At 37.8% G+C, this 57671-nt stretch carries 57 protein-coding genes, 1 tRNA gene and 2 rRNA genes (2 of these 60 only partly in view); 9 read left to right on the forward strand and 51 right to left on the reverse strand.

Annotated elements, in window-relative coordinates; all coding sequences use genetic code 11:
- The 8 genes from LEUM_RS08310 to gmk form a co-directional block, all read right to left on the reverse strand.
- Nucleotides 1-231 (reverse strand): 23S ribosomal RNA (locus LEUM_RS08310); it reaches 2685 nt to the left of the window's first position.
- A gap of 188 nt (nt 232-419) precedes the next feature.
- Nucleotides 420-492, reverse strand: a tRNA-Ala gene (locus LEUM_RS08315).
- 114 nt (nt 493-606) lie between these two features.
- Nucleotides 607-2157: ribosomal RNA gene (locus tag LEUM_RS08320) — 16S ribosomal RNA — on the reverse strand.
- Together the 16S and 23S rRNA genes with 1 tRNA gene alongside form the textbook arrangement of a ribosomal RNA operon.
- A gap of 331 nt (nt 2158-2488) precedes the next feature.
- The gene (locus LEUM_RS08325; RefSeq protein WP_011680320.1) at nt 2489-2860 is read right to left on the reverse strand and encodes a hypothetical protein; all 372 of its coding nucleotides are present in this window, start codon (nt 2858-2860) and stop codon (nt 2489-2491) included.
- A gap of 6 nt (nt 2861-2866) precedes the next feature.
- Entirely contained in the window at nt 2867-3250 is a 384-nt protein-coding gene (locus LEUM_RS08330) for a CvfD/Ygs/GSP13 family RNA-binding post-transcriptional regulator (protein WP_011680321.1), read from the reverse strand.
- A gap of 72 nt (nt 3251-3322) precedes the next feature.
- Nucleotides 3323-3910, reverse strand: coding sequence for a peptidylprolyl isomerase (locus tag LEUM_RS08335; protein WP_011680322.1), 588 nt, complete (start codon nt 3908-3910; stop codon nt 3323-3325).
- A 39-nt stretch (nt 3911-3949) separates the two neighbouring features.
- Nucleotides 3950-4162: a DNA-directed RNA polymerase subunit omega gene (gene rpoZ / locus LEUM_RS08340; RefSeq protein WP_011680323.1), complete on the reverse strand. Its 213-nt coding sequence runs from the start codon at nt 4160-4162 to the stop codon at nt 3950-3952.
- A 10-nt stretch (nt 4163-4172) separates the two neighbouring features.
- Entirely contained in the window at nt 4173-4769 is a 597-nt protein-coding gene (gene gmk / locus LEUM_RS08345) for a guanylate kinase (protein ID WP_011680324.1), read from the reverse strand.
- A 256-nt stretch (nt 4770-5025) separates the two neighbouring features.
- Between gmk and LEUM_RS08350 the strand changes: the two genes are divergently transcribed.
- Nucleotides 5026-5352 (forward strand): hypothetical protein, encoded by a 327-nt coding sequence (locus LEUM_RS08350; protein ID WP_010291209.1) that lies wholly within the window; start codon nt 5026-5028, stop codon nt 5350-5352.
- A gap of 50 nt (nt 5353-5402) precedes the next feature.
- On the opposite strand, the gene LEUM_RS08355 is transcribed toward LEUM_RS08350, so the two are convergent.
- From LEUM_RS08355 to LEUM_RS08380, 6 genes are all read right to left on the reverse strand, one after another.
- Nucleotides 5403-6479: a hypothetical protein gene (locus tag LEUM_RS08355; protein ID WP_011680325.1), complete on the reverse strand. Its 1077-nt coding sequence runs from the start codon at nt 6477-6479 to the stop codon at nt 5403-5405.
- Nucleotides 6480-6542: 63 nt separating this feature from the next.
- Nucleotides 6543-6893, reverse strand: coding sequence for a hypothetical protein (locus tag LEUM_RS08360; protein WP_010279689.1), 351 nt, complete (start codon nt 6891-6893; stop codon nt 6543-6545).
- 155 nt (nt 6894-7048) lie between these two features.
- Nucleotides 7049-9451 (reverse strand): endonuclease MutS2, encoded by a 2403-nt coding sequence (locus LEUM_RS08365; protein WP_011680326.1) that lies wholly within the window; start codon nt 9449-9451, stop codon nt 7049-7051.
- A gap of 58 nt (nt 9452-9509) precedes the next feature.
- Nucleotides 9510-10031: a CvpA family protein gene (locus LEUM_RS08370; protein WP_011680327.1), complete on the reverse strand. Its 522-nt coding sequence runs from the start codon at nt 10029-10031 to the stop codon at nt 9510-9512.
- Nucleotides 10028-10420 carry a cell division protein ZapA gene (locus tag LEUM_RS08375; protein ID WP_011680328.1) on the reverse strand — a complete coding sequence of 131 codons (393 nt, stop codon included), beginning with the start codon at nt 10418-10420 and terminating at the stop codon, nt 10028-10030. The genes LEUM_RS08370 and LEUM_RS08375 overlap by 4 nt, the downstream gene beginning before the upstream one ends.
- Nucleotides 10421-10527: 107 nt before the next feature.
- A complete protein-coding gene (locus LEUM_RS08380; protein ID WP_010291083.1) occupies nt 10528-10905 on the reverse strand; it encodes a hypothetical protein in 378 nt (125 codons plus the stop codon).
- Between the two features lie 178 nt (nt 10906-11083).
- On the opposite strand from LEUM_RS08380, the gene rnhC reads away from it, so the two are divergent.
- Nucleotides 11084-11995 (forward strand): ribonuclease HIII, encoded by a 912-nt coding sequence (gene rnhC / locus LEUM_RS08385; RefSeq protein ID WP_011680329.1) that lies wholly within the window; start codon nt 11084-11086, stop codon nt 11993-11995.
- Nucleotides 11996-12012: 17 nt separating this feature from the next.
- Here the strand turns inward: rnhC and LEUM_RS08390 are convergent, their stop codons facing one another.
- The 24 genes from LEUM_RS08390 to LEUM_RS08505 all read right to left on the reverse strand — a co-directional run bounded on the left by LEUM_RS08390 (nt 12013) and on the right by LEUM_RS08505 (nt 30861).
- Entirely contained in the window at nt 12013-12543 is a 531-nt protein-coding gene (locus tag LEUM_RS08390; RefSeq protein ID WP_011680330.1) for a hypothetical protein, read from the reverse strand.
- Between the two features lie 2 nt (nt 12544-12545).
- Complete coding sequence (locus LEUM_RS08395; protein WP_002815745.1) at nt 12546-12938, reverse strand: DUF948 domain-containing protein; 393 nt, start codon at nt 12936-12938, stop codon at nt 12546-12548.
- A gap of 144 nt (nt 12939-13082) precedes the next feature.
- Nucleotides 13083-14639, reverse strand: a complete 1557-nt coding sequence (gene rny / locus LEUM_RS08400) for a ribonuclease Y (protein ID WP_011680331.1) — start codon at nt 14637-14639, stop codon at nt 13083-13085.
- Between the two features lie 135 nt (nt 14640-14774).
- Nucleotides 14775-15239 carry an SsrA-binding protein SmpB gene (smpB, locus tag LEUM_RS08405; protein WP_011680332.1) on the reverse strand — a complete coding sequence of 155 codons (465 nt, stop codon included), beginning with the start codon at nt 15237-15239 and terminating at the stop codon, nt 14775-14777.
- Nucleotides 15240-15250: 11 nt separating this feature from the next.
- On the reverse strand, nt 15251-17575 hold the full coding sequence (gene rnr, locus LEUM_RS08410) for a ribonuclease R (RefSeq protein ID WP_011680333.1): 2325 nt from the start codon (nt 17573-17575) through the stop codon (nt 15251-15253).
- A 105-nt stretch (nt 17576-17680) separates the two neighbouring features.
- On the reverse strand, nt 17681-17917 hold the full coding sequence (gene secG, locus LEUM_RS08415) for a preprotein translocase subunit SecG (protein ID WP_002815749.1): 237 nt from the start codon (nt 17915-17917) through the stop codon (nt 17681-17683).
- 77 nt (nt 17918-17994) lie between these two features.
- A complete protein-coding gene (locus LEUM_RS08420) occupies nt 17995-18768 on the reverse strand; it encodes a TrmH family RNA methyltransferase (protein WP_011680334.1) in 774 nt (257 codons plus the stop codon).
- Between the two features lie 59 nt (nt 18769-18827).
- Nucleotides 18828-19751: a membrane protein insertase YidC gene (yidC, locus tag LEUM_RS08425; protein WP_010289906.1), complete on the reverse strand. Its 924-nt coding sequence runs from the start codon at nt 19749-19751 to the stop codon at nt 18828-18830.
- Between the two features lie 71 nt (nt 19752-19822).
- A complete protein-coding gene (locus tag LEUM_RS08430; protein WP_010289909.1) occupies nt 19823-20095 on the reverse strand; it encodes an acylphosphatase in 273 nt (90 codons plus the stop codon).
- Nucleotides 20082-21182: a sensor histidine kinase gene (locus tag LEUM_RS08435; protein ID WP_011680335.1), complete on the reverse strand. Its 1101-nt coding sequence runs from the start codon at nt 21180-21182 to the stop codon at nt 20082-20084. The genes LEUM_RS08430 and LEUM_RS08435 overlap by 14 nt, the downstream gene beginning before the upstream one ends.
- 12 nt (nt 21183-21194) lie before the next feature.
- Nucleotides 21195-21884, reverse strand: coding sequence for a response regulator transcription factor (locus LEUM_RS08440; protein WP_011680336.1), 690 nt, complete (start codon nt 21882-21884; stop codon nt 21195-21197).
- Between the two features lie 96 nt (nt 21885-21980).
- Entirely contained in the window at nt 21981-22526 is a 546-nt protein-coding gene (locus LEUM_RS08445) for a YceD family protein (protein ID WP_011680337.1), read from the reverse strand.
- Nucleotide 22527: 1 nt separating this feature from the next.
- Nucleotides 22528-23700: a nucleotidyltransferase gene (locus tag LEUM_RS08450; RefSeq protein WP_011680338.1), complete on the reverse strand. Its 1173-nt coding sequence runs from the start codon at nt 23698-23700 to the stop codon at nt 22528-22530.
- Complete coding sequence (locus LEUM_RS08455) at nt 23700-24452, reverse strand: class I SAM-dependent DNA methyltransferase (protein ID WP_011680339.1); 753 nt, start codon at nt 24450-24452, stop codon at nt 23700-23702. The genes LEUM_RS08450 and LEUM_RS08455 overlap by 1 nt, the downstream gene beginning before the upstream one ends.
- A gap of 87 nt (nt 24453-24539) precedes the next feature.
- On the reverse strand, nt 24540-24914 hold the full coding sequence (gene rsfS, locus LEUM_RS08460) for a ribosome silencing factor (protein WP_011680340.1): 375 nt from the start codon (nt 24912-24914) through the stop codon (nt 24540-24542).
- Nucleotides 24915-24917: 3 nt separating this feature from the next.
- On the reverse strand, nt 24918-25502 hold the full coding sequence (gene yqeK / locus LEUM_RS08465; RefSeq protein WP_011680341.1) for a bis(5'-nucleosyl)-tetraphosphatase (symmetrical) YqeK: 585 nt from the start codon (nt 25500-25502) through the stop codon (nt 24918-24920).
- Nucleotides 25495-26133 carry a nicotinate-nucleotide adenylyltransferase gene (locus tag LEUM_RS08470; protein ID WP_011680342.1) on the reverse strand — a complete coding sequence of 213 codons (639 nt, stop codon included), beginning with the start codon at nt 26131-26133 and terminating at the stop codon, nt 25495-25497. Before LEUM_RS08470 ends, yqeK begins: the two co-directional genes overlap by 8 nt.
- A gap of 10 nt (nt 26134-26143) precedes the next feature.
- Entirely contained in the window at nt 26144-26455 is a 312-nt protein-coding gene (gene yhbY, locus LEUM_RS08475) for a ribosome assembly RNA-binding protein YhbY (protein ID WP_002815764.1), read from the reverse strand.
- Nucleotides 26455-27594, reverse strand: a complete 1140-nt coding sequence (gene yqeH / locus LEUM_RS08480; RefSeq protein ID WP_011680343.1) for a ribosome biogenesis GTPase YqeH — start codon at nt 27592-27594, stop codon at nt 26455-26457. Before yqeH ends, yhbY begins: the two co-directional genes overlap by 1 nt.
- Nucleotides 27584-28120 carry a YqeG family HAD IIIA-type phosphatase gene (locus tag LEUM_RS08485; protein ID WP_011680344.1) on the reverse strand — a complete coding sequence of 179 codons (537 nt, stop codon included), beginning with the start codon at nt 28118-28120 and terminating at the stop codon, nt 27584-27586. Before LEUM_RS08485 ends, yqeH begins: the two co-directional genes overlap by 11 nt.
- Before the next feature lie 75 nt (nt 28121-28195).
- Nucleotides 28196-28864 carry an aggregation-promoting factor C-terminal-like domain-containing protein gene (locus tag LEUM_RS08490; protein ID WP_010293994.1) on the reverse strand — a complete coding sequence of 223 codons (669 nt, stop codon included), beginning with the start codon at nt 28862-28864 and terminating at the stop codon, nt 28196-28198.
- A gap of 106 nt (nt 28865-28970) precedes the next feature.
- Nucleotides 28971-29474 (reverse strand): DUF1440 domain-containing protein, encoded by a 504-nt coding sequence (locus tag LEUM_RS08495; RefSeq protein WP_011680345.1) that lies wholly within the window; start codon nt 29472-29474, stop codon nt 28971-28973.
- A 106-nt stretch (nt 29475-29580) separates the two neighbouring features.
- A complete protein-coding gene (locus LEUM_RS08500) occupies nt 29581-30231 on the reverse strand; it encodes an NAD(P)-dependent oxidoreductase (RefSeq protein WP_010283757.1) in 651 nt (216 codons plus the stop codon).
- Between the two features lie 24 nt (nt 30232-30255).
- Nucleotides 30256-30861, reverse strand: a complete 606-nt coding sequence (locus tag LEUM_RS08505) for a nitroreductase family protein (RefSeq protein WP_011680346.1) — start codon at nt 30859-30861, stop codon at nt 30256-30258.
- A 138-nt stretch (nt 30862-30999) separates the two neighbouring features.
- On the opposite strand from LEUM_RS08505, the gene LEUM_RS08510 reads away from it, so the two are divergent.
- Complete coding sequence (locus LEUM_RS08510; RefSeq protein WP_011680347.1) at nt 31000-31419, forward strand: Rrf2 family transcriptional regulator; 420 nt, start codon at nt 31000-31002, stop codon at nt 31417-31419.
- A 56-nt stretch (nt 31420-31475) separates the two neighbouring features.
- On the opposite strand, the gene LEUM_RS08515 is transcribed toward LEUM_RS08510, so the two are convergent.
- From LEUM_RS08515 to LEUM_RS08525, 3 genes are all read right to left on the reverse strand, one after another.
- Nucleotides 31476-36059 (reverse strand): glycoside hydrolase family 70 protein, encoded by a 4584-nt coding sequence (locus LEUM_RS08515; protein WP_011680348.1) that lies wholly within the window; start codon nt 36057-36059, stop codon nt 31476-31478.
- A gap of 421 nt (nt 36060-36480) precedes the next feature.
- A complete protein-coding gene (locus LEUM_RS08520; RefSeq protein WP_242824521.1) occupies nt 36481-40623 on the reverse strand; it encodes a KxYKxGKxW signal peptide domain-containing protein in 4143 nt (1380 codons plus the stop codon).
- A gap of 84 nt (nt 40624-40707) precedes the next feature.
- On the reverse strand, nt 40708-40920 hold the full coding sequence (locus LEUM_RS08525) for a helix-turn-helix domain-containing protein (protein WP_011680350.1): 213 nt from the start codon (nt 40918-40920) through the stop codon (nt 40708-40710).
- A gap of 152 nt (nt 40921-41072) precedes the next feature.
- Here LEUM_RS08525 and LEUM_RS08530 point away from each other — a divergent pair, with 152 nt between their 5' ends.
- The gene (locus LEUM_RS08530; RefSeq protein ID WP_011680351.1) at nt 41073-41462 is read left to right on the forward strand and encodes a helix-turn-helix domain-containing protein; all 390 of its coding nucleotides are present in this window, start codon (nt 41073-41075) and stop codon (nt 41460-41462) included.
- A gap of 6 nt (nt 41463-41468) precedes the next feature.
- On the forward strand, nt 41469-41876 hold the full coding sequence (locus tag LEUM_RS08535) for an ImmA/IrrE family metallo-endopeptidase (protein WP_011680352.1): 408 nt from the start codon (nt 41469-41471) through the stop codon (nt 41874-41876).
- A 55-nt stretch (nt 41877-41931) separates the two neighbouring features.
- Here the strand turns inward: LEUM_RS08535 and LEUM_RS08540 are convergent, their stop codons facing one another.
- Nucleotides 41932-46476, reverse strand: a complete 4545-nt coding sequence (locus tag LEUM_RS08540) for a glycoside hydrolase family 70 protein (RefSeq protein WP_011680353.1) — start codon at nt 46474-46476, stop codon at nt 41932-41934.
- 300 nt (nt 46477-46776) lie between these two features.
- Here LEUM_RS08540 and LEUM_RS08545 point away from each other — a divergent pair, with 300 nt between their 5' ends.
- Nucleotides 46777-46998 (forward strand): helix-turn-helix domain-containing protein, encoded by a 222-nt coding sequence (locus LEUM_RS08545; RefSeq protein ID WP_011680354.1) that lies wholly within the window; start codon nt 46777-46779, stop codon nt 46996-46998.
- A gap of 53 nt (nt 46999-47051) precedes the next feature.
- Complete coding sequence (locus LEUM_RS08550; RefSeq protein WP_011680355.1) at nt 47052-47660, forward strand: Rgg family transcriptional regulator; 609 nt, start codon at nt 47052-47054, stop codon at nt 47658-47660.
- Nucleotides 47661-47691: 31 nt separating this feature from the next.
- Here LEUM_RS08550 and LEUM_RS08555 read toward each other — a convergent pair whose 3' ends face one another.
- The 5 genes from LEUM_RS08555 to LEUM_RS08575 all read right to left on the reverse strand — a co-directional run bounded on the left by LEUM_RS08555 (nt 47692) and on the right by LEUM_RS08575 (nt 52339).
- Nucleotides 47692-48930 (reverse strand): PTS sugar transporter subunit IIC, encoded by a 1239-nt coding sequence (locus LEUM_RS08555; protein ID WP_011680356.1) that lies wholly within the window; start codon nt 48928-48930, stop codon nt 47692-47694.
- A gap of 160 nt (nt 48931-49090) precedes the next feature.
- Complete coding sequence (locus LEUM_RS08560; protein ID WP_011680357.1) at nt 49091-50086, reverse strand: D-2-hydroxyacid dehydrogenase; 996 nt, start codon at nt 50084-50086, stop codon at nt 49091-49093.
- A 186-nt stretch (nt 50087-50272) separates the two neighbouring features.
- A complete protein-coding gene (locus LEUM_RS08565; RefSeq protein WP_025268464.1) occupies nt 50273-51160 on the reverse strand; it encodes a prenyltransferase in 888 nt (295 codons plus the stop codon).
- 100 nt (nt 51161-51260) lie between these two features.
- Nucleotides 51261-51899 carry a DUF421 domain-containing protein gene (locus tag LEUM_RS08570; protein WP_011680358.1) on the reverse strand — a complete coding sequence of 213 codons (639 nt, stop codon included), beginning with the start codon at nt 51897-51899 and terminating at the stop codon, nt 51261-51263.
- Nucleotides 51896-52339 (reverse strand): DUF3290 domain-containing protein, encoded by a 444-nt coding sequence (locus tag LEUM_RS08575; protein WP_011680359.1) that lies wholly within the window; start codon nt 52337-52339, stop codon nt 51896-51898. Before LEUM_RS08575 ends, LEUM_RS08570 begins: the two co-directional genes overlap by 4 nt.
- Before the next feature lie 133 nt (nt 52340-52472).
- Here LEUM_RS08575 and LEUM_RS08580 point away from each other — a divergent pair, with 133 nt between their 5' ends.
- Together LEUM_RS08580 and LEUM_RS08585 are read left to right on the forward strand one after the other, a co-directional pair.
- Entirely contained in the window at nt 52473-53810 is a 1338-nt protein-coding gene (locus LEUM_RS08580; RefSeq protein WP_011680360.1) for a C1 family peptidase, read from the forward strand.
- A gap of 25 nt (nt 53811-53835) precedes the next feature.
- Complete coding sequence (locus LEUM_RS08585) at nt 53836-54639, forward strand: DUF2785 domain-containing protein (RefSeq protein WP_011680361.1); 804 nt, start codon at nt 53836-53838, stop codon at nt 54637-54639.
- Nucleotides 54640-54715: 76 nt separating this feature from the next.
- Here the strand turns inward: LEUM_RS08585 and groL are convergent, their stop codons facing one another.
- From groL to LEUM_RS08605, 4 genes are all read right to left on the reverse strand, one after another.
- Nucleotides 54716-56335 carry a chaperonin GroEL gene (groL, locus tag LEUM_RS08590; RefSeq protein ID WP_011680362.1) on the reverse strand — a complete coding sequence of 540 codons (1620 nt, stop codon included), beginning with the start codon at nt 56333-56335 and terminating at the stop codon, nt 54716-54718.
- 28 nt (nt 56336-56363) lie between these two features.
- Complete coding sequence (gene groES / locus LEUM_RS08595) at nt 56364-56648, reverse strand: co-chaperone GroES (protein ID WP_002815782.1); 285 nt, start codon at nt 56646-56648, stop codon at nt 56364-56366.
- Nucleotides 56649-56771: 123 nt separating this feature from the next.
- Entirely contained in the window at nt 56772-57605 is an 834-nt protein-coding gene (locus tag LEUM_RS08600; RefSeq protein ID WP_011680363.1) for a YitT family protein, read from the reverse strand.
- Between the two features lie 29 nt (nt 57606-57634).
- Nucleotides 57635-57671 carry the 3' end of a DUF956 family protein gene (locus LEUM_RS08605; RefSeq protein WP_010294620.1) on the reverse strand. The gene runs 323 nt beyond the window's last position, so only the last 37 of its 360 coding nucleotides appear in the window; its start codon lies beyond the right edge, outside the window — the gene reads right to left on this strand; the stop codon is at nt 57635-57637.

A 57671-nucleotide genomic window follows, 5' to 3' on the forward strand; every position in this document is an offset into this window, starting at 1 on the left:
ATCGATTTTTCTTTCTGCTCCTGCTGCTAATGAGATGTTTCAGTTCACAGCGTATTCCGTCAAATATCCTATGTATTCAGATACAGACAACTCTTACGAGTTGGGTTTCCCCATTCGGAAATCTTTGGGTCATAGCGTACTTACCGCTCACCAAAGCTTATCGTAGTTAGTCACGTCCTTCATCGGCTCCTAGTGCCAAGGCATTCACCACGCGCCCTTATTAACTTAACCTATACAACCGAAGTTGTGGTTTAAGTTTATGAGTTGGTCATTTTTCAGACCTGCGATTAAACCGTTCTTTTTAAAGAACTTTTTGTGTTGTTTCTCGGTTCATTTTAGTGCAATCTTACGATTGCTTTTAAAAGAATTTGTTACTATTCAGTTTTCAATGTACAACATGCTAGCCTTTCGACTAGCTATGGAGAATAGCGGGATCGAACCGCTGACCCCCTGCTTGCAAAGCAGGTGCTCTCCCAGCTGAGCTAATTCCCCATAGGATCACTTTGAGACCATGATACCTATTAAAGTATCACACTCAAAACTAAACAAAACTTTGAAACAAACAAATTGACACTTAAGTCCCTGTCGCTTTCCGATTATCCTTAGAAAGGAGGTGATCCAGCCGCAGGTTCTCCTACGGCTACCTTGTTACGACTTCACCCCAGTCATCTGTCCTGCCTTAGACGGCTCCTTCCTAAAAGGTTAGGCCACCGGCTTTGGGCATTACAAACTCCCATGGTGTGACGGGCGGTGTGTACAAGACCCGGGAACGTATTCACCGCGGCGTGCTGATCCGCGATTACTAGCGATTCCGACTTCATGTAGTCGAGTTGCAGACTACAATCCGAACTGAGACGTACTTTAAGAGATTAGCTCACCCTCGCGGGTTGGCAACTCGTTGTATACGCCATTGTAGCACGTGTGTAGCCCAGGTCATAAGGGGCATGATGATCTGACGTCGTCCCCGCCTTCCTCCGGTTTGTCACCGGCAGTCTCGCTAGAGTGCCCATCTGAATGCTGGCAACTAACAATAAGGGTTGCGCTCGTTGCGGGACTTAACCCAACATCTCACGACACGAGCTGACGACGACCATGCACCACCTGTCACTTTGTCTCCGAAGAGAACACTTCTATCTCTAAAAGCTTCAAAGGATGTCAAGACCTGGTAAGGTTCTTCGCGTTGCTTCGAATTAAACCACATGCTCCACCGCTTGTGCGGGTCCCCGTCAATTCCTTTGAGTTTCAACCTTGCGGTCGTACTCCCCAGGCGGAACACTTAATGCGTTAGCTTCGGCACTAAGAGGCGGAAACCTCCTAACACCTAGTGTTCATCGTTTACGGTGTGGACTACCAGGGTATCTAATCCTGTTTGCTACCCACACTTTCGAGCCTCAACGTCAGTTGCAGTCCAGTAAGCCGCCTTCGCCACTGGTGTTCTTCCATATATCTACGCATTCCACCGCTACACATGGAGTTCCACTTACCTCTACTGCACTCAAGTTAACCAGTTTCCAATGCCATTCCGGAGTTGAGCTCCGGGCTTTCACATCAGACTTAATAAACCGTCTGCGCTCGCTTTACGCCCAATAAATCCGGATAACGCTCGGGACATACGTATTACCGCGGCTGCTGGCACGTATTTAGCCGTCCCTTTCTGGTATGGTACCGTCAAACTAAAATCATTTCCTATTCTAGCTGTTCTTCCCATACAACAGTGCTTTACGACCCGAAAGCCTTCATCACACACGCGGCGTTGCTCCATCAGGCTTTCGCCCATTGTGGAAGATTCCCTACTGCAGCCTCCCGTAGGAGTTTGGGCCGTGTCTCAGTCCCAATGTGGCCGATCAGTCTCTCAACTCGGCTATGCATCATTGTCTTGGTAGGCCTTTACCCCACCAACTAACTAATGCACCGCGGATCCATCTCTAGGTGACGCCGAAGCGCCTTTTAACTTTGTGTCATGCGACACTAAGTTTTATTCGGTATTAGCATCTGTTTCCAAATGTTATCCCCAGCCTTGAGGCAGGTTGTCCACGTGTTACTCACCCGTTCGCCACTCACTTGAAAGGTGCAAGCACCTTTCGCTGTGCGTTCGACTTGCATGTATTAGGCACGCCGCCAGCGTTCATCCTGAGCCAGGATCAAACTCTCAATTTGAAAATTTGAAGATTGCTCTTCGATTAAACTGACTATATTTCGCTATATCTCTATAACGTAATCCGTTTATTGTTTGTTACGAATTGACTTCGCAAATTTGTTTTTGTTACTTTACGTAACAGCTACAGATTCGTTTGTTCAAAGTTTTGTTCAGTTTTCAATGTGCTACTCGTTGTCGCTGAGACAACTATATTATCTTACCACGCTCGTTTCGCTTTGTCAACTACTTCTTTTAAGAAGTTTTCGTCGACCTCACTGCCCTTGCGTTGCTGCTTCGTAAGAAACAACTCCTATAACTATACTCGCTTTATTAAAAAAGTCAACCTTTTTTTCAATTTTCTTCAAAACTGACAAATAATGTGGTTTTTAAGGTTTTTAAGAGCTCATGAATCTTATTGGCCGGCATGAATTTAAGTTTAAAATTTAATTCTTGTTCAATCTTCTCAGTATCTTTTACCTCAAAAGAATAAATTGATAACAACTCACCCTCAACTTCCACGCTAGTCAATTCACCAAGACGCCAATCATCAAAATTTACTGCCCCCAACTCTTTTAAACCGCGTAGTGCTGCTCCCAAGGATGTATCATTATTGTGTTTATGCATCTTTGTAGTGAAGAACTGGTAGCCATTTTCTTTTTTTTGTACCAAAAAATAAGGTAGATTATCTTTCACTGCAATTGCTGTAACTGCTATCAACGACATATTTACTCACTTTCCGAGACGCTCAAGTGCCTCTTCAATCCATTCATTCTGTTTATTAGCAATAGATGTAAAGCCGTATTCTAAATGATAGTTTGTCCAAAAACGTTTTTTAAAATTGTGGTTTTTGCCCATCATTTTTTTGTTAGTGTTTATCATTTCATCTTGACGCAATGATAAACTTATTTTGCCATTATACTGTTCAATATCCATAATTACGATATTGACTTCTTTGCCCACTTTTAATTCACCATTCAAATCACGGACAATACCAGATTTACATTCCGAAATATGAATTAATCCTTGTGTGTGATCGTCTAATGATACGAATGCCCCATATGGTTGAATCCCTGTTATGCGTCCTTTTAGTTTTTGACCTACAGAATACTTCATTATTTTGCCTCTATGTTTCATTATATCATGGTCTCTTAGTTGTTCGTTCTTTTGAACAATAAAAAAAGCAGGTTATGCACCTGCTATCTCAATCGTATTGATAACTACGTCTACACGTGGCTTATCCGCCATATCAACTTTTACTTTCGCTATTTCATCGACAATATTTAATCCTTCAATCACTTGACCAAACACAGTATGTTTGCCATCAAGCCATGGTGTACCACCTTTTTGTCGATAAAAATCAGCTACCTCTGCCGGTAAATCACGCAATGCCGAAACCATTTGTGATGGAAAATTAGATGCCTGTACAATAAAGAACTGCGATCCATTCGTATTAGGACCAGCGTTAGCCATCGAAAGAGCCCCATACGTATTAAACAAACGATCGCTAAACTCATCTTCAAAACTGCCGCCCCAAATACTTTCACCGCCCATACCGGTTCCTTCAGGATCGCCACCTTGAATCATAAAGTCACTGATCACACGATGAAAAATGCCATTGTTGTAATATCCATTTTTTGCATGTGTAATGAAATTTTCGACAGTTTTTGGCGCAATATCAGAAAACAATTTAATTCTAATATCACCCTTATTTGTTTTAAAAATTGCAACAGGGCCACTATAATTAGCAGCGTCTAATTGTGGATAATCTACCATGAATTTTCTCCTAAAATTATAAAAAACGCCTAGTGGCGTTTATACTTCGTCTTCAAATTTGGGGTCAATAATGACAGCGCCATTTTCAATTTCTTCTAACGCTTGCCCAACAGACTTATTCGATTCAAATGTTTCTTGAGTTGCTGGTAAACCAGCATCCAATTCACGAGCACGCTTTGCGCCTAAAGCAATTAGCTTATAGCGTGAGTCAACTTTTTCTAATAGCTTATCAACTGATGGATATAGTAACATGTCTCTCTCCTTATTGTATCTTATCAAATACACGCGTTACGCGTAGGCGTTCTGCTGTAATGATTGATTTGATTCGTTCAACTGCGTTTGAAACCACATCGTTTTCAACAGCATAATCGTAATTAATCATCATTTTAAGTTCGTCACGCGCCGCTGCAACTCGTTTTTCAATCACATCAGCAGAATCTGTACCACGACCGACCAAACGGTCGCGTAGATTTGCCAAATCCGGAAGTGTCAAAAATATGTAAATACCTTCTGGCATTTTTGATTTAACTTGCAAGGCACCTTGTACGTCTATTTCCAAAAAAACATCACGCCCGCTCGCCAACGTCTCGTCTATAAAGCTTTTAGGTGTTCCGTAATAGTTGCTGACATATTTTGCATACTCTAACATGTCACCATTATTAATTTTTTCTTCAAACTGTTCACGGGTTACAAAGAAATAATCTTCACCGTCTACTTCTCCAGCACGGGGCTGACGTGTTGTAGCGGAAATCGAATATTGAAAATCAATGCTTTCTTCTTCAAAAATTGCTTTACGTACAGTGCCTTTTCCGACACCTGAGGGTCCTGAAAGTACGATTAATAAACCACGCTGAGTCATAATATTCCTCTTTATAAACTAATAAGAATATTATAGCAATGTACAGCCACAATATCAATGTTAACATAAATACAGCCACTGTAGTGAATATTTGTTCGTATAGACAAATATAGACTTTATAAACAGAATATGCCTATTTATCAACATAATGATCATAATAATATTCAAGAAACGTTTAAGAAACTTTCCATGATTTGCTTATTTGAACATTTGTTCGTATAATAAATTTATACAATAACGAGTGGAGAAGACTGGTATGCAAAATTATATTGTCCAACATCAATTTCAAGCACCATTACATCATTTACTTCAAAAACTTATTAAATACGTTGCTTCAAAAAAAGCAGTGCCTTTAAAGCGCCAATTAAATGCACAGGAAATCATTGTACGATTAGAACTAGCGCTAAATACAACTGATCCTGTAACCGTTCAGCTCAATGATTCTTTGTTCAATGAGCGCATTACGCAGTTGTCTGGATACATTTACCAAAATAATCATGGCCAGCTTTTTGTGCAATCCTATAAGACTCATAAGTTCTCTAATATAACACCAGGAATGATTCGACACATTTCATTTAATTGACTGTCAACCAACCATATGTGTACGTAAAAAAGCACAATCATAGTTGTGCTTTAACTAAGTTTCTCTATATCTTTCATATCTAACTTTTCAAGTAAAGAATTAATCGCAATTACATCAATATAACGATCAATATCAAGAGTCCCTGCTACAAGGTCACCTAATCCTGTGAGGGCTTTTTTACTACTCAAAAAAGTTAAATAAGATTTGACCTCACCACCAATGCCATCTAAATCACGCCACTGTGGTGTCCAATAATCTAACAGATGTTTTTCAGCAAATGCATTTAACAAATTTGCTCGCCATAATTTGTGAGTTGCATTAAACTCGCGTGCCATTCCCTCGTGAAAGGCATGAAGCATATTAATGACATTATCACTGACAACATCTTTAACAGAAGCTTCTTGGAACTTTTGTAGACTTTTATCAGCAAATTCAATTTCTGTTTGCATTTCGTCTGGTGACAACGATGGTTGCAATTTTTGCACATCATCAGTATTCTTCAAAGGCTTCATTTTAGGTGATAGTCCGCGGAATGTTTCATTAATAATTTCAAGATTAAAGTCATCATCATCTTCACTTTCTGACAAAAACTTAAATTGCAGTTCATCAATGGCGTTTGACGTTTTCATCATTTCCGCAACATCTTTACCTTGCCACTTGAAAAAATTAATCGCGATTACCGTGCGCATAATCATACGCCAAAAATTAATATCAAATTTTGGTGCGTGAGCGATAAATCTCTTGTTAACACTACTTTCTTTTACCAAGAATTGTTGCATATCATACAAGACGGGTACCAACAGTACAAAGTAACGCCAATCACGATCATCGCTATTCACTAATGCTGCTTGCATAACCTCGTTCAAATTAACTGTGGCCCGTTCGTTGCTAGTAAATTTTGTAAAATTTTGTTGCACAATCGTAGCAATCACGTCATCCAAGAAAAAAGAAGCTACTTCAAATGTTTCTGTAGAATATTTAGTATTGTATGTCAAATAATATCGTGCACGCAAAAAGCCCGCAAAATCATTGTAGTTAAATTCTGGCAATACACTTTTTGAAGTGAATTTCTGCTTTGATTTTATATGACGCATTTTTTTTATTTGCGCTGATTTCCCTTGTTTCATATCATAAAAGTATCAAATTAAATCACTTATAATTCGTGATCTGCATTCAACACATCCTCCTTTTTAAATACTCAAATCTAGATTGTACTTCCCACTACCAAACTCGCGTAACTTGAACTGAAATACTTGCTCGTTACGCTCTAAATTAGGTGTGACAACGGTTGCCTGTTGCTTGCCCTCTAATTCGGCAATTTCAATTGCACTATTAATAGCTGACATCACTGGGGCAAATTCCTTTGGATCCGCAGACACATAAAACATTTCTGCATTCCCGTATGTTGCTGACCTGCGCATCAAACTAACTGAGACCCTATATCTGTTTGCATCAAAAATAATATGATTAAAGTTAAATCCGTGCGCATAATGAAATAATGATGATAAAAATTCTTGAGAGTTAAATTTTTCTTTTGCCATGTGTTTTCCTTAAAATAGTTTCAATACAAGTATACTATAAAAAATCAATCAAATTGAACAATCAATGTTCGTCGTATTAATCCCAATTTATTACCCGTTCTTACGAAAGAAGAAGGCTTTCGACGAGAAAGCCTTCTTCTTAATCAATAGTTAAATTACTTCAATTCCACAATCGTTGCACCGTCACCACCTGCATTTGCACTAGCAAAATGATACGACTTCACGCGACGATCAGATCTCAAAAACTCGGTAACACCTTGACGCAACGCACCTGTGCCTTTTCCATGTATAATTTCAACAGGACTAATGTTTGCTAATACTGCCGTATCTAAATATCGATCTAGCTCGGTTAAAGCAGCTTCATAACGTACACCACGCAAGTCCAATGAAGATTTTACAGAAGCCCGCGTTGATCCACTGCTTGTTGTTTTTCGAATAATTTTTTGTTGTTTCTTCTTAGCTTTACCTTTTTGAGCCTTCACAGTTGCTTCAGTTTTAACAATATCGTCTTCATCAACAAGCATTTTTAAAATGCCCATCTCCACTTCCCATTGACCATTCTTGTGCTTTTTGACTAAAGTACCCTGCTGGCTGTAAGAACGGACGGTAATTTCATCCCCAGGGGCTAATTCTTTTACCTTTTTTGCTTTTTGCAAAATTTTATTTTTTTCCAAAGAGTCATTCTGCCGTAACTGATCTAGCTTTCCTTTTCTGGCTTGCAGTTCTTGCTCAGTTAACTCACCACGCTGTCCTGCTCTTAAACGCTCTTTACGAATTTCACTAATCAATTGCTCTGCCTGTTTTTTGGTTGCTGCGACAATATGATTAGCTTCATTTTTAGCGTCTAAAATAACATGCGCGCGCTCTTTTTCCAACTTACTTTGTTCTTCGCTTAAGGCTTCTGACTTTTCTTCCGTCGCCTTTAGTTGTGATCTAAGTTCTTCATTATTTTTTTTGACTTCATCTCGCTGTGCAACCAAATCAGCAATCATATTATTCAAGTCTTGATCCGATTCGTCAGTCAAAGCCATCGCTGCACCAATGACATCTTCACCAAATCCTAAACGCTTCGCAATTGCTAAAGCATTAGATTGTCCTGGCACACCCATCAAGAATTGATAAGTTGGTTGTAATGTTTCCACATCAAACACCATGGAAGCGTTTTTAGTTTCTGGTCGATTATAACCGTATAACTTCAACTCAGGATAGTGTGTCGTAGCTATCGTATACGCCCCTAGGCTAGCAACTTTGTCTAATATAGCAATTGCTAGTGCCGCCCCTTCTGCCGGGTCAGTTCCAGCGCCCAGTTCATCGAAAATAACTAATGTTTTATCATCAATGTGGTCAAGCATTGACACAATGTTGGCCATGTGAGAGCTGAAGGTAGACAAGTTTTGCTCAATTGATTGTTCATCACCAATATCTGCAAAAACCTCATCAAAAATACCTATCGTAGAGGGTTGCCTTGTCGTTATAAATAATCCAGATTGAGCCATTAATTGTAATAGCCCAAGCGTTTTAATCGTGATCGTTTTACCACCAGTGTTAGGACCAGTAATAATGATAGTTTTGTAGCTATCCCCAAGGCTTATATCGTTAGCTACTGCAATTTTTTTATCCAGCAGTGGATGCCAAGCTTGTCGCAAGCTAATGTGGTTCTCTACGCTGACAGTTGGTTGCATAGCATCTAAGCGGGCTGCTAACCGCGCTTTGGCATTAACAAAGTCAAAGTGCCCTAAAATTTGAACATTTTGTTGAATCTCATTTGTATGTGGCTCTAATTCTGCTGATAGTTCTTGCAACACTCGCTGCTCTTCTGCACTTTCTTTCACGCGAAGCTCGCTTAGTTTGTTACTCAATTCAACAACAGCTTGTGGTTCAATATAAAGTGTCAATCCTGTTTGACTTTGATCATGAACAACACCACCAAATTGACTTCTATACTCTGCTTTTACTGGTAAAACATACCGATCACTTCGAATAGTAACAATCGGATCACTCAAATATTGTGCAGTTTTGCCTTTAGTAAATTCCTGCATCTTATTTTTAATGGCATTTTCGTGACCGACTATTTTGCCTCGAACTGATTTTAACTCATATGATGCTTCATCATTAATACGACCAGTTGAGTCAATAGCAGTTTGAATTGATTTGGTAACCTCAGGCAACGTTTCTAATTGCTCAGCTTGTTCAATAAGCACTTCTAAAGATTCACCAATTGACTCATCTTTCATCTGTATGAAAAAATTAGAAATAGCACTTGTATTACGTAAAACATTTCCTATTTCAGCTAATTCAGTAGCACTTAAACTTGCTTGAATATTTAGTCTTTTCAAATGCGGTGTGATATCGGCTAATTTAGCTAGCGGGATGCCGCCTTTCAAACGATCAATCATCATCGCATCTGCTGTTTCTTGCAGCCAATAATTAATTATATGTACATCAGTAATTGGCTGCAGCGCGTCTGCTTCTTGTCGTCCAATGGGCGTTGATAAAAAATCACTCAGTTGTGACTTGATTTTGTCATATTCTAATGTTTGTAGTACTTTTTGATTCATTTTATCTTCCCAAATATCTAGAACAAAAATGTTACTAGATTCTGTTCTATGTCAGATTCTATAGCCACCAATTATATATTTGATTAGCAAAAAATGGCATATTGTCTAATATATCGTTTAATAGCGGCGTTTTTAAGAATTGGTCTTGGATCCAGACGTTAGGCATTACAGACAGTAGTTCTAGGGCAAAAAATGCTATAACAGCGCCCATGATACCATACAGCAGACCACCGAGGATCGCGTCAAACCATCCCAATAATGGAATGTGTCGGACAACGCTAAAAGATTTTAATATCCAGTGACTAACAATGCCACCCAGGATGAATATTATTGTAAATACTAATCCTGATGCTAAAAATTGTGAACCGTCACCAACAACACTCTGTGGTATTGTCGTTCGCACAAATTGCCCCGAGACAAAATCAGTTAATAGCTGTCCAAACGGCTTAGAAAATTTAATGGCAATATACCAAACAATTACCCACAATATAAAACGAAGCACCGCATTGACTAATCCCATGCGATAACCCATTCTAATAGTAATTAAAATAAAAATTATTGCCAATCCTAATAAAATCATTTGTCAGTTTCCTTAAATATTTTGTTTGATGCGCGCGTACGGCTTTCTTGCTTAGCTGTAGCGATAATACTTGAAACGGCACTTTTTTTAGGCTTCAGCCTTTCTTTTTGCGATTGTAGCAAATTAATTTCTGCTTGCATTTCAGCTATTTTTTCACGTAATTCATCAATTTCTGCTTGTTTATACAACTGATCAGATATTGAATTGAATGTCAAAAGAATCGCCTGATCCAATTGTGACAACTTTGGAGCAACAACTTTAATTTGCTTAATCTGTTTATTAAGTAATTCCTCTGTTGATTTAAAATGGGGCAGACTCGCTTCCCCAGAAATAACATATGTTTTACCGGCAATAGTTGCCTTGTATTGTCTTCTTTGTTGTTTTGTCATACTTTAATTATACAATAAATCCCATAATTGCGCGGAAAAACTACCAACACCGTTAGTTTAGTTAATGAGCACTGGAGAAACTGGAGACTATCCTTTCATTTCATGAATTATTTAATATCGGCGCTCACAACATAGAAATTATCTCTAATTTTTACACTACGATTAAGTTTTACCGTAATTATATCTCCAACTTTAAATATCCTATCAATATGATTATTATCAACTAAAATGCTAACCTTTTTATTATTATTTTCTGGCAAATTCAAAAGTATTGAATCCCCTTTAATCACTTTATCATTAATTTTAAATTGGAGGATTTTATCAGACACATCAGTTTTATGAAGAACCTGATAAAATTTCCTTTCATCATCTTTATTCACCACTGTGTAATCTGCCCCCGTCGTGAACTCCCACAACAGAATAGCTACCCCACCAAAAACTACTACTATTATTATGGCTATTAATAGTGACTTAGTTTTTAACATACTTTATTTTCTCCCCATGTGACTATAATTCAACAGCAATAACCCATACTGCGATTATATAATATTAACATATCTCAAACTGATTTTGAGAATGTTATCACTAACAAGTAGAAAACCAATAATAATAAGATGAATTTTTTTCTAAACACACAGTGCCAAAAACTGCTATACTGCTAATATGCAAAAAGTTATTCAAGTCAATAATCAAAAATTAAAACAAATGGCTCATTATTATAGTCAATTTTCCAGTAAGAAAGTGCCTACTGGAGCCTTGTTCTCAATTAGTAGTGGATCTGCCACTGTAACTGGCTACTACTCTGGTAAAGTCATGTTTCAAGGCAAAACTGCTAGTGCTGAGGCTGCTAAGTGGCAATCAAATTCAATTCACAGTCTTGACACGCCTAAAAAAATGAGCACAACTCTTCCAGCTGATTTCGCTAACTGGTCGGTTCTAGGTTCTGATGAGGTAGGTGCTGGTGCCTATTTTGGTCCACTAACAACAGCCGCCGTTTATGTATCCCAAGAAAACTTAGAGTGGGTGCGAGCACTAGGTATTGCTGACTCCAAAACCTTAACAGATGACAGAATGAAAAAAATTGCTCCTCAAATTATTGCTAAGCTACCTCATCATGTTGTTAATTTAATGCCTGAAAAATATAATCAACTGCAGCCATTGCATAATGTGAACCAGATGAAAGCAATTTCTCATAATTTTGCCTTAGGTAAAGTATTGGATAAAATTTCCCCAATCACACCCCAAGCCATTTTAATTGATCAATTTGCACAACAAAGCACATACTTTAATTATCTCAAGAATGCCAAGCAACAACGGATAATCCATGAAAATGTATACTTCACTACTAAAGGAGAGCAATATCATTTGAGTGTCGCCGCTGCTTCTATCTTAGCTCGTGTAGTAGAGTTAGACGCCATGTCTAAATTAAGTGTCGAAGCTGGTATCAAGCTGCCTATTGGTGCAGGACGTGAAGTTGATACTGTTGCTGCGGAATTATTACGACGAGGTATTGATTTGAAACACTACGCTAAACTACATTTTGCCAACACTAAAAAAGCAGAACGCCTATTATAGACATTCTGCTTTTTTATTTATGCTTCTGGTTTTGCTGTTGTTTCTGAAGTATCGTCATCTTTAATCGATGATGCTTCAGCATCTTTTACATTTTCATCGTCGGCCAAATCAGCCAAAGCTTCTTCCAAATCAACATCATCTTGTGTTAATTCGATATCCTCACTGGCGAATTTATCTCGTAAATCAGTAAGTGCATCTTGTGTTTTTTCAATATAAGGAGTAACAAAATCTTTAGCTTTATCAACATATGGCGCTGCTTGATCTGTTAAATCCTTAATTTTTTCAGTTGCAGCGTCAATTTGGTCAGCATATTTTTCTTGACTATCCGTCTTCAAGGCAGCGGTTTTTTCTTTGGCTTTTTCTGTCACATCAGCCGCTACATCCGCTGCATTGTAAGCAGCATCATAAGCCTTATCACGTAGCAATGCACCCGTATTATGTGCTTTGGCTGACAATTCATCCTGCTTATCTTTGGGCAATGCTTTATAAGCAACATATGCTGCCGTAGTTGCTAAAACACCTGCAATAAATACTTTTGTCTTTGACATAATTAGACCTCCGTCTTCTTTTTATTTCTAAACTTACCCATAGCCGCTTTTGTTGCGTTTTTAGTCATAGCAGCCGCCACACCAGTTGCACCGGCCTTAACACCTGAAAACTTGTGAGTCACATTTTGCGCTGAATTATTTAGTTTTGACACAGTTACTGATAAATCAGCCATTGCCTGTACCGTTGGATCAAGGGTTTTAACTTTGCCATTGATATCATTTAGCAATACATTAGCATTTCCCAAAATCTCATTACTTGAACGTGCGATCGTATCGACATCCATTGTTATAACACCCAATGAACGTGTTAGACGTAACAAGAATATGCCAATAAAAATCACCAAAAGTAGAAAGGCTACGGCAAATATAATTAATGCTAATTGTCCTGGTTCCATAAAATCCTCCGCTAAATATCATAGTTATGATTATACTTTGTTTAACTTTTTATGAAAAATTTAAAACATTCTCACTTGTATTAATTATAACAAAAAAAGACGCTCTACGAACGACTTTTTTATTAGTGTATTATTTATAATGGCTTAATGTGCATAGTCAATTGCACGTGTTTCTCGAATAACCGTAACTTTAATATGTCCGGGATATTCCAGTTTTTCTTCGACATCCGACTTAATGTCGTGTGCCAATACTTTAGCTTGCAAGTCTGTAACCTTTGTAGGTTCAACAATCACGCGCACTTCTCGACCTGCTTGAATAGCATATGCTGTGTGAACCTCCTGATTATTATTTGCAATCGCTTCAAGATCCTTTAAACGTTGCACATAATTTTCTAGTGACTCGCTACGAGCCCCCGGACGAGCAGCGCTAATAGCATCAGCCGCAGCTACTAATTCAGCAATCGGCGAGATTGCTGCAACATCACCATGATGAGAAGCAATTGCATTGATTACAATTGGCTTCTCATTAAACTTCTCAGCTAATCTGACGCCTAATTCCACATGGGAACCTTCGACCTCAGCATCAACTGCTTTTCCAATATCGTGTATTAATCCAGCGCGTTTCGCAAGCGCGACATCCATTTTAAGCTCTGCTGCCATCATTCCCGCAAGTTTTGCGACCTCGATTGAATGCTGGAGCACATTTTGACCGTATGAAGTTCGATAGTTCATACGCCCTATCATCTTAATTAAGTCTGGGTGCATGCCTCGTAATCCTAGTTCAAAGACAGCTTGTTCACCCTTTTCACGAATCGTTTCATCCATTTGACGTCGTGATTTTTCAACCATTTCTTCAATACGAGACGGATTAATTCGACCATCCGCAACTAAGGCATCTAATGCCATTTTTGCGATTTCACGTCGAACAGGATCAAATCCACTCAAAACGACTGATTCTGGTGTATCATCAATAATTAAATCAATGCCAGTTAGGGATTCTAAAGTACGAATATTACGGCCTTCACGACCAATAATTCTTCCCTTCATATCTTCACTTGGCAAATTGACAACAGAGACAGTCACGTCAGCAACAGAATCAGCTGAGGAACGTTGAATAGCTTGCACAATAATATTACGAGCACGCTTCTCAGCTTCGCTAGTTGCTTCTTCTTCCGCTTCTTTAATCAAGGCTGCTCGTTGACGAGTCAAACTTGCTTTAGTTTCACTTAAAATTTGTTTCTTAGCTTCATCAGGAGACAGTTGAGCAATTTCTTCCAACTTGTCTTGTTGTGTAGTCAACAACTTCTGTGCTAATACTTCTTTTTTATCTGCGTCATCAAGGCGTGTCTGTACTTGATTTTCTTTTTGAATCAATGATGCATCACGTTGATTCAAGGCCGCATCTTTTTTATCGAGGTTATTGATGCGATCTTCTAGCCTTTGTTCTTGTTGCTGCAGATGCTTTTGACGATCATTATACGAATCATTAACTTGATTTCGATAAGTTTGTGCCAAATCTTTAGCATCAACTTCTGCTGCACGTTTCAAACTCTTAGCTTCATTATTTGCTTGTTCAAGAATGTTAGTTGCCATTTGCTCGGCAGAAATAACTTTATGCGCGTCTTGTGACTTGCGCACATAGTATCCAATACCAAGACCAATCACAATTGCGAAAAACACTGAAATGATTGTAACTACCATGTTAGTATATCCTTTCAGCTTGTGAATATTAGATTTCACATATATTAAGTATATATGTTAATTCATGACGGGTCAATAGAGTATTCCAGAGACCGATGAGTTGTTTTACAAAAATAAAAAAGAGCGTTTTAGCTCCTAATTTTTAAATCGACGGCTTAATTCTCGCTCTTGATCACGTTTTTTAATATCTTCTCGTTTATCATATTTTTTCTTTCCACGACCTATACCGACTAAAACTTTAGCAAAGCCATGTTTCAAATAAACCTTCAAAGGGACAATTGTTACACCTTGTTCCTGTGTTGCCTTCTCAAGAACTCGAATTTCTCGTTTGTGCAACAGTAATTGTCTGGTCCGTAATGGGTCAACATTAAATTGATTTCCTTGCACATAAGAGGAAATATGCACGTTGGTTAGTAAAGCATTACCATTGTGTATCGTTACAAATCCATCCCCTATGGTAATTTGACCCGCCCGAACTGACTTGATTTCCGTTCCCGTTAATGAGATACCGGCTTCAAAAGTTTCCGCAATGGCATAGTTAAATCGCGCTTTACGATTTTGAGCAAGATAATTTTCAGTATTTTGTTTCTTTTTTGCCATGACAAACCACCTTAAAAGTTACGTTTGCTATCCTGTTTATGCCCCTGTTTACTATCTAAGGGTGCTCTCTTTGGACGTGGTCCTTCTGATTTACCACGGCGCTCGTTTTTACGCCTCTCATCACGATTGCGACCTTTACCGAACTTACCATGTGCCTTTGAAGCTACACGAATATCTGTCGTTGGCGCATCTTCTGGATTAACCAATACAAAATCAACTACGCGCTCATCTTTATTAACACGCAAAACCTTGACTCGTACTTTTTGCCCAATTTGGAAAATACGATGCTTCGAACGGCCAATTAATGCAGCATGAGACTCATCATACTCATAATGATCATCAGTTAAGTTCGAAATATGAACCAGTCCTTCAACTGTATTCTCAAGACTAATGAACAAGCCAAACTTCAACGCTGAATTGACTACTCCATCAAACTCAAGGTTAACTTTATCCATCATGTATTCAGCCTTCTTCAAAGCATCAACGTCACGTTCAGTATCAATGGCTCGACGCTCACGTGAGCTTGTATCTTCACCAATTTTACCAAGATGACTAGCATACTTTTCTTGTGCTTGAACACCATGACCATGTCTCTCATACCATTTAATCAACCGATGAACTGTCAAATCGGGGTAACGTCGAATTGGTGAAGTAAAGTGAGTATAATACTCCGCACCCAAACCAAAGTGTCCAACTGGATCCGGTGAATATTTCGCTTGCTTCATCGCGCGCAACATCATCGTAGAAATCATTTGTTCAGCAGGATCACCGGCAACATCTTCCATTAACTTTTGTAACATGATCGGTGTTACTTTACTTGGATCACCAACAACTGGGTGCCCTAAAGCCTTTGAAAATTCAAAAAACGACTTAGCACGATCAGCATCAGGCGTCTCGTGAATACGGTACAAGAATGGTACTTTAAGTTTATCAAAATGCTCGGCAACGGTTTCATTGGCCGCTAGCATGAAGGATTCAATCATTCGTTCAGCGGTACCGCGTTCTCGCAACTTAATATCAGTGGCTTTACCATCTTCATCAACAATAATTTGTGCCTCAGGTGCATCAAATTCTATTGCGCCACGCTTTTTACGCATATTATACAGAATTTCATGTAGCTCACCCATCACTTTAAACATGGGTACTAATTTTGCGTACTCATCTTGGACGAAAACATCACCCTCTAAAATTTTATTGACTGCATCGTAAGTCATACGAGCATGAGATTTCATAACTGAGGTATGAAGTCTATGATTCACTACATTTCCTTGTGGATCAATTTCCATCTCTGCAGACATTGCCAAACGCACAACGTTTGGATTTAATGAAGCAATACCGTTAGATATATTTCTAGGCAGCATTGGAATAACACGATCAGTCAGATAGACAGATGTACCGCGATTATAAGCCTCAGCATCAATACTAGAACCTTCCGTCACATAGTGTGAAACATCTGCAATGTGCACACCCAGATGGTAGTTGCCATTGTCTAACTTCCAAGCAACTACAGCATCGTCAATATCTTTCGTGTCAGCACCATCAATTGTAACTAATGTTTGCTCTGTGATGTCCTCTCGGCCAGCCCATTCAGATTCGGAAACTTCACTTGGAATTTCGAGTGCATCATCTAACACCTCTTGCGGGAATTCATTTGGAACTTTCTTACTGTAGACGATTTGTAAGATGTCCATTCCTGGTTCATCTTTATATCCAAGTGTTTCGGTTACCGTAGCAATTATTTCTCGTGGATGGATTTTATCAGGAAAACGAGTAACTTCCGCTACGACTACCTGACCATCATTAGGTGTTAATCCGTCACCGCTAACTAACACTTTAAAATTCATTGTTTTCTTGTCGCTGAGGTGTAATTCACCAATCATGTTGCGAGCTTCTGAACCTAATGAAAAAGTACCTACTATACGCTCGTAAGCATGTTCAAGAATCTCTTCTACTTTACCTTCTGGTCCACGATCTGGTGTTGGTGATGGTTTTAATGTTGAAACACGTACCGTATCGCCCTGCATTGCTTGTAGTGTATTTTCTGGGTTAATAAAAAAGTCAGGTAATTCGTCATCGTATTTAACAAACCCAAAGCCCTTATCATTAGCACGATACTCGCCAATTGTATAGCCAGCATTTTTGTTATATTGATAACCATTTTTGATGTCGATAGCATCCCCGTCACGTACACTAGCGTTTAAAGCATTGACAACCTGCTTGTATTCTTGGCTATCTGTCATTCTTAAGCCGTCAGCTAAGTTTTGTGCGGTAAATATTTGCTCACGGTTAGCTTTCAAGAAGCCAGTAAGCTGTGATTTTAATTGTTCTAGTTCCATATGTTTTCCTTGTTAGTTTAATTTACTACCATGTAGTATGTATGTTATTTACTATAAATTGAGATAAAAAAAACCAGTTTACGAAAAAAGCGTAAACTGATTTTTTTAATGTGCTGAAATGTACATTAAGGCAAATCCAATGACAAACCATAATGCCCCAAGCACTGCTGTTGTACGACGCATAACAGCTTCAAATCCACGCGACTTACGTTCTGCGAACAAATCTCCTGCGCCACCTGATAATGCTGATAATGCATCTTGTTGTTTACTTGGTTGCATCATAACTGTCATAATAAGCAAAAAGCCTACAACAATTAGAGCAATAGTAAGTAGTTTTTCCACAGTTATATCCTCTATTAAATCGTTAACATTTATTATAGCAAATTTTACGCTAAATCGCCAATTTTGGCAAAATGTTATTAGTTTCCCAATGCCAAACTAAACATTAGAATACCACCAGCAATAGCTACATTCAAACTTTCAGCCTGTCCTTGAATAGGAATGTATAAGTTGGCTGTTGTTTTTTCTGCTAATTCAGCTGACATGCCTTGTCCCTCATTACCAACAATTAAACCAAATTGTGTGCTTGGTTCAACATCGCGATATGATTTTGCTTTTTCATTTAATTGTGAACCATAAACTGGAAGATTATTAGTTGCCAAGGCAGCAACCCACTCGCTTAAGTCTCCATTCAAGACTTCTAAATGGAATTGAGATCCTTGCATAGCACGTACAACTTTGGGAGCAAATGCATCAGCTGTGCCAGCACCTAAAACAACACCTTTAAAACCTGCTGCGTCTGCTGTTCGCACTAATGTGCCAACATTTCCAGGGTCTTGAATCTTATCTAACAACAACCATGCACCATCGTGAACATAGCTGGGATCAAATGTCTTTTCAGGTAAACTAATCTCTGCAAAAATACCTTGTGGAGTATTCGTACCAGCAATATGTTTGGCAACTTCTTCACTGATTTCAAAAGCCGGAACACCATGAGGCACATTTGGGAGATAGTCAGCCATTTGTTTTTCTGTAGCCATTATTGCATGGAATTTTGCACCAGCCTTAACCGCCTCTTCAACTAAATGCAAGCCATCGAGCAAATAAGTATGATTCTCTTGACGACCTTTCTTTGTTGCAAGTTTTGCCCATGCTTTCACACGTGCATTTTGATTTGAAATAATTCTTTCCATGTGTATTTCTTTCTGTTCTTTCTAAGAACTGACAAAAGTACGTCAAAAAATTGACGTACTTACTTCGACCGCTGTTGCTTCCCAGCATTGCGATTCTTTTTGTTTTGATTTTTTACAACGTTTGGCGCATCAGTAACTTTTGTGTTTCCTGCATTGGCATTTGGTACTTTAATATCCTCTGCCATTAAATCATCAGCAGTCTTTTGAATTTTAAATTCAGCTGTAACGCGTTTTTCTAAACCAGGACGTTGATAGTGTTGAATTAATGTCTGGATTAAAGCAAATATACCGCCGATAACGAAGTATAGGCCAATAGCACCACTTGCAATCATAGCAAAAACAAAAATCATTATAGGACTAACAAACATCATTGCAGCTGATGTCTTACGTTGTTCCTCAGGCATATGTTGCATCATTAACCAAGCCTGAATTAGATAAATAATACCGGCAACGATGGCAAAAACTAATTGTGGTTTCCCAAGGTCAAATCCTAAGAAGGATGCACCCTGCAAAGCTGGTGCATGCAAAATAGCAGAATATAATCCTGAGAAAATAGGCAATTGCATTGCCATTGTCAAAAATGAAATGCCACCAATAACACTGACATCATTTTCTCGATATAATGACATCATCGCCATACTAGCTTTTTGTTGTTCTTCTGTCGTAGCTGCCTTACGAGATAAAGTTTGTAATTTATCAATTTCCGGCTTCAACTTCTGCATTTTAATTTGATTGACAGTTGTATTAACTTGTTGATTCAAGAAAAATGGTAACAAAATCAAGCGGAAAATTGCAGTTATAACGATAATTGCCCACCCAATACCGTTTACACCACCGATAAAATGAGCGATATTAGTCATTAATTCAGCCAATGGCTGACCAATCCAACGATACATTCTACTGTGTTGATTATAACCACCAGTAAGCAAAATAATATCAAAAATAACAAACGCAAACGTCAGAACGCGTTTTAATTGTTTCATAATCAGGGTTTCTCCTTGAAAATCATGTTAAAAAAGTTGCGCACAATTACAAGATACTATTATAGCAAGAATTACCCACGAATAGCAAAGTCATTTGTTTCAAACAATGGAATATTTGTTGTGATAACTTTGTCAACGCGACTATAAAAGCCTGGCCCCTTCTCGAGCACCGACAAAAAATCTATTAAATCACTTTGTGAACCCTGAGCATGTATTTTAACAGAACCGTCTGTTTGGTTACTTACCCAACCAACAATATTGTGTTGCTGTGCAGTTCGTTGTGCAAACCACCGAAAACCAACACCTTGTACTAAACCAAAAACATCAACTTCAATTGCTTTCATTTTTTTCCTCAACGTACAAAGGTAAATATACTGTGAAAATTGACCCTGAGCCTTCTGCACTTTCTAATGCAATTGTACCACCATAAGCCTCTACCAAACGTTGAGCAATACTTAGTCCCAGCCCAGTTCCCCCTTTGGCTCGTGATCTCGCCTTATCAACGCGATAAAAGCGATCAAAGACACGTTTTGCATCTTCCGGTTTCAACCCTTCACCAAAGTCTTGTACGCCAATTTCAACACGATTTGCTGTCTGTGACAAGGCAAAATGAATTTCATGACGATCTAGAGAATACTTTACAGCATTGTCAGCTAGAATAATTAGAATTTGTTCCATATGATCTTGACGAATCTTAACCCTTGCCTTCGTTGATAAATCATCATCTAGGGTAAAAGAAAAGTCAGGATGTATCATTTTAAAGTTGTCATAAACACGATGCATTGTACCGCCAACATCAGTAATTTCTTTCACGTTATCAACTGGAATTTGCTCAGCACGTGTTAAATTGAGCATTTCGTTAATCAGTGTCTCCATTCGTTGTACTTCTGCCAGAGAGGATTTGATTGAATCTTCCAAAACCTCTGGATCATCTTTACCCCAGCGATTCAGAAGTTCCATGTGGCCTTTCACGATTGTTACCGGCGTACGGAGTTCATGGGAAACATCTGAAACAAATTGCTGTTGCGCACTGATTAATGCTTGTAGACGGTCAATTGTGCGATTTAAAATACGTGTTAAATCAGAAAACTCATCATTTGCACCAACTTCACTGGCACGTACTTCTGTCATCGGATCATCTTCAAAAGCTTCAATGGTGGTTTCAATTAATCGGACTGGTCGTAAAATTACTTTAGTTAAGATAAGTGCAAATATGAATATTGCCAAACCACCGAAAGCAATAATAACCCACAACCAAAAAATAACTTCATTCGGCAGTGCACCATAGTGATGCTTTATCAACCCAGAAAGCAATAAAGCAAATACTATAAATATAACAAAAAAGCCGGACGCCATTCCAAGTGCTAACTGCCAGCGCAGTGAGAATCGGCGTACAGCTTTTTTAGTTGTTTCTTTTTCATTATTGTCCATAATTAATTAGAATTAGCTGCGCATCACGTAGCCAGTACCACGTACTGTTTGGATATATGATGCCTTACTTTCAGGATCATCAATCTTATTACGCAAGTAACGAATATACACATCAACAACATTCGTTTCTACTTCAGAATCAAAACCCCAAACTTCTTTCAATAATTGCTCACGAGATTGAACCACATTAATATTTTCTACTAATGTTAATAGCAAGTCGTATTCACGCTTTGTCAAATTAATAATTTGATCATCGCGACGTGCAATACGATTTTCCTTTTCAATACGGAGGTCTTTGAAGTTAATAATTGAACGATGCTTATCGTTTGTTTCAGTCTCAATTGCAATACGGCGCAAAAGCGAACGAATACGAGCCAATAATTCTTCAATTGCAAATGGCTTTACCAAATAATCATCAGCGCCATAATCCAATCCAGAAACACGATCAATCACTGAATCACGAGCAGTCATCATGATGATTGGTGTTTTTTTAACTTCACGCAATCGACGTGCAACTTCTAAACCGTTTAGTTCAGGCAACATCAAATCGAGCAAAATAACATCGTAATCATTTTCTAATGCTAAATCTAGCCCAGAACGACCATCATTCACCGTTTCAGCTTCATATCCTTCATGTTTAAGCTCAAGACCAACAAACTTTGCCAAGTTTTCTTCATCTTCAACAATCAATACTTTACTCATTTTTTGTCCTCAATGTTTTAAATCGGCAGAAGCCGAGTCTATTTGTATTACTTCCCTTTATTTTAGAGCATTTGTTTAACTCTTGCAAGTGTTTTCTCATTCTTTGAAAAAATCGTCTAATTTTGACAACCGAGGGTCAATTTTGGGTTCGTCTTCTATCATTTTCTCATTTTCATAAGCTTCTTGACTGATAACATGCCAATCTTTTCCGGAGGGCAAATTATCGCCGGTCTCTTCCTCAGGGGTTAAAATCTGTAAAGGCAAAGTTGCTATAATATTATCCAAAATAGCATCGTCCACATTTAAGGAATCATTCTCAAGTACAAAAACAGCCTCGGTTTCTTCAAAATCCTTGAGACGACTCTCATCTTCAATGTATAATTCAGAAAATGCTAAATTAATTGGCACAACCACGGGGTCTAATGACCGTGAAGATGGTACTGTGATATTTCCTAGAACATTCACGTCTAAAGTGATATCATCATTATCTAAATAGTTAATGCTCCCCGTAACTTCAAGGGGTGATAACGCTAAGACAGTTTCTGAAAAACGACTTTTAGCTTGTTCCTCCAAATTCAAAGTTTCTTCGATAATTAACGGACTTTGACGGTATTTTAATAATTGATTTTTTGCATATTTCATACTATTTCTCCCAATATAATGGCATTCGTGTCACATCTTGTGTCGGCGCACCTTCATTTGCCAGTAATTGCCACACTTTACCAGCTTTATAATCTAAGCGCAGATTACTTTTAGCCAAACTTGAATCAACTTTACTGATAAGGGGCAATGTTACTTGTTTTTTAATTTCATTTAAGTATTGCTGCCCCGTTGAAGTAAATCCTAGAATACGCAAGTATGGGTCCTGCATAGCTGCTTGCATCTGGTCTACCTTAATATTAAGCAAAGTATATAATAATGTACGCTGTATTCGAGTAAACGTATAACGTTTAGATTTGGTCGATTTAATAAAGCTTTGATAGCTTTGTGGACCAGAATCATTTAGAGCTGTTTTAGCAAAACGATGCTCCAACCCCTCGGCCATTTGATAAATTTGACCTAGTTGACCAACTGTATCTGTTGTTAACCGGTACTTCAGCATTGACCAGAATTTACTTTCGAAATCAATTGTATTGGCAGCGGTATCTAATGCTACTTTGGTCGCTTCAGGCACCACATTTTTGATTTTTTCAGTTTTTCCCTTGTGTAAAGCTAAACGAATAGATGACGCTGAGGCAATCGATTGTTCGTCTGTAAAGTTGGCATCATGATAATTTGCTTCAGCGCGTTGAATAGGTATAATGCCAATGTTAGCCTGTTGGTTTAGAATAGCACTAGCATAACCAAGCGCTAGAATATCATTAGGCTCTTCCAGTTTAAAGCTAGTTTCAGCCTCTAATTGTTTAGCATACGCACTAGCAAAGGTTTGCGTATGATTCTTAAATTCTTGTCCTTCTGCAATAGTTGGTGCTTGTTTAGCTATGGATAGAAAATCAACCTCTGGATGCTCACTGCCAAATACAATATTATCGACACCAAGAGCGGATAATAATTGAATCGCTCCATCAGCAAAAATATGACTTGGTTGCACTGCAAAAAAAGTGGGTAACTCAATGACTAAATCCACACCATTTTCCAAAGCCATTTGTGTTCTTTGCCATTTGTCAAATAAGGCTGGTTCACCACGTTGCACAAAGTTACCAGACATAACGGCCACCACTACATCCGCACCAGTTAATTTCTTGGCTTGTTGAATATGATAAATATGCCCATTATGAAATGGATTATATTCCGTTATTATTCCGACTGCTTGCATTATTTCACCGCCCTAAAAAACCAACGTTCTGTGTTTTCATCAATATTATTTTGTCCAAAGTTCGCAAAAACTTCAATATTATGAAAACCAGCACTTCTTAAGGTTTCTTGATATGTCTTTAAATCATAGGTTTGCTCATGATGAATTTCGCGCATAATCTTAAAAGCGTCAATTGCCTCATCATACACAAAAAACTTTAAGTCATGGTCAACACTATTCTCTTGCTCACCAGGATAACTAGTCCACATAAAAATGTTTTCATCGTCGTCATCATTATTGTAGTAATAATTATCGTACAGCACGTTAACCTGGTAAGGTGTTATCACATCAAATAAAAATTGTCCGCCAACCGCTAAATGGTCATACACTTGTTGAATAGCTAATTTAAAATCAGATAAATTTGGTAAATAATTTAAAGCATCTGCAAAACTAACAATGATAGGGTATTCCTTTTTCCAATCAGAAAAGTCACGCATGTCAGCTTGCAACAAAGATAAGTCAACGTTTGCTTCATTAGCATGCTTTTGTGCCAATGACAGCATTTCAGGTGACAAGTCTAGCACATCAACAGTGTAGCCAAGCTGTGCTAATAAAACTGCTAATCGTCCAGCACCCCCACCTAAATCCATAATAGATGTAGCTTTACTATTTTTTGTCACGAAATCAACCCACTCTTGATATAATTCTGAATCAAACAGTTGGTCATATTTTTCCGAAAATGTAGAGTAATTGTTATTTATTTCATTATTCATAATTTTAATTTTAACATGGTGTCGGTCTGAACGGTTATATTATTGTTCTTACAAACTAAAAAATCGAGACAGTGGCCTCGATTTTGCTTAATTTTCTGTTAATAGATTATCAAGATTAACATAGGGGGCATCATTCCACAAACGTTCTAGGTTGTAAAAATCGCGACCTTCTGTCGAGAATATGTGGACGATAACATCCCCTAAGTCCATAAGAACCCATTCCCCTGCTTGGAATCCTTCCATAAAGCGAACCGATCCGCCCGCTTCTTGTATTTTATCTTTAACTTCCGTAGCAATAGCTTGCACCTGTCGTGTAGACGCAGCGTCTGCAATGACGAAGTAATCTGCCATTAAGCTCACTTTGCGCATATCAAGTGCAACAATATTGTTTGCTTTCTTATTATCAACTGCCTCCACGGCAGTATTTAAAGTATCTTGTACATTTAATGCTGTTGTTGTCATATTTTATTTTTCTTTCTTAACCCAATAATTATACGTTTCAAGTGATTTAGGATAAATTGGTGTTTCTTTGTGAATCAAACGTGCTAAGGTATGAACGATTTGATATTTAATGCCTTGCGCTAAACTTTGGTCAGTAATCGTACGGGCTTCCTCTACCCCTTTGAAATCACGACCTAATTCTAAATAATCTGCCATAAATATAACTTGTGACAACTTATTCATACTAGCGCCCGCACCTGTTGTGTGCTGACGGACAGCAGTTAATATATCTTCATCAACAATTCCTAGCTCGTTACGGATCATTTCCGCCCCAACAATACCATGCCAGACATAATTTCCCCAGTTAATCAAATCCGGATCCATATGCTGGGTTTCAATAACCTTTAAAAAATCATTATCTGATCGCTCTTTGGCATAATCATGGACCAAAGCAGCAACTTCTGCCTTGTCAACATCAACATCATTGGCCTTGGCCAATTTCACTGCATAGTCTCGTACACGCAAAACATGCTGGTAACGATAATCAGATAATTTTTCGGAAATTTTTGCTTCTAAATCAGTAATTGTACCATTAAAATACTTAGTCATATAAGCCTCTATACAAATCGTACTCTCGAATAAATAGTGCTTCACGTTCTGGCACCAAATAATTAATACTCTGATTCATACGAATTCGCGTCCGTACTTCTGAAGCGCTGACGCTAATGTTTGGAACATCAAACCATAGCACGGGATAATCGGACGTTGTCTCTTGTCCAGAATGGACACCTGCAGCAAACGTAACAATTTGACTTAACTCATCAATATGATCCCAAGTGGGTAACTTTCTCACTGTATTTGCACCCATGATAAAATAATATTCATTTTCTGGATGCGTATCCACAAGTTCTTTCATTGATTGGTAAGTATGAGATTCACCGCCATTACGGATTTCCAATAATTCAAGTTCAAAAAAAGGATTATCCAAAATTGCCATGTGAACCAATTGCATTCGATAAGACGGTTCAATTGCGCTAGCATGAGTAGCATCAACCGGCTGTGCATTAGGCATCCAATAAACTTTTTCAAGTCCAAGCTGTTTCCCAACACATTCTGCTAAAACCAACTGCCCAACGTGCGGTGGATTAAAGGTACCACCAAAAATTCCAATACGATGTTTGGTCTCACTTGGTTCTAGTTCTAATTGATGTTTTAGTGCAGTTGTTGATGTTCCAATCATAGCCATCTCCTCAGATTTTTGCTAGATCTAATGAAATCTTCTTATATTTGTCTTCTTTTGCTGGTAAATACAAAACAACCGTACGACCAATTGTCTGTGCAACCGTAATATCTGAATGTGCTTCAATAAAATCAGCAACTTCTTTTGCTGTTTCGTCAGCACTTTGCTGCAAACTAATTTTGACTAGCTCTCTTTTAGCCAGTGCCAGAACAATTTCATCAACCCAATTCTGAGTCAATCCATTTTTTCCAACTGAAAAAATTGGCGATAACGTGTTTGCTTGTGAACGTAAATAACGTTTTTGTTTTCCTGTTAATTGCATTAAATCATTGCCTTTCGAATGAGGACGCTGACGCCCTTTGGTGCCCAACCAGCTACTTTTATACCAGCCGGTACGCTAATCCAACCTAAACCTGAAAAGACAATGTCACTGTCTTCAGTAATGCTGAATTCGTGTTTGATTAGATTTTGTAGCTGACTTGGTGCTGGTACTAGCAGCCCACCTGCATGCTGTTCATAAAAATCATCCGCACCGATAAGCTTCGTACGGTGCAAGTTCAAGTTATTTTCAAAATAAGCCGTTATGGCACTACGCGCACCACTGATAAAATCAAAACGTGCCAGACCGCCAATGAAAATTGTTTGTTCTGGATTTAATTGATACGTCCGTGGCTTAATTTCATTTTTTGGTAGTGCAAACTTTAAGTCCTTATCGGTTAGCACATGAGCCATCTGATCGCGCTTAATAATTCCTGGTGTGTCAATTAGTTGCTGACCATCTTCCAATGGAATTTCAATGCGATCAAGTGTGGTCCCTGGAAATCTCGATGTAGTAATCAAATTTTGAATCCCTGTACGAGACTTGATAATTTGATTGATTAATGTTGATTTACCAACGTTGGTAACCCCAACGACGAAGACATCACGTCCGTCACGGAAATTATCGATGGTATCCAATAAGTCGTCTAAATTTTTGGGACGGGTTGCAGACGTCAAGAAGACGTCGACGGGTTGAATACCTTGTGCCTTCAATTCAGTGCGCAGCCAATTTTTCAAACGATTCTTATTTAATAGCTTAGGTAATAAATCAACCTTGTTAGCTACTACTAAAATTGGATTATCTTTTCCAACAAAGCGAGGTAATCCAGAAATTGCAGAACCAGTTACATCAAACACATCAATAACATAAACAATCAATGCCTTGGTATCTGAAATTTGATGAAGCAAGTTGGCAAAATCATCATCAGTAAGTTCTACTGGCTGAATTTCGTTATAGTGACGTAAACGAAAACAACGTTGACAAAATAATTCTTCACTGCTAATAGATTTTTTGAGGGCGCTCATTGGCAAGTAACCTATTTTGTCTTTATCTTCGACTTGCATCAAAGCACCACAGCCAATGCAGCGCAATCCTTCATTTAATTGTTCTTGAACATATTCATCAGTAATTTCAGTTGTCACGTAACGTTTTCTCCCATTTTAAGTGTGGATGTGCTTGAAACACAATTTTTTTGACATATTTCTCAATCCGACGATTTAACCATGTTTGCCACATGTCTGACTCAATTAAGCGTTGTACAAGTACACTACGTACGCCAGCACTATGCGCTGCCCAGACATCAGTCAACAGTTGGTCTCCCACCATAATGACTTCTTGTCGCTTTAAATGGTGCGTGCGCAATACATGCAAGATACCTCGCGGCAATGGTTTTAACGACCATGAAACAAATTTGACATCAAGTGGTTTAACTGCTTTTTCGACGCGTTTCGTAGTATTATTAGAAACCACAATTAATTCAATACCACCATCCCGTAAATCTTGTAACCACTGCTTTAATTCAGGTGTTCCATCTGGGTTGTTCCACGCTAACAATGTATTATCTAAATCCGCGAGTACGGTTTTAATACCACGCGCTTTCAAATCTTCAACAGTTAAATCGTAAATTCGTTCAACCATATATGTTGGTGTAAAGTGTTCTAAGCGCATTATGTCCCATCGTCCGTTTATTTTATTCTTTTCCCATTATAACAAAAAAACACGTATGTCGTGTTACGTGTTTGACTAATACCAATTATTAACTTGCCAATGAGCAATAGCATTAGCAACAGTTCCATAGCGAGCAGAGATATACTTCTGCATTGCTTCTAACTGGACTGCATAATTACCATGATAATCTTTTCCCGGAACATATTGCGCGTAGTAATTTTCAGACAGCTGACCAATACCATAGTATGCACCGTTTTGAGCATTGACGTTTCCGCCACTTTCATGTTGGATTAACCATTGTATGTCTGATGATGCAACCGGTGTTTCTGTTACGGTTGTATTCTGTGTTGACTGATTACTTTCTGCAACGACCTGTGTTGGTTGCGTCTCATTCACTGTAACAGCTGTTTTTGACACTTCGGCAGTCGTTGTTGCAGAAGATACACTGGTTACTTGCGCTATATCTGCAGCTTTTTCTTGTGCTTCACTTGGTTGCGAATTCGCTTTAACTTCATTTTTCTCACTAGAAGTTACTACTTTTTTAGGTATTGCTTCAACTTTAGTAAGCTTAACATCCGTAAATGATGAAATGGCAGAACTAACTGCTTTGACATTCACGGTTTGATTCATACTGGCGGCTTCAGCAGGCTGGTTTTCTGTTTCAAGTTGCGTTCCCAAAACAACTAAAGATAAACCAGTTAATAGGGCACTTATTATTATTATTCTCTTCATCATGTAATCCATTGTGCCGCCAAAATATTACGTAAATATTACAAATGATGATAAAAACGTGGTCTAAAAATACTTAATATACAAAACTTTGATAAGCGTTTAACTAAATGTGTAATATTTAGTAATTTGGTAACCAATTAGTTACCACAATCAGTGCAATCATTATTAAATACATTGACCAACCCCATACAATGTGACCCAAAAATTCAGAGAAATGTTCTGAAAACGGTTGTTTTAAAGCGGATGGAATGGTTTTCGTAGCTGGTAAAATAATAATATGGAAAATGATCCAAATCACAACACCATACACGCTACCTTGTCCAAACGTAACAATAGGGAAATATTGATCAAGCAAAACTAACAATACACCGAAGGCAATCGAAAAAGAAAAGTGCATGATTAGCGCTACATAGTGCACTTTTTGATCAGTAGCATAATAAAAATAGGCGTGCGTCCATTTTCGTGGTATACCCATTTGTTGCAGCAACCGCTGTGGCGGATTAGTTTCATCACGTTCTTGTGTTCTTGGTGGTAAAATCGCTTCCCAGCCGATTTTAACCATTCCAGAAATAACCCCTGCAATCGTTCCAATTACAACGACAGCCAACAAAAATTTCAACATAAATTTCTCCCTTACCAACTAAAATATTTCACTTTTTATACTACACGTTATTTTTATATTACAAAAGAGCAACGCTCATAAGAAGGTCGCTCTTTTGTTCAAACTATTAAGCATTAACCACTGTGAAACGCTTTTTTTCCGAACTTGGTTTAATAATTTCTGACACAATTGCTTTGGCCATCGTACCACTGTTTGTAACAGATTCGTTATCTTCACCAAAAAGCAGATAGTCTGTTCCTAACTTATATTGGGTTGCTTCGCCTGCTTGGAAAGTAATACCAGGTGATACACCAGTCCAATTGACATTATCAATATTTCGTAAAAAGTCTAGTTCCTTTTTCTGATTATCTGGTATTGATACCCAAGAAGCAGCATCTGGCAATTTTTTTAAATCCTCTAATAGTAAATGGTTGTCTTCCCCAGTCATCAAGCTGCCTGCACCTAAAATAAAGATTAAACGTGGAACAGTTGTTTCTCGGAACAGTCCAATAAGATAGGCTGCTAAATCAATATGTCGATATGCCAGCGCAGGAGCTGTAGCAAATGCATTAATAATTACATCAAACTGCAACAATTCTTCTTTAGTCAATGCAAACGCATCTTTTTCCAAGACTTTTGCGTCCTGACCAAGTGTTTTGTGCGCTTTGACAGTAGATCTTACAATCGCGGTAACATCAAATCCCTGATCGAAAGCTTCTTGATATACTGCAGAGCCAGCCATACCTGTTGCGCCAATAACACCAATTTTAATTGCCATGTTTGCCTTCTTTCTTAATACTAATTACTTAAAGATCTTAAAGCGTGCATCATCCGTCATGTATTCTTTAGTACCTGCTGGTGCTTCAATTGATCCAAATGGCATCTGACCACGTAAGTTCCATGATTCAGGTATATCAAATGCTGTATGTACGTCGTCATCTATCAAAGGATTATAGTGTTGCAGGCTGGCACCAATGTCATTTGCTGCCAAGGCTTGCCAAACATTAATCTGGGCCATACCATTTGCTTGATCAGCCCAAATTGGAAAGTTTTCCGCATATAAAGAAAGCTGTTCTTGATATTGCTGAACAATATCATCATCCGTGAAGAACAGGATTGTTCCAACGCCCGCCTTGAAACTATCAACTTTTTGACGAGTTGCTTTGTAACTTTCTTCATCAGGAACTTCTGACTTTAATCTTTCGGCAACTATTTCCCATAATTTATCAGATGATTCACCAAATAAAATCGCAGCTCTGACCGTTTGGTTGTTAAAAGAGCTTGGTGATTCTTTAATTGCTGACTGAATTAATTGGGCAATGTCCTCATTGTTATCAGCTACATTCTTGCCTAATGCATAAATCGATCGCCTTTTCTTAATTGTTTCAATATAATCTTGATTAACCATGTGTGACACCTCTTTCATTTTGTAGTATACTTTTAATTATAGACTGTAACAATATTTGTTACAGGTAAATCATACTACGGATAATGAAAATTTGTCAAGAAAAAAGTATCGAAAAGATACTAGAAAGTGAACATAACCATGAAATACTCTACTAAGTTAAGCGATGCTATACATATTCTAACTTATATCGTCATTAATCAAGGCACTGACCTGTCAAGCACACAAATTGCTAAGAGTGTTAACTCTAACCCCGTGGTTATTCGACGGATTATGTCACAGCTCAAAAATGATGGTTGTTTATTATCTAGTAATGGACGTGCAGATCCAAAATTAGCTCGTCCAGCCGACACAATTAGTTTATTAGATATTTATCGCGCTGTGGAGGAAGACACCTCATTTCTCAAAATTGACACCAAAACAAATCAAAATTGTAATGTTGGTAGTCACATTCAGACAACTTTGGATAAATACTATAACCAAGTACAAGAAGCTGCCGAAAAAGAAATGAATAAAATTAAATTAGCCGATATCATCAAGGAAATTCAAATAGACAATTAAATCAAAAAGCCAAAGGTCAAAAGGACCTTTGGCTTTTCACTATATATACAGAAAGCTTATGCTGACACAGCATTTCCATTATTATCAAATTGGTAAACCTTACCCTGAGCACTTATTAAAGCACTATCTTTTGTTTGTACACCAGTGACTTCATCAAAATGTTGTAAGCTGTCGTCAACTGCTTTAAAACCTTTGATAAGTTGATAATTAGCATCTGTTAAATACCAATTACCTTGATACTCGAAATAATCATTTTTTACAGCGACACCTTGTGTTGCATTGAAATAATAACTCAAGTTAGTATCTGGATCCACAATGATAGCATCTTTCACTTGCTCACCGTTTTGATCGAAGTATCTTAGTACACCATCTTGCAATACAAACCCTGTTTTCGCACGACCACTATCATCTAACAACATATATTTACCATCTGCTAATTGATAATACTGATTTGTGATCAAATTTCCTGTGTTATCAAAAGCATAGGTAATACCATTAATCTTCTGAACACCAGTTACTAGGCGACCATCAGTGGCACTCGTATAGAAAGTATCACCGTCTGCATCAATGAATTCACCTTTACTTTGATGACCATCATTATAGAAATATTGTTTCTTACCATTAATTGTTTGGAAACCAGTGACAGCATGGCCATTACCATCAAAATAGAACCATTGATTCTTACTGTTTTGCACATAACGTAGGATAGCTAAGTTACCACTACCTGGTTCAAAGTAATACTTATAACCATCAGTGCCAATCACAAACTTATCCTTAACCTGCACACCATTTTGATCAAAATACTGTTGATGTCCATCAATCGTTGCAAGCCCTGATTTAAGCATTACACCAGCATCATCAAAGTAATACGCATTTCCATTTTGATCAGTTATATATTGGTCAAAAACTTGATGACCTTTCTTATCGAAATAAACAATTGTACCATCTTCGTTTTGTAAGAAGCTCTTGACCAGTTCGATACCATTAGGTAAGAAGAAGTAGGTATGGTTATTAATCTTTTGCAAACCTGTTACTAAATGACCTGTTTTATCAAAATAGTAATAGTTATTATCATCATCTTGAATAAATGCATTTTGGGCACGATAACCACTTAATGTATAATAGATGATTCCTTTATCATCGTGTGTAAAGCCAGTTTCTGACAGATCATTAGTTAACTGTTTTGGTAAGTAGTCACCATCTTCAGTGTTCGAAACGACCTTAAAATACTTATTAGAACCCATATCTTTCAATACGTATCCAGCACCTTTACCTTGGATGTTAGAGCCATTGAAGTACTTAGCCGCCCACTCAGTAATCTTTACACTGCCATCAATTGGAACGCCAGTTGAGATTTGATTCACTTTAAATAGGGATGGATAGAGTGCCTGTAACTCTTCTAAGAAGGCACCACCATACATCTCTTGATATTGACCACCCCCACGACTTTGTACAACATATAAGGCATTGTCAATATCAGAATCTGTATCGTCATCTCCAAATGAATTTGTTCTTGTGACAGTAGCTAATTCTTGCTCTGGCAAATTATAAATTTGGTCCGGCACCCAATCGGCAATGGCTTGAATACCGCTAGCATGTAAGGCTTTAATAGCATCGCGCAACTGATCAGCAGTTCCATATTTTGTCGGTGTGCCATAACCTAAGTCATAACGATCCGTGAATGCATACCCGTTTTGAATAATTGAATCCAAGAAACTTGTATCTGTACTTGAACGATATTGTGGTGCCAATTGGAAGCTTGTCACACCCCATTGCTTAAATTGGTCCGCATTCTGAGCGATGACTACGTTTGTATATTCACTGCTGTCTGTAGCAAATGCTTGGAAGTTTGAGAAACCTTCGTAGATGACTTGAGAATCAAGAGCAGCGTTTGAATGGAACACTTTATCACTCGTGTTTGTTGTTGTATCAGAGGCCGTTCGTGCATCTTGATCTTGTTGCGCACCTACCGGAACCCAAACTGCCAAGTAACCAGAAACTTGTGGATTTTGTACACCATAAATTGATTCATTCGTAAAAATCAAATCGCCGTTAGCATCTGTGTACGCCACAGGTGCATTTTCATCAGTATCATAATAAGCTAATCCATCTGCAGTTGTTGATAACAAAGCACGATAAGCTTGGTTCTTATGAGCTGCCCCCATGTGCAATGTGACTGTATGCCCATCCTCTAATTGTAGTTCCGCGTTGTTGCTGACGATGACCCCAACACCTTCAGTACGCGTCTCAGATGTTCCAGTGTCAGAAGCCGTCATGGCATCTTTACCATAGCGAACACTTGTTAACACGTCATTACTATCAACGGACATCGATTGGCCACCAGCAACATATTGGACTCTAGCCTTCAGCAAAGTGTTAATCGCATCATAGTATGGTGACTTTGTTGCCATATATTGACCATCATCTGTATATAAATCGCCATAATAGACACGAGGAACAGTATCCTTATTGGTTAGCAACATCGCATAAGCACTAGCCATATTATATTGTGTGTACTTTTTGTCTGCTAATTTTTCATCTTCATTGTATACTTTGAAAGCAGCTGCCAATTGTTCTGTTGTTGGTGCTAAACTATTTTCAACATCAGGATACAAATCGGAAACAATTTGGGCAATAACCGTTTGCACTTCGCTGTCGTGTGCACGTACAAAGCTGTAATTAGGAATGGCTTCGTTTTCTGTACTATCATTAGATCGATCAACCATATAATAATCCACGAAGCGCTGCATTGTACCTCGTATGTCAGATGATTTTGTTAGAGACCAGATTAATTGTGTGTGCACATAATCATCCATGGTTAATTGATTGCTTCCTTGATCTGTTACATACAAAGGATCATTGTGACTCCAATCTTCCAAAATTGAAAGATGCTGATTAGCAGTAGCATCATTTTGATCAACACCGTAAGCTAGTTTGAAATAATCGGCAGCAATTTGTAACAAATCAGCATCCACATTGTCGACTGCATCTACACGAATACCATCAAAATTAGCATCCGCGTCGTTGGCCGTAATCGTACCAAAATTCATTAAATAATATAACCAATTCAATTGTTCTGCTTGTACTACAGGGTTTGAATTATCAACGTCATTGGCTAACAACAATTCAAAACCACCTTTTGAATTATCTAAATTATACGCTTGTTCACCAGTCTGGTTTGTTGGTGTCCGATTAAGTAGTCTAAAGTTTGAATTAGCATCAGGTGTCAGTGGACTGTTGACATAAGTTAATGCGCCATTTTGTAAATGGTCATTGCTCATATCTTCACTAGTTTCATTCCACTGTGGTTGCGTGACAATGAAGGCCGCCATTGCATCCTTTAACCACTCTGTACTTTGTTGCGCACTAATTTTCATTTCAATTGATTTTTGAACATAGTTACTTGCTTCATTTAATAAGCTTTGGCTATCCCCAGTTTCAAAACTGTCCGCATTACTGATAAACCCTAAATCAGCCATGTAATTTAAATAGTTGACCTGGGTGTTCTTATCTGGCCACCACACTGACAATATTGGTCTGAAATCTGTATCTGTAGAAGGTTCCCAGTCTGTTCCGTTACGTAAAATATCTGTTGGACGATACCATGAACTAGCTGTTAAATAGCCGTCAATATTTTCAAAGTCCTCAGCATCCGTACCGTGGGCTGCATTATGTTCGCTATAATCCGTGTTTTGTGTCGTCAAACCTTCTTTTATTTCAGAAGTTGTGTTAGAAACTTCTTGCCCTGTTTCCTGATCAAATGTCATTATTTGACCATCAATCACACCAGAGAAGCCTTTTTTTAGTTGCCCAAGATTATCAAAATAATAATTTTTGCCTTCGATATTCTTAATACCGGTAGCAGCATGTCCTTTATCATCAAAATAGTATGTTGTACCATTTTCAGATTGGTAATATTGATTAAAAATTTGTTGCCCTTCATCGTTAAAAGCAACTATGTTCCCATCAATGCTTTGCAGACCAGTTAACTCATCACCTGAGTCCTTATCAAAATAATATGTTTGATTATCAATTGTGACATACTGTCCTTTGACTTGTTTACCACTCTCGTCAAAATATTGAATATTGTTGTCTATCGTTGATAAACCTTTAGCATTTTTGCCATCATCAAAATAATAATACCAACTACCGTCTTTTTCAACGTACTTGCCGCTAACTTGTTGTGTTTCGTCAGTTGTCGTTTCAGCAGGATCAGTGTCAGTTGAAGCAACTGCTGATTCCTCATCTTTGCTAGTAACATTGGTTTGAGCGACTTCATCTTGTTTGTTATCGACTTTTTCATTATCAAGTGCATGATCATCTGACTGTTTTTCTGTCACATTATTATCAGCAGATTGCGTTGTGTCGCTTGCAGCTGTTGTTACATTATCATTAGTAGCTGCAGACTGTACTTTATCATTTTCTTCGGTAACCGTAGTGTTCTGCTGCGTATCCGTTGTATTATCTGAAGCAGATTGAACGTTATTCGCACTCACATCAGGTACACTACTGTCTCCCAAAACACTTGGTGTTGCTAAAGCAAATGAGGCGGTTAATGCAAAAGCACAAACCCCACCAACTACCCAACTTTTCCCAACTTTATAAAGCTTTTTCCGCATTACTTTTTCTGTAAATGGCATAAATTTTCTCCTTATAATATTCTCTTCTATTACATTGAAAAATTATAACTTAATTTATTTGTAAAAACAGTAAAAATTTCAATACATAATTGACATATTTTTAAAAAACATTGTAAAAACAGTCAATCAGAGAATTATATTAATATTATAAACATTAATTTTTTTATAAAAAAACATTGTTAACTTATCTAGTGATAAGTTAACAATGTTAATTATTATTAATTAGTCATTAATTTTATTGATTATAAAATAATAAAAAAATAAAATAAAATCACATAATATATAAAAGAGGCATTTAACAAGACTAATATGTCTCGTAATAAATATACGAAATAATGAAATTAGTATCTTTATAAATAAATCGTGTTGGTAATAATAAATATAAAGTAATTAAAAATAAATATTATTGTTATTTATTACATCATATTCTAATCTTTTTGTATAATTTAGAAATTATAAGCAACATCGCTAGTATAAAGGCTTCCAATGCCGATGCAAAATATCGGTGTCCATTTGTTTTAGGGAGCTGTAACCCATTATTTTTGGATTGATTTATTTTCTGTTTTTCAAGATCTTTTTGAGAAACTACAGCATTGGTAGTTTGATTTAATCTAGAAATATCATTGGCGTTATCTTTTGCTTCTAAATTATCCGTATGCAAAGTCTTTCCTTCATTCTGGTTTTGCTCACTTTTGTGGTAACTACTTGTCCCCCCAATGATAGCAGCTAAATCATTTTCCTTTAATTGATCGGCTGAAAAAGTGCTTTGATCAGAATTGTGATCGGCTTGATAATAACTCTCTAACCCTTGATTAGGTACGTTATCTGCATCGTTAGCTGAAACTTGCTCTTCTTGAACTTGATTGTTGTTTTCAGTAGGTGAGCACTCTTCTTTGACTATCATTTCCTCTATGGCATCACCGCTTGTTTTGGATGTACTTAAGGCATTACTTTTAAAGCTCTCCGTATTGTCTCGCCCTTTTTTAGTATCAATGCTGTCTGCAACATCTTTGTCCTCAATACTATTTGTGGCCTCTTGATTATTTAAACTGTTCTTGCCATCGACACCATTCTGACCATCTTTGCCGTTTACGCCATCTTTGCCATCGACACCATTCTGACCGTCTATACCGTTTACACCATTTTTGCCATCGATACCATTCATACCATTTTTTCCGTCGACACCATTTTGACCATTGATGCCGTTTACGCCATCTTTGCCATCGACACCATTTTGACCATCTTTGCCGTTTACGCCATCTTTTCCGTCGACACCGTTCTGACCATCAATACCGTTTACACCATTTTTGCCATCGACACCATTTTGACCATCTTTGCCGTTTACACCACTTTTGCCATCGACACCATTCTGACCGTCTATACCGTTTATGCCATCTTTTCCGTCGACACCATTTTGACCATTGATGCCGTTTACGCCATTTTTGCCATCGACACCGTTCTGACCATCAATACCGTTTACGCCATCTTTTCCGTCAACACCGTTCTGACCATCAATACCGTTTACACCATTTTTGCCATCGACACCATTTTGACCATCTTTGCCGTTTACACCACTTTTGCCATCGACACCATTCTGACCATCAATACCGTTTACACCATTTTTGCCATCGACACCATTTTGACCATCTTTGCCGTTTACACCACTTTTGCCATCGACACCATTCTGACCGTCTATACCGTTTATGCCATCTTTTCCGTCGACACCATTTTGACCATTGATGCCGTTTACGCCATTTTTGCCATCGACACCGTTCTGACCATCAATACCGTTTACGCCATCTTTTCCGTCAACACCGTTCTGACCGTCTATACCGTTTACGCCATTTTTGCCATCGACACCGTTCTGACCATCAATACCGTTTACACCATTTTTGCCGTCGACACCGTTCTGACCATCGATGCCGTTTACGCCATCTTTGCCATCGATACCATTCATACCATCTTTTCCGTCGACACCATTTTGACCATCTTTGCCGTTTACGCCATCTTTGCCGTCGACACCATTCTGACCATCGATGCCATTTACACCATCTTTGCCATCGACACCATTTTGACCATTGATGCCGTTTACGCCATTTTTGCCGTCAACACCGTTCTGACCGTCTATACCGTTTACGCCATTTTTGCCGTCGACACCGTTCTGACCATCGATGCCGTTTACGCCATCTTTGCCATCGACACCATTCTGACCATCGATGCCGTTTACGCCATCTTTGCCGTCAACACCGTTCTGACCATCGATACCGTTCACGCCATCTTTACCATCGACACCATTTTGACCATCAATACCGTTTACGCCATTTTTGCCATCGACACCATTTTGACCATCTTTGCCGTTTACGCCATTTTTGCCATCGACACCATTTTGACCATCAATACCGTTTACGCCATCTTTGCCGTCAACACCGTTCTGACCGTCTATACCGTTTACGCCATCTTTGCCATCGACACCATTTTGACCATCTTTGCCGTTTACGCCATTTTTTCCGTCGACACCGTTCTGACCATCTATACCGTTTACGCCGTCTTTTCCATCAACACCGTTCTGACCGTCTATACCGTTTACGCCGTTTTTGCCATCGACACCGTTCTGACCATCGATGCCGTTTACGCCATCTTTTCCGTCTTGGCCGTTCTTGCCATCAACAGAATAAGTATAAATCACCCAAACATTCTGTTTTGGATTAGAAATATTTTTTTGCTCAGTAAATACACCGCCATTACCATCTGCTGTATAAGTATAATGTAGTAATCCATCATTAGAATTGGTAATGCCTGCCACTTCTTGATTAAATGTTTCTGGAATCTCATATGTGGTTACATCTTCGTCTGAATTATTGCTAATGAAATTACCTACTTCATCGTAATAAGATTGACCACTAGTTCCCTTAATAGTTTGCGTCGACTGTAATTCTTTGCCATTTATCCTCTTAAGAACATAGTGAACTGTGACTTCAGATTGATTTTTCACGCTTGATTCTGTCAAAGCTGGGCTAGTTGCTGCACCATAACCCTTCTGATTATTTTCAGGTGTTCTTGTATCATTTGATACTTCATTTTCCTGATGAACTTCGGGATCTGAATCAGTAATTTCTGCTACTAATGGTTGAATATTATTGTTTTTTTCGTACGTTATAGTATTTAAATGATAAGTAACCGTAACTGGATCAATCTTTTCCGGCTTTTTCAAAAATGCTAGTTCATCAGAATTCATATTATGATTTTCATGCCACCAACGAGCATTTTTATTCATCGGAACTGCACCAATATACAATGTTGGTTTATCCGTTGTAAAATCTGTAAAAGATACACCTTCTTCAATAGCATAATGTTGTGGGTTAGTATCCTCATCCCAATTTGGGGATTGGAAATCAGCACTTGTGTTTACATAGGCAAGTCCATCAGGGGCATTGTCTGCAATGCCATCAGCGCTGATATAATCTAAGCCAATTGTTGATTGCTCATTAATAATAGCTGTTTTGGCGTCATTCGTTTGAACATACTCTTTGCGATTACCGTTCCAGTTATCCCACTCTGGACCAGCAAAATTTGTCGAACTTAAGGACCCAGACAAGAAATATACTTTAGGTTCCTCATTTGAACCGGAAACCTTAGAAATCGGTACAACTTCATGACTATCACTATAGGTAAACCAGAAAGTTGTTTGCCAATTTAGATTCGTTGCCCATATGTTATCAACGGCATTACTACTGATAGCTAAATGCGGAATGCCAGACTCCTTATAGTTGTTAGTGTCATTCCAATTGCCATTTTGTAATTGAAAATCATGGAAAATTTCGTGAAAATCGACACTTCGCTTATTACCATCAGCATCCTCGATACTTCCTGAACGTGACCACGTTTTTTCGATTGTAGCATTCAATACCTGTGGCCCTACATATTCCCATACCTTCGTACTATCGCTGAGATTTGAATGTGAACCAATACCCGTGCAGATTTTGCTGGGTTCTATATTCGACGTTGGACTACTCTCATCCGCCGGTTTTGAAGTATCAAAATCCAATGCTTGTTTAGCAGCTGATGTTGCAATCTGTGTTTTGCCATCCTTATTTTGCTGTTTCCCCTTATGTAAAGCTGATTCGTATTCTTCAGTATGTTGATTAAATTGTTGATTATTTTGCTGTTGCGTCTTTTCAGCATTCTGTAGTTCAGCAATTTGTTGTTCATAGTCACTTGCAATATCGTTTTTAACCTTAGCAATATCCTCCGTATTCTCAGAATCACTCACTATATTACTTCGGGTGGGTTCCTGTTTAACAACAACCCCCACACTTTCAGCCGATTCAACAGCACTGACAATTTCCGTATCATCTACCGCCATAGATGTCTGATTGTCCGATGGATTCTCTGATACGAGAGCGACATCTTTATCATTTTGAACTAAACTGCTTTGCTCTGTAGTCTTTCCATCATCAGCACTGACAACTGTTACAGATGCGTTAAACAACACCACAGCAACCGTTGCAGTTATCCATAATTTCCCTGACTTATATAATTTATATTGATCTTTTCTATTTTCCATATGCTCCCCCGAGTAATTATTGTAAGTGTTCATTATATCATTTTGATAAACGTTAAACAATAATTGTATAACTTTAGCAAACATTTAAATGAAAAAAATATCCTTGATTTCTTTATCAAGTCCTTTAGCAATTTTTTTAGCCGTTGGTGGTGATGGATGCTTCTTATTATTTAAATATTCTGTCATCAATGAATAATTGACCCCTATTCTTTTGGAAAAAATCGCAATACTTTCCCCACGTATTGCGATTTCCTTTCTGACTGAAGTAGCATCTCGAAATTGTAGTGTTAGTGACATTTATCTTCCCCATTCTTTATCATAGTGTCATTATATAGGCGTTGTATCACATTGTCAAACGTTTTATATTCTGTTTTGCAACTTATTGTGTTTATGTTTGTTTTTCATTTGTATATAATAAAAGTAAACAACTAACAGGAGGGTTTGCATATATGGTAACAAAAGAACAGTTCGGCCAAAAAATTAAACATATTAGAGAAAAAAAGCATTATACTGTTCGTCAAGCTGCCCTACAAGGTAATTTTTCATCCGCCTATTTATCTCAGATTGAAAATGGCAATAAAAATATTCCTAAAGTCGAAACACTTTATCGCATTGCTAAAGGACTGAGAATATCAAAAGATGAAATATTACATATTGCCGGAATTACTTCCCATACTTCACCTAAACACCCCAATAGTGTAGATCTTGGCAAACAATTTGCCGATGATGATTTGCTCTTGTCTTTTGAAGGAAAACCTTTATCCCCAGAATATCGCGAAGCAATTTTGTCCATACTCCGCACCTTGCCAGATGTCGATGAAAAAACAAAAGAGGATTAATTTTCAGTGTACATAGATGACAGAATTTCAAACTATCTTGAACAAATCGTGCAAAAAAATGGTTTGACATTAATACATATTGATGGCACAGAACTTGACCCAGATGTGGCCAATGGTCGTAAAAGAGCTATCATCATCAACAATAATTACAAAACAAATTTCAGTCGCTATTTTCGAATTGCGCATGAAATATCTCATTTAATTTATACAAGAAGCAACGATACTTACGCGTTTTCTCCTCTTTCAAAATTATCAGATGAAACGGAAGCTAATTTACATGCTATCCAAATTTTAGTAGATTTTTATTTCTCAGAAATCCCCTTAAAACAAGAACGTTGGGAACGGCGGTTTCACTTTATTGAAGCGTTTGGTCTTGGTCAAATAACGCATCTTGTTGAAAAAATATTAGCATAAAAAAAGTGCCACCAATTAATTGATGACACTTTTTTGTGTTATTAGCTAAATTCGGTTAGCTTTTAATCATCTCTCCAGAATTTGCGTCATAATATTTTTGGCTACCGTCAGCTTGTGTTACTGCGGCTCCCTTAACTTGATGACCATTGGCATCAAAATACAGTTGTTGTCCATTTATATTTTGTTCCCCAGTTACAGCAACACCATTAGCACCAAAATATGCCCATGATCCGTCTGATATTCGTTCAAAGCGATTCGTCACCATATCACCAGAATCTGCATCATAGTAGCGCATCTTCCCATCAGTAGCCGTGTATTCACGACCCTTAACTTGGTTACCGTTGCTTTCAAAGAACAAATGTTGACCATTAATGACTTGTGCGCCGGTTACGATGTTACCTTTTTTATTAAAGTACGCCCATGATCCATCTGATAACTTTTCAAAACGATTAGTGATCATTTCACCAGAATTAGCATCATAATAATGCACTTTGCCTTTTTTATCAGTCGCTTCCTTACCTTTAATCTGTTGTCCGTCGGCATCAAAGAACAATTTTTGCCCACTAATTGTCTGTGCACCAGTTACAGCGATACCGTCAGCACCAAAGTATGACCATGTACCATCTGTGTTTTCACCAAAGCGGTTCGTCACCATATCACCAGAATCAGTGTCAAAGTAGCGTAGCTTTCCGTCTGCATCTTTCACGGAAGTCCCTTTGACCTGAATACCGTTCTTATCAAAGTATTGGATATGCTCCTGCCCATCAACAGTCACGGTTGTTAAGCCAGCATTAGCCATAACACCATTTTTGTCAAAGTAACGCCAAGTTTTATTAGCCAACATGTAGTATCCATCAACAGCTTGTTTGCCATATTGATTGAAATAATAAACATTTCCTTTACTATCTTCTAAGATAGCATCTTGTAATTCAATACCATTAGGCAAGAAGTAATAATTATTATCATTGACTGTCTGGAAACCATATGTCATATAACCATTCTTGTCAAAGTAATACCAATTAGATTTGTCATCTTGGATGAATGTATCTTTTGCCTGGTATCCACTTGTAGAATAATATGTCATCCCACCATCAGTTGAAATAAATCCAGTGTTTGATTCTTCATTCGTCAACTGCTTTGGCAAAAATACACTGCTGTTGCTTGAAGTGCTTACCTTGAAGTACTCATTTGTAGCCCAGTCCTTAAGGACATAGTAAGCACCACGACCTTGAATGTTAGTACCGTTAAAGTACTTAGCGGACCATTCTTTTATCTTTTCACTAGCATCCATTGGTACGCCGGTTGAAATTTGATTTTTTTCGAATAGAGAAGGGTACAATTTCTTGATTTCATCAAGGAACTCTCCACCATATAGTGCCTGATATTCTCCGCCACCAACGGTTTGTGAAGCATATAATGTTTTATTAATTACAGAATCTTGATTATAGATTCCTGAGTTGTTGACACGTTGTACCGCAACCACTTCTTTACCTGTCAAATTATAAATCTGGTCTGGTACCCAATCTGCCATTGCCTTGATACCTGTCGCATGCAAAGCTTTAATAGCTGTACGGAGTTGATCTACAGTACCATACTTCGTTGGTGTATTGAATCCAAGATCATAACGATCAGTAAATGCATAACCATTTTGAATAATTGAATCTAAGAAACTACTATCCGTACTTGAACGATATTGTGGTGGAAACTCGAAGTTCGTAATTCCCCAACTCTTGTATAAATCAGTATTGTTTGCAATTTGCACATTAGCATATTCAGCTTCTGTTGTTGGTGTAGATTGGAAGTTAGAGAAACTTTCATAAATAACTTGAGAATCAAGTGCGGCATTTGAATGTAATGTTTGTCCATCAGCAGTTGTTGCTGTACTACTTTCAGTTCGCGCATCTTGAGTATCTGAAGCACCAACGGGTACCCAGACAGCCAAGTATCCAGAAACTTGTGGATTTGCTGTACCAACAATATCTGAACTATTGAAAATAAGTTGCCCATTACTATTTGTATATCTTATTAAGCTTTGTGAGACATCACTATCAGATACATAAGTATCTATGCCATCTTTAGTTGTTAACAAAGCAGGACGATAAGCCTGGTTTTTGTGCGCTATGCCCATATCTACAACTACTTGATCTGTACTGCTCAACTTCAAATCTGGGTTATTACTTTCAATTACTGCAATACCTTGCGTACGTGTTTCATTTGTCCCTGCATCGGTAGCAGTCATGGCACCATTACCATAACGAACTGATGTCAAAATGCCTCTATAACTGTCAGCAGCCATACTACTATCACCTTGCATATATTTCATAGACATTGTTTGCCCGCCAGAAACATACTTGATACGAGACTTCAGCAAAGTATCAATTGCATCGTAATAAAGTGACTTTGTTGCCATGTATTGACCATCATCTGTATACATATCACCATAGTACACACGTGGCACTGTATCTTTATTCGTTAGTATTGTGGCATAAGTACTTGGAATGTTATATTGTGTGAATTCTTTATCCGTTTTCAACTGATCAGCATTATAAATTTTAAACGCTTCTGTTAATTGGTCCATCGTTGGTGATAAGCCATCAGAATCCGGATCAATTCTTTGTTTAATAATTTCAGCAATAACTGTTTGTACTTCACTATCATGTGCACGAACAAAAGAATAATTTGGTTGTGCGGTATTATCTGTCGAATCATTTGTACGATCAACTAAACTATTTGTCAAAAAAGGTTCTAATCCACTTCTTTTATTACCATATTGATCGACTGCTGGCATAGTGAGTGAGTATTTTAATGACAAACGCAATTTATTATCCATTGACAATTGATTGTCGCCATTGTCTTTCACATATTCAGCATCATTGTCACTCCAATCTTCAAGAATGGAAACATGTTGATTCGAAATTGCATCACTCTTATCGACGCCATATGCTGCCTTGAAATAATCAGCTGCAATTTGCAATAAGTCGGCATCAACGTTATCAACAGCATCTACTCGAATACTATCAAAGTTAGCATCTGCATCGTTATTAGTAATTGATCCAAAGTTTAACAAGTAATACATCCAATTTAGTTGTTCTGCTTGAACAACTGGGTTTGAATTATCCACATCATTGGCCAAGAGGAAGTCATAACCACCTTGAGTTGGATCTGTCGTATACAAAGGCGTGCCTGTTTGATTTGTTGGTGTGCGATTAAGTAATCGATAATCAGAATTGGCATCTGGTGTTTTATCACTATTGACATACAACAATGCACCACCTTGCAAATGATCAGTTCCTTTTGATTCACTAGCAATATTCCAATTTGATTGGCTATCAACAAATTTTGAAATATCATCCTTTAGCCATTGTGTTTGGCCTTCTTGACTAATTTTTTCTTCAATTTTCACTTGAATGTTCTGTGCTGCTTTGTTCAAAGCGTCTTGACTGTCATCTGAAGTATAAACAGTTTCCGTTTCAGTGGCATCTAAATACTTCATCGCATTCAAATAGTTTACTTGTGTTGCCTTATCTGGCCACCAAGTCATTAACAATGGTCGTAAATCGTCATCCTTTGATGATTCCCAGTTTTGACCGTTGACTAATATGTCCTTAGGCCTGTACCAACTGTCGGCTGTTAGGTACCCGTCAACGTTTGTATAACTATCAGAAGATGTACCAACTGAGGCATTATGCTCCGTATAAGTATTATTTTCACTAGTCAATCCTTCTAAAAATTGATAGTCATTTGTATCAGCTAATGCGCCAGTCTCTTTATCAAAATAAAGTACCTTACCATCAATTACGGTAGCAAAGTTCTTTTTTACTTGATCATCATCGTCGTAATAATATGTTTTGCCATCAATCGTTTTCAGATTCTTTGAACTAGCTTCTAATGCTGCAGTAGTATCGGCCGTCTTCGAATTGTTATCAATCGTTTGACTTTTTTGTGCCGATGAACTTACATCTTTATCGCTCGCTGTAGCTGAATTGTTATTATCAGATGTGCCGACTGTTGTTGCTGTTTTATCATCTGTTGATGTAGCTGCTGTTGTTGTAGCCTTATCATCTGTTGATGTAGCTGCTGTTGTTGCAGCTTTATCATCTGTTGATGTATCTGCTGTTGTTGCAGCTTTATCATCCGTTGATGTAGCTGCTGTTGTTGCAGCTTTATCATCCGTTGATGTAGCTGCTGTTGTTGCAGCTTTATCATCTGTTGATGTAGCTGCTGTTGTTGTAGCCTTATCATCTGTTGATGTAGCTACTGTTGTTGTAGCCTTATCATCTGTTGATGTAGCTGCTGTTGTTGTATCCTTATCATCTGTTGATGTAGCTACTGTTGTTGTAGCCTTATCATCTGTTGATGTAGCTGCTGTTGTTGCAGCTTTATCATCTGTTGTGATTGATTTGTCAGACGTAGTCGCATCCAAATTCGATTGATCGACTGCCGTGGCCACTACTACCCCATTGTTTTGTGAAACATCAGCTTGTGCTTGTTGAATAAAACTGGTAACACCAATTATTGAAACACTCCCTGCAATGACTAACATTTTCCCAGATTTATACATCTTTTTCCGGAAAACGCTTGTTGCATTTCTATTTCTCATTTACTTCTTCCCTTCATTCTTTCCCTTTTTGGCACAAATAACTACTATATTCTCTAATCAAAACGGTTATTTGTGCTTGTGAGATCCTAAACATTTATGACTAAGAATGTTTTGTCAACAAATGTTTTTTACAAACGTTAATCATTAAAACTAACTATTTTAATATATAATGAAACAAATATTTAAAATAAATTATGCAGAATTGAATAATTAGAAAATATTAAGGTTATTTTAATATATAATAAGTCACTGCTTTTAAATAAAATATAAAAAATTAAATAATTATAGGTTACTGAGGATATGAATAATAAAAAAGGATCTGTTATCAAAGAAATTAGGAAAATACGAGGAATATCTCAACAACGGTTGGGTGTTTTAATTGGATCACAATCAATGGTGTCTAGAATAGAGAACAATAAGACAGAACCAACTGATCACACCATACTTTTACTGTGTGACGCCCTAAACATTTCATTTGAAGAATATTTTTCGGCTGCTTTTGGAAAAAAAAAAACAACTTAAAAACCCTGACAACTGTTTTAAGTCAATATTATCAAGACAATGATCGTCAAAAATTGAATCAATTAACGCAATTATTACAAAATGATACAATCAAGAATCCTAGCGACCCATTCATGCGTCATTATTATTTAATGTCGCTGTCTACTTTGTATCACTTAGATTTCCTAGTCGCATCAATCGACGATCAGAATGAATTGATTGATTACTTTTTTAATATTAGTTACTGGCAGTTCTATGACTTATGTTTACTGGCGAATGTAGTTAACATGATACATGTTGAAAGAATCACACCTTACATATTTGACATACTTAAACAGTACGCTACGAATAATATGCCAACGGCATCCGTTGAAACTGTGAGCAAAATATTGATTAACGCTTTGGAAACAAGTATTATACAAAAAAAAGATGACTTTACTAGATATCTATTAGATAAAATTAAAAAATATAAATTTAACACCGATGACTTTAAGTTTCAAACGTGGCTACTATTTTGGACTGGGGTGTTTGAGAATAATAATAACAAAGTTAGGCACGCCTATAGTATTGCTACGTACCTACATCAAAATATTACTTTGAAAAATTTTGATAAGTTTTTAACAATTACTCAAACACCAAGTCCTTTTTTTGAAGACACTAAAAAAGACACACCTAAAAGCTAAACTCTTAGATGTATCCTTTATTAACTAATTATTATAGCTCTTGTTGGAAATCCATTGGTGTATAAAGTTTCAATAGTTTACTAAACACAAATTGTGCAATGAATCCTGCAATGATGGGAATAACCAACCATGCCAGAACTGCAATCGCTGGATTAATGAAGTGATTCATAACTGTTGAAGGTACAGTAGGATCTTTGACCATTGATTGAATTGGTGATACCAATCCAATATAACCAAATCCAGCTGTTGTTGGTGTTCCTTGGATATTAAACAACGCAACTGGAATACCAGAAATCGCGGCTGCTAACAAGAATGATAGCATTGTCACCGGCTTTGCAAAGACTGATGGCATCATACCTTTCATGGCACCTAATGCAATAGCAACTGTTACACCTGGCTTATTGACTTTCCATGAATTAATCAATAGCACAATGGTTGTAGCAACAACACCCATGGCAGCCGCACCAGATCCAATTCCTGATAGACTAATTGCCAAAGCAATTCCAACAGTTGAAACTGGTGTAATAATGATAATGGCAAAAGCCATTGCAATTAACATTGCCATAGGTATAGGTGCTAATTTAGTAAATGTTTCAACTAATTGACCAATCCAAGTAGTAACATCCCCGACATAAGGCGCAATCATTTTACCGACCAAACCAACGCCACCACCAACAAGGATAGGACTTAAAATAATAGCAACTGATCCAAATCCTTTTAGGTAGCGGGCAACAAGCCAAGTAACGAAAACCGCAATAGCGGAAACGATCATTGCATTGATCACATCACCAGCACCAGATGCTATATAAACGTTAGCAGGTGCTACAGAGTTGAGGCCAGTCACTGGATTAAGCCACCCCTTGGGTGCAACGGCCCACTTGATTGATCCAGAAGCTACGGCTGTCGCTATCGCAACAACACCAACATCTAAGCTCTTCATTTTGAACTGTAAAGCAACCGCCATACCAATCAAAAATGGAATCAATGATGTGAATAACGTTAAAATAGCACTCAAATTAGCGCCAAATGCTGTAGTACCCAGACCTGAATACTGAATGATGTACTTCATAACAGCTGATGGCAAAACACCAATTAAAATACCTTGCGCTGAACCTGACAAAACCTTAAAAAAGAAATCTTTCAAACGTAAATCAGTTTGACCACTAAACTCAACGGGGGCATTTTCTTTCGCTTTACGTGCATATTCTTCATTACGCAAATCCTGCGATTCTTTGGCAGACCACTTCTCGCCTTCTGCTTTGATAGACATACTATCATTTCCTCTTTTCAATTCATATTTGTGACACATCCCTCACTGCGCCACACTCTCTCCCAAAACTACGATACTATAATCAAAATTGTTTGATTATTCTTTCACAAACCCCTCGGATAAAAAATTCCCAAACACTGAATCTGGGAATTCCATCATATTAATATTCAACAGCAATAGCTGGCTTCTCACCCTTGGCGAAAGCAACTGCTGCATCAAATGATTGGTGAACCATTTCTAGAACAGCTTTAGTTGTATAGAAAGCCGTGTGTGGCGTAACCAATACATTTTCGCGTGCAATCAAGTCAGCAATCTTAGCATCTGGGAATTCTTTACCAGACCAATCTTCATTGAACAAGCCAACTTCATTTTCATAAACGTCCATACCGAAGTCTGAAATCTTACCAGAATTCAAACCATCAATAATAGCGTCAATGTCCATCAAATTACCACGCGCAGCGTTCATGATAACCACACCATCCTTCATCTTAGCAATAGCATCTGCATTGATTAGATGATGGTTTTCAGGTACACCAGGAACATACAATGAAATTGCATCAGCTTGTGCATATAATTCGTCTAATGTGTCAACGTACAAACCTTCTGCTTGTAATTCAGCATTTGGGTACTTGTCATAAGCAATAACCTTGGCCCCAAAGCCTTTCAAAATGTTAATAGCAACACGGCCAATATGACCTGTACCAATAACACCAACTGTTTGCATACGCATTTCACGTCCAATTGTTGGTGCCCAACGCAAGTCGTGCTTAGCAATTTTGGCATCCAATGCTTTCGTGCGACGTAGCAAACGAGATAATTGAATCATTGAGTGTTCTGCAATAGCATTTGGTGAATAAACAGGAACATTTGAAATGTTAAAGTTAAATTCACGTGCTGCATCAAAATCAATGTTATCTGTACCAACGTTACGCAATGACAAGTTAGTAACACCAACGTTAGCTAAAGCTGTCAATGTTTCACGTGTATAGTCCAATTGTTGATAAACAACAGCTGAATCTGATCCCTCAGCCAACTTAGCTGTTTCAGGTGTCAATAATTCTTGTGTGTAGTCCACTTCAATCTCTGGGTTAGCCGCTTTCCATTCTTCAAGTGATGGCTTTTCATCATCACGAATGCCGTAAGCAAAAATCTTCATAAGATCCTCCAAAATTTTATTTCATCTATAATTGTACCCTATTTCACGAGCTAACGCACGCGATTAAGCCCATATAATGCATAGATTTCAGAAAAAATTTCACCCCTTACAAATGACAGTCGTTAAGCAAATGTAACCCATTCCATTTTCTTTGCTTTAATCACTAATTAAAGCACTTTCTACTAACTATAACAATATGCCTACTAATAAAGTAACAAGCATCCCCATAAAAACGACAACTAAATTTTTAATGGCTAAAATGAATGTCTCTTTTTTGACAGGATGATTCACAAATGCACGTGCATTTTTGATAATAATCGGCAGTAAAATTAATAAAGTATAAGAAGTTGTTGGCAACCAGCCAACTAGTGTCACGAGTATAATTTCAACAAAAGCTAAAATTGCCCAAAAGACATATATTTTTTTCGCATTTTTAATGCCTATGTAGTGAACTAACGTATGTCGATCATTTGCTTGATCCTCATCATAATCAGCAATGTTATTAGCAAACATAATCTCTGCAATAAAAATAGTCAATGGTAAACTGACAATAAACCATTGAAACAGTACATTCCCTGTCGGCACCATGCGTGTGTTTACATATACTTGAGCCACGAAAATAAAATAGCCCATTGTTATTCCAGACACAATTTCACCAAATGGTGTATTTGTGATCGGTTTTGGTCCGGCAGAATAAAAATAACCAATTAAAAAACTAACAATTCCAATAATCCAAGTTATATAATCCGTTCGCAAAGCGACAATAACTCCTGCAAGCACTGCTATCAATGCCAGGCCTTCTGCAACATGCAATACTTGTTTATCAGTAATTGCTTCAACATCATCAGACTCCCTCAAAAAAGAGTTCTCTTTTTGGCGTTTATTATCCTCATAACGATTGAAAGTATTAACGGCTAAATGTACTGCAACCGTCGCAATAATTAACAATAGTGTATTCACCCAATTAACACGAGCATACTGCCACTGGCTATATGCTAAACCAACCAATAGTGGTGCAATACTCGGTACAACAACCCGAATCTCCACCAAGTCTAAAAACTGCTTATATGTCATCATTTTATAAATCCTCTGACATTTATTGTATCAGAAAACAAAAAACGACACCGCATCGTGTCGTTACAATAAATGTTAACTTTTGAATTAGTGTGTACTATCACTTACTTTCATACGGTGTTAAGCGAACTTTTCCGTCGATGTACTCGCCAACGAATATGTCATTAATACTGTCATAACCTTGATTTTGTACAATATCAGTTAACCATGACTCATCACGATCAATGATGTCCAATACATCCATGTTGATTTGCCCATCAAATATAATAGGATATTTCATATTCTCCTCACCGGCTAAGATTACTGTCAGCTGTCCATTTATTTCAAGCACAGCTCTTTTAACTTGAGACAAATCATAGACACTTTGTGATCGCAATTTAAACATTAAATCATTCGCTGATAAGCCAGAAGACAGGACGTTTTTGATGTTCACTTTTCCTCGTTCAATGACAACCTTAGGCTGACCATCAATTAATAGTTTAACGTAACGATTATGTTCTTTTAAAAACTTGAATGTCATTACTAACATTGTCCAAATAATCAATACAATTGTAAATTGAAAAACTGTGATGGTGTCTGAGTAAATAACTGCGCCAATAATACCACCCAAAACATAATTTTGAACCTGATCTAACGCGTTTGTCGGTGCTAAGTTGCCCTTTCCCATAACATTAATCTGAATTATTAAAGCTACTAACCCAATTGCTAGCTTAGTTAATATGGGTAGATAAATACTCATTTGACCACCTTCACTTTCGAGTTAATTAGGTATGCACGTGTCAGGCTATAAGACTGTTGATCAGCACTAATTGTGAGCCGATAGAACTTTTTGTCCATTTTTACTAACATACCATCACTCACTGTTGTCGAATTAAAATATAATTTATCTTTAGAAACACCTTGCGTTTTGGCAAACTTAGTTACAAAAGCAGCCATTTGTGTCTTCTGATCGTCCTGCGATTTAGCTTGCTGATAATCTGTATATCGTGCACCAGCTAGGAATAAAAAAAGCAACAACGCTATAATGCTTAATTCGCGATAGCGAGTTTGCAAACGATTTCTAACTGAAGCCACCGCACCGACTGCCATCAAAACAAAAACAACAACCATTAAATATTTACCAATAGTGTCGTTTATATTTGTTTGTTTTATTAAATAGTCAACGGAATAAAAATTCATCTCAAAATACCTCGTTAATTATCATACCATATCTCTAAAAAGCCATTGAATCGAATTCACAATGCTTGAAGCAACTATCAAAAAGCGATATATTATTTATATTATACTCATATAAATAAAAGGAGCTGCTATCTTGTTAACAGAAATTACAAATCAACAAATTAAAGATTTTCGTACAGCAACAGACGATAAACACAACAACATTATTCGTCGAGCTGTTACCAAAAATGGTATTCACAGCGCGAGTTTTGACCAAGAGATTGCAAATATTAACACACCAATATTCTCAATTGATCTAGACACTGGAAAAGTTGCTAACCAAAAGCAATCGGGGCGTTGCTGGATGTTTGCCGCCTTAAACACGATGCGCCATGATATTAAAGATAGGTTTCACATTAGTGATGAATTTCAACTTTCCCAAAGCTACACGTTGTTCTGGGACAAGTTTGAAAAAGCCAATTATTTTTATGAAAATGTTCTCAAAACGGCAACTGAGCCTCTTGACTCACGTCGCGTTTCCTTCTTATTGACTACGCCTCAACAAGACGGTGGACAGTGGGACATGATTGTCTCTATCATTGAAAAATACGGTCTGGTGCCACAAAGCATTTATCCTGAATCAAAAGCTTCTTCTGCCACTGCAGAACTCAACAACACGCTCAATACGCTTCTAAGACACGATGCAACTGTCCTGCGTGGGCTAGTGGCCCAGCAAGCCTCAAAAGACAAGATCTCTAATGCACGCAATGAAATGTTAGCTAACGTCTACCGCTTGTTGTCACTAACTTTGGGTGAGCCACCTGTTCAATTCGACTTTGAATACCGAGATGAGCTGCACAACTTCCACGTTGAACGTCAATTAACACCACAGGATTATTACCAAAAATTTGTTAGTTGGGACTTAGATGAGTATATTTCTGTCATTAACGCACCAACTGCTGACAAACCATTTGATGCCACTTATAATGTTGACATGTTGGGTAATGTTGTTGGTGGTCGTGACGTCAAACACCTTAATGTGGATATCAACAAAATGAAAGCATTCGCCATTTCACAACTCAAAGATGGTCAAAGTGTCTGGTTTGGTGTAGATATGGGTCCTCAAGTTGATCGAGAGAGTGGTCTCATGGCCAGCGGTATTTTTGCTTCCGATGATTTATTTAACGTTGACTCAACGATGACCAAAGCACAGCGTCTTGACTACGGCGAAAGTCTAATGACACACGCAATGGTCTTGACAGGTGTAGATTTAGATGAAAATGACCAACCAACAAAGTGGAAAGTCGAGAATTCTTGGGGCGAGAAAGTTGGTAAGAAAGGCTACTTCACAATGTCAGACGATTGGATGAGCGAATATGCTTATCAAATTGTTGTCAAGAAGGAATATCTAAGCTCAGAACTAGTCAATATTTATGATAATTCAAAGCCAACATTGTTGTCTCCATGGGATCCAATGGGTGCATTAGCTTAGAAAAAGATGAGGCGTCAATTTAAATATGACTCTAAAAGAACAGCTTCTTCAGATTAAACAAAATAGCCCTTCGATTATTTCTAACAAACTACTTTTTGAAATGGTTGAAAACATTGGCTCGTTAGATTCTGAATTACGAGACACACTCATCTACAGTCTCTTTTCTGACTGGACTACAACCGGGAAGTTATCAGTAAATCAAGAACAAAAGGTGTCGAGTTTCTTGCTTGATAACAGTTATCTATTACAAAATATCGATAATAAAAACGATAAACTAAGTATCTTTACTCGTAGCTTTGCAGCACTTTTTCTAGCCTCACTATCATACCGTCATAATAATCATTCATTTTTATCTCAAAGTCAACAACGTCAGATTATTGAACAAAGTATTGATTATATTCAGAACGAACATGATTTTCGTGGTCTAACAAATGATGGTTGGGCTCATGGCATTGCCCATATTGCAGATTTGCTCGATGAAGTTGTTGATTTCACTACTTTTACACACAATGACAGCATCCTTGTCATTAACGCCATCAAAAATATTTTACACAATTCATTTCTATTCACAGCTGATGAACCTGGTCGAATGGTCGTTCCAGTTCTGCATTTGATTAATAAAAATATAATATCCGATGATGAGCTTAATAATTGGATTACTTTGCTTAATGACCTCAAAGTTGATAACTTCAATGCTTATAGTAATGTTTCACTTTTCATGATCAAGTTACAAGCACATTTATTAATAGCGTACCCAGATTCGAATAAATTAGTTTCGTTAGTCAATTGCACAATTAAACAAAATTACCAGCGTTTCAAATATATATAACCAAATTCTTTAAAAAATAAGGAATACAAAAAGACCAATCTATTACAAGATCGGTCTTTTAATTTTACTAATAATATTACATCATACCTGGCATACCACCTTGTGGCATAGCAGCTGGTGCATCATCTTTTGGCTCTTCAGCAACGACAGCTTCTGTTGTCAACAACAATGCTGAAACAGAGGCGGCATTTTGCAATGCTGAACGTGTTACCTTAGTAGGGTCCACAATACCAGCGGCAATCATGTCTACCCACTCATCAGTAGCAGCGTTGTAACCAAATCCTTCTTTTTGTTCCTTCAACTTGTTAACAATCACTGATCCTTCTAAGCCAGCATTTTCAGCGATTTGACGAACAGGTGATTCCAATGCTTTAATAACAGTATTGATACCAGTTTGAACGTCGCCTTCTTCTGACAAAGCTGAAACAGCAGCAATAACATTTACCAAGGCTGTACCACCACCGGCAACGAAACCTTCTTCGACAGCAGCACGCGTTGCATTCAAAGCATCTTCAATGCGGTACTTACGTTCTTTCAATTCAGTTTCTGTGGCTGCACCAACGTTAATAACAGCGACACCACCAGCCAACTTTGCAAGACGTTCTTGCAACTTTTCACGATCAAAATCAGAAGTTGTTTCAGCAATTTGTTGCTTGATTGTATCAACACGAGATGCGACAGCACCCTTATCACCTGAACCTTCAACAATTGTTGTGTTATCCTTTGTGATGTTAATCTTTGAAGCTTGACCAAGTTGATCAATTGTAACATCCTTCAAATTCAAACCAAGATCTTCAGTAATTACTGTACCGCCAGTTAAGATAGCGATATCTTCCAATTGTGCCTTACGACGATCACCAAATCCTGGTGCCTTAACCGCAACAACATTGAATGTACCACGCATCTTGTTCAAAACTAATGTTGGCAAGGCTTCACCGGTAATATCATCAGCAATGATCAACAAAGCACGTCCTTGTTCAACAACACTTTGCAATACTGGCAAAATATCTTGAATGTTACCAATCTTCTTATCAGTAATCAAGATGTATGGATTATCTAGGTTAGCTTCCATTTTGTCATTGTCAGTCACCATGTATTGTGACATGTAACCACGATCGAATTGCATACCCTCAACAACATCAAGTGTTGTTTCGATACCCTTTGATTCTTCAATGGTGATCACACCGTCATTACCAACTTTATCCATTGCTTCAGCAATCAATTCACCAACTTCTTCATTGGCGGCTGAAATTGATGCAATTTGAGCAATTTCATCTTTAGTATTAACTGTGTGTGACATTTCATGCAGCTTTGCAACGGCTGCTGCAGTTGCTTTTTCAATGCCTGTTCGAATCCCAACTGGGTTGGCACCAGCAGTCACGTTCTTCAAACCTTCACCGACAATTGCTTGAGTCAAAACAGTAGCGGTTGTTGTACCATCACCTGCGATATCATTTGTCTTTGAAGCAACTTCAGCGACAAGCTTAGCGCCCATATTTTCAAAATGGTCTTCTAGTTCAATTGCTTTAGCAATTGTTACACCATCATTGGTAATGGTTGGTGCACCATATGATTGTTCCAAAACAACATTACGACCCTTTGGTCCAATAGTCGTTTTAACTGTATCAGCTAACTTGTCAACACCGGCCTTCATCTTTGCACGTGCATCTTCTGAAAACTTTAATTCTTTAGCCATGATTTAAATATCTCCTTTGATTTGATAATTATTCGACAACTGCAACTATGTCTTTTTCGTGCAATGCTAAGTAATCTTGCCCTTCAAATGACACTTCTTGTCCTGCATACTTATCAAACAAGACTTCATCACCGACTTTAACTGTCAAATCACGGACTGTGCCATCATTTAAGACATAACCCGTACCCGCAGCTACAACTTTACCAGTAACAGGCTTGTCCTTGGCATTACTTGCCAAAACAATCCCACCGACAGTTTCTTCTGCAGCTTCCGTTACTTCAATAATCACACGATCACCCAATGGCTTCAACATGGATTCATACCTCCGAGATTTTCTTTTTTAGCACTCTTTAAACGTGAGTGCTAATTACAATTTTAAGTATAACACTATCATCAAAAATGTCAACAAAAAAGACGTGATCTAGTTGTCACGTCATCAAAGAAAAGTCCCTCCATGCGCCTCAGAAATATCATAAGCGATCGTAAAAGCCTCCGGATCAACTTGATGAATGCCACGCAAAAAATGATTATACTCATGATTATCAAGGACCACCATCAACATTTCACGTCCATCACCCATATAACCGCCACGAACATCCATAATTGTGAAGCCCTTGTCACCATCAAGCAAATATTTTTTCAAATCATCAATGCGATCATTTGTTGTAATGTAGACCATTTTACGACGATCCAAACCAGTTTCGATATAGTTCATCACAACCGCAGTAATAACTAATGAAAAAAGCGCCAAAATCAGTGCTTCTAACCCTTGCGTTACCAAGTTCCCTAACGAAACAACTGTATCAATTGCCAGCAGAGATAAAGCTGGTGAAATGCGAAAATACTTCTTAAAAATCATCGGAGGCACTGCAGTTCCACCACTAGAAGCATCAATTCGATAAAGTAATGCTACACCAACAGCAAAAATACTACCACCAACAAGCACCGCAAAGGTTCGATCTTGTAAAACTTGAAAACTTGGTGTAACTTTCAATAACACCGGCAAAACAATACTGCCAAAAGCAATTCGCGCTGTGGTACCACGATCCAAAAAAACAGCTGCCAAAACAATCATAATCAAATTGACGATCAACACAGTAGCTGCTCGATCAAAACCCACCAATTCGTTAATTAAAATAGCCAATCCAGTTGCGCCACCAGCAGCAACTTTTGCCGGTGCATAAAAAAAGTTAATGCTGATTGCTACGATTTCGAGTGCCATTACAATAACAATATAACGTAGTGCTTGATAGTTTTTAAGTATTTTCATTTAATATCCTCATTGTTTGTGGCATTCATTTATTTGCGTTTGAATCGTGACCGAATAGTATCCCAT

Source organism: Leuconostoc mesenteroides subsp. mesenteroides ATCC 8293, assembly GCF_000014445.1.
Lineage (GTDB): Bacteria > Bacillota > Bacilli > Lactobacillales > Lactobacillaceae > Leuconostoc > Leuconostoc mesenteroides.

What these genes read in the sequence shown, in the direction of transcription:
- LEUM_RS08325 (WP_011680320.1), bottom strand. Translation starts at nt 2,860, where the DNA reads ATGTCGTTGATAGCAGTTACAGCAATTGCAGTGAAAGATAATCTACCT.
- LEUM_RS08330 (WP_011680321.1), bottom strand. Translation starts at nt 3,250, where the DNA reads ATGAAGTATTCTGTAGGTCAAAAACTAAAAGGACGCATAACAGGGATT.
- LEUM_RS08335 (WP_011680322.1), bottom strand. Translation starts at nt 3,910, where the DNA reads ATGGTAGATTATCCACAATTAGACGCTGCTAATTATAGTGGCCCTGTT.
- rpoZ (WP_011680323.1), bottom strand. Translation starts at nt 4,162, where the DNA reads ATGTTACTATATCCATCAGTTGATAAGCTATTAGAAAAAGTTGACTCA.
- gmk (WP_011680324.1), bottom strand. Translation starts at nt 4,769, where the DNA reads ATGACTCAGCGTGGTTTATTAATCGTACTTTCAGGACCCTCAGGTGTC.
- LEUM_RS08350 (WP_010291209.1), top strand. Translation starts at nt 5,026, where the DNA reads ATGCAAAATTATATTGTCCAACATCAATTTCAAGCACCATTACATCAT.
- LEUM_RS08355 (WP_011680325.1), bottom strand. Translation starts at nt 6,479, where the DNA reads ATGAAACAAGGGAAATCAGCGCAAATAAAAAAAATGCGTCATATAAAA.
- LEUM_RS08360 (WP_010279689.1), bottom strand. Translation starts at nt 6,893, where the DNA reads ATGGCAAAAGAAAAATTTAACTCTCAAGAATTTTTATCATCATTATTT.
- LEUM_RS08365 (WP_011680326.1), bottom strand. Translation starts at nt 9,451, where the DNA reads ATGAATCAAAAAGTACTACAAACATTAGAATATGACAAAATCAAGTCA.
- LEUM_RS08370 (WP_011680327.1), bottom strand. Translation starts at nt 10,031, where the DNA reads ATGATTTTATTAGGATTGGCAATAATTTTTATTTTAATTACTATTAGA.
- LEUM_RS08375 (WP_011680328.1), bottom strand. Translation starts at nt 10,420, where the DNA reads ATGACAAAACAACAAAGAAGACAATACAAGGCAACTATTGCCGGTAAA.
- LEUM_RS08380 (WP_010291083.1), bottom strand. Translation starts at nt 10,905, where the DNA reads ATGTTAAAAACTAAGTCACTATTAATAGCCATAATAATAGTAGTAGTT.
- rnhC (WP_011680329.1), top strand. Translation starts at nt 11,084, where the DNA reads ATGCAAAAAGTTATTCAAGTCAATAATCAAAAATTAAAACAAATGGCT.
- LEUM_RS08390 (WP_011680330.1), bottom strand. Translation starts at nt 12,543, where the DNA reads ATGTCAAAGACAAAAGTATTTATTGCAGGTGTTTTAGCAACTACGGCA.
- LEUM_RS08395 (WP_002815745.1), bottom strand. Translation starts at nt 12,938, where the DNA reads ATGGAACCAGGACAATTAGCATTAATTATATTTGCCGTAGCCTTTCTA.
- rny (WP_011680331.1), bottom strand. Translation starts at nt 14,639, where the DNA reads ATGGTAGTTACAATCATTTCAGTGTTTTTCGCAATTGTGATTGGTCTT.
- smpB (WP_011680332.1), bottom strand. Translation starts at nt 15,239, where the DNA reads ATGGCAAAAAAGAAACAAAATACTGAAAATTATCTTGCTCAAAATCGT.
- rnr (WP_011680333.1), bottom strand. Translation starts at nt 17,575, where the DNA reads ATGGAACTAGAACAATTAAAATCACAGCTTACTGGCTTCTTGAAAGCT.
- LEUM_RS08420 (WP_011680334.1), bottom strand. Translation starts at nt 18,768, where the DNA reads ATGGAAAGAATTATTTCAAATCAAAATGCACGTGTGAAAGCATGGGCA.
- yidC (WP_010289906.1), bottom strand. Translation starts at nt 19,751, where the DNA reads ATGAAACAATTAAAACGCGTTCTGACGTTTGCGTTTGTTATTTTTGAT.
- LEUM_RS08430 (WP_010289909.1), bottom strand. Translation starts at nt 20,095, where the DNA reads ATGAAAGCAATTGAAGTTGATGTTTTTGGTTTAGTACAAGGTGTTGGT.
- LEUM_RS08435 (WP_011680335.1), bottom strand. Translation starts at nt 21,182, where the DNA reads ATGGACAATAATGAAAAAGAAACAACTAAAAAAGCTGTACGCCGATTC.
- LEUM_RS08440 (WP_011680336.1), bottom strand. Translation starts at nt 21,884, where the DNA reads ATGAGTAAAGTATTGATTGTTGAAGATGAAGAAAACTTGGCAAAGTTT.
- LEUM_RS08445 (WP_011680337.1), bottom strand. Translation starts at nt 22,526, where the DNA reads ATGAAATATGCAAAAAATCAATTATTAAAATACCGTCAAAGTCCGTTA.
- LEUM_RS08450 (WP_011680338.1), bottom strand. Translation starts at nt 23,700, where the DNA reads ATGCAAGCAGTCGGAATAATAACGGAATATAATCCATTTCATAATGGG.
- LEUM_RS08455 (WP_011680339.1), bottom strand. Translation starts at nt 24,452, where the DNA reads ATGAATAATGAAATAAATAACAATTACTCTACATTTTCGGAAAAATAT.
- rsfS (WP_011680340.1), bottom strand. Translation starts at nt 24,914, where the DNA reads ATGACAACAACAGCATTAAATGTACAAGATACTTTAAATACTGCCGTG.
- yqeK (WP_011680341.1), bottom strand. Translation starts at nt 25,502, where the DNA reads ATGACTAAGTATTTTAATGGTACAATTACTGATTTAGAAGCAAAAATT.
- LEUM_RS08470 (WP_011680342.1), bottom strand. Translation starts at nt 26,133, where the DNA reads ATGATTGGAACATCAACAACTGCACTAAAACATCAATTAGAACTAGAA.
- yhbY (WP_002815764.1), bottom strand. Translation starts at nt 26,455, where the DNA reads ATGCAATTAACAGGAAAACAAAAACGTTATTTACGTTCACAAGCAAAC.
- LEUM_RS08485 (WP_011680344.1), bottom strand. Translation starts at nt 28,120, where the DNA reads ATGCGCTTAGAACACTTTACACCAACATATATGGTTGAACGAATTTAC.
- LEUM_RS08490 (WP_010293994.1), bottom strand. Translation starts at nt 28,864, where the DNA reads ATGGATTACATGATGAAGAGAATAATAATAATAAGTGCCCTATTAACT.
- LEUM_RS08495 (WP_011680345.1), bottom strand. Translation starts at nt 29,474, where the DNA reads ATGTTGAAATTTTTGTTGGCTGTCGTTGTAATTGGAACGATTGCAGGG.
- LEUM_RS08500 (WP_010283757.1), bottom strand. Translation starts at nt 30,231, where the DNA reads ATGGCAATTAAAATTGGTGTTATTGGCGCAACAGGTATGGCTGGCTCT.
- LEUM_RS08505 (WP_011680346.1), bottom strand. Translation starts at nt 30,861, where the DNA reads ATGGTTAATCAAGATTATATTGAAACAATTAAGAAAAGGCGATCGATT.
- LEUM_RS08510 (WP_011680347.1), top strand. Translation starts at nt 31,000, where the DNA reads ATGAAATACTCTACTAAGTTAAGCGATGCTATACATATTCTAACTTAT.
- LEUM_RS08515 (WP_011680348.1), bottom strand. Translation starts at nt 36,059, where the DNA reads ATGCCATTTACAGAAAAAGTAATGCGGAAAAAGCTTTATAAAGTTGGG.
- LEUM_RS08520 (WP_242824521.1), bottom strand. Translation starts at nt 40,623, where the DNA reads ATGGAAAATAGAAAAGATCAATATAAATTATATAAGTCAGGGAAATTA.
- LEUM_RS08525 (WP_011680350.1), bottom strand. Translation starts at nt 40,920, where the DNA reads ATGTCACTAACACTACAATTTCGAGATGCTACTTCAGTCAGAAAGGAA.
- LEUM_RS08530 (WP_011680351.1), top strand. Translation starts at nt 41,073, where the DNA reads ATGGTAACAAAAGAACAGTTCGGCCAAAAAATTAAACATATTAGAGAA.
- LEUM_RS08540 (WP_011680353.1), bottom strand. Translation starts at nt 46,476, where the DNA reads ATGAGAAATAGAAATGCAACAAGCGTTTTCCGGAAAAAGATGTATAAA.
- LEUM_RS08545 (WP_011680354.1), top strand. Translation starts at nt 46,777, where the DNA reads ATGAATAATAAAAAAGGATCTGTTATCAAAGAAATTAGGAAAATACGA.
- LEUM_RS08555 (WP_011680356.1), bottom strand. Translation starts at nt 48,930, where the DNA reads ATGTCTATCAAAGCAGAAGGCGAGAAGTGGTCTGCCAAAGAATCGCAG.
- LEUM_RS08560 (WP_011680357.1), bottom strand. Translation starts at nt 50,086, where the DNA reads ATGAAGATTTTTGCTTACGGCATTCGTGATGATGAAAAGCCATCACTT.
- LEUM_RS08565 (WP_025268464.1), bottom strand. Translation starts at nt 51,160, where the DNA reads ATGACATATAAGCAGTTTTTAGACTTGGTGGAGATTCGGGTTGTTGTA.
- LEUM_RS08570 (WP_011680358.1), bottom strand. Translation starts at nt 51,899, where the DNA reads ATGAGTATTTATCTACCCATATTAACTAAGCTAGCAATTGGGTTAGTA.
- LEUM_RS08575 (WP_011680359.1), bottom strand. Translation starts at nt 52,339, where the DNA reads ATGAATTTTTATTCCGTTGACTATTTAATAAAACAAACAAATATAAAC.
- LEUM_RS08585 (WP_011680361.1), top strand. Translation starts at nt 53,836, where the DNA reads ATGACTCTAAAAGAACAGCTTCTTCAGATTAAACAAAATAGCCCTTCG.
- groL (WP_011680362.1), bottom strand. Translation starts at nt 56,335, where the DNA reads ATGGCTAAAGAATTAAAGTTTTCAGAAGATGCACGTGCAAAGATGAAG.
- groES (WP_002815782.1), bottom strand. Translation starts at nt 56,648, where the DNA reads ATGTTGAAGCCATTGGGTGATCGTGTGATTATTGAAGTAACGGAAGCT.
- LEUM_RS08600 (WP_011680363.1), bottom strand. Translation starts at nt 57,605, where the DNA reads ATGAAAATACTTAAAAACTATCAAGCACTACGTTATATTGTTATTGTA.